The sequence below is a fragment of the Brevibacillus sp. FSL K6-6036 genome (assembly GCF_037964015.1).
GTDB classification, from domain to species: domain Bacteria; phylum Bacillota; class Bacilli; order Brevibacillales; family Brevibacillaceae; genus Brevibacillus; species Brevibacillus borstelensis.
Genome location: NZ_CP150173.1, coordinates 315,001 through 372,671, shown reverse-complemented (window position 1 = coordinate 372,671; position 57,671 = coordinate 315,001). Strand labels below are relative to the sequence as shown.

Genomic DNA, 57,671 nt, shown 5'->3' with positions numbered 1-57,671 from the left:
CGATATAGGCGCGCTGCTTCTGTCCCCCGCTGAGCTGGTCCAAATATTTGTCCTGCATGTCATGAAGCTCCATATAGCGGATCGCTTCGTCGACATGCTTCCAATCCTCCTCTGTCAGCCGTCCCTGCGAATAGGGGAAGCGTCCAAAGGAAACCAGCTCGCGGACCGTCAGCCGCAGATTGATGTGATTGGACTGCTTCAGAATGGAAATCTTTTTGGCCAGGTCGTTGCTTTTGCACTTGCCGACTTCCTGACCGTCAATGTAGATATCCCCTTCGTCCATGGCGATCAAGCGGCTGATCATCGACAGCAATGTGCTTTTGCCTGCCCCGTTTGGACCGATAAAGGAGGTGATTTTCCCTTTGGGGATTTTTACAGAGACGTTTTCCACTACTTTTTTCTGTCCGTATTTTTTGGACACGCTTCTTACCTCTACCATGATTTATTCTCCTTCAATAGTAGATAGATAAAATACACGCCGCCGACAAAGTTGATGATGACGCTAAGGGTTGTCGAGAAGGTAAACACCCTCTCTACGATGAGCTGCCCTCCGACGAGTGCAATCACGCTGATGAAGATGGAACCGAGAATCAAATACTTGTGGTTGTAGGTTCTCATGAATTCGTACGTGACGTTGACCACAAGCAGTCCCAGGAAGGTGATCGGCCCGACCAAAGCAGTCGAGATCGAGATCAGAATCGCTACGGCGACCAGCAGCCTTTTGACTACATAGTCGTAATCAACCCCCAGGTTTATGGCTTGATCTCTCCCCAATGACAGGACATTGAGGTATTTATTGAACCGCCAAAAATAAGCGAATACAAGCACCATCAGGATACCGGCGATGCCGATCAGATTGTTGTTGATGTTGTTGAAGCTGGCGAAACTCTTGTCCTGGATGACCTGAAACTCGTTCGGATCGACCAGCACCTGCATGAACGTCGCCATGCTCTGGAACAATGTCCCGAAGATGATGCCGATCAGCAGCAGATAGTAAATATTTTGCTGATCCCGTTTAAACAGGATCTTGTACAAAACAGCCGAGAACAGAACCATCAGGCCCACGCACAACAGAAAGTTCAAATTGTTGTCTACCATGGTGAGCGACTTGGAGCCGAATACGTAAATGACGAAGGTTTGGATCAGCATATAAAGCGAATCCAGGCCCATGATGCTCGGTGTCAGGATTCGGTTGTTCGTAATCGTCTGAAACACCAGTGTCGAGTAGGCGATGGCTGTTCCCGTCAGAATAATCGCCAGTACCTTCAAGCTCCGCCGGGGAAGGATGTAATCCCAGTTGCCCCCTGCTTTGATTGTCATAAAAATGGCGATCAAAACGAGGGCCGCCGCTGCCAACCAGACCATTTTCTTTTTATATGCCATATGCCTTTCTCCTCATCAGTAAATAAGCAAAGATACCACTTCCGAGCACCCCGACGGTCAGGCTGATGGAAATTTCGTATGGGTAGATGATGACCCGGCCAAGGATGTCGCAGAAGAGTACGAATACGGCTCCCAATAAAGCGGTATGAGAAAGGCTGTTTTTCAGGTTGTCGCCACGATAGATCGAAACGATGTTCGGGATGATCAGGCCCAGAAACGGAATCATCCCCACAGTCAACACGACGGACGCGGTGACCAGGGCAACAATCACCAATCCGATGTTGACCACCCGCCTGTAATTCAGGCCCAAATTCTTGGAAAAGTCCTCGCCCATCCCGGCTATCGTAAATTTGTTGGCGTACAGGTATGCGATAACAAGCAGCGGAATGCTGATGTACATCAGCTCGTAGCGCCCTTTCATGATCATGGAAAAATCGCCCTGCAGCCATGCCGACATGTTCTGGATCAGGTCGTACTTATACGCGATAAAGGTAGCGAAGGAGCTGATGATGTTCCCGAACATCAGTCCGACGAGCGGGATGAAGATCGTATCCTTGTACTTGATCTTCTCCAGGATTCTCATGAACACAAAAGTGCCCAGCAAGGCAAAGACGAAAGAAATCAGCATCTTGACCAACGGACTTGCCGTGGTAAACAGCATCAGCGATACGAGAATCCCCAATCTGGCGGAATCTAGCGTCCCTGCTGTCGTGGGAGAAACAAATTTATTCCGGCTCAGCTGCTGCATGATCAGACCGCAAATACTCATGCTGACGCCTGCAATAATAATGCTGATCAGACGGGGAAGCCTGCTCACGAGCAGTATTTCGACCTGGTCGTCTGTCAGCTGGAATACATCCAGCGGGGAAATGTCCTTTACACCGATAAAGACAGACCCGAATGAGAATAGAAGCAGTGCAAGAAACAAATATCCGATTTTCATTGGCTCTTTCCTTTGTGGTCAGGTAAGATTCTCAGTCAAAATGCCTATGAAGCACAAGAATATGTACTTCCGGCATCCAATAATGATATTCATTATCATCTGATTACATTGAGTATTATACCCATTCATTTACATACAGTCAATGAGAATGATTAGAATTCTCAGTGGCGGATGTGCTCTTGATGCGTCCATTATAAAAAACCCGGAGCGGCGCCCCGGGCTTTATCCTTTTACATCTTCCTATCTCAGCTTTTCGGTGTACGCAACCAACTGGGCAGCAAATGCGTCCAGCCTTTGCTTCAAATCCTCGGCTGTAACGGCGTACCGTCCATTCTCAAGTATAAAATCGCTTTTGCAAGACGCCACCTGCATGGGGATCGCTACGCCCAACAGTCCCCTCACGACAATGCGCAGATGATCGATCGGCTGCGTACTGCGGATGCCGCCCCCATTGCCTACGAGCCCCACCGGTTTGTCCCGGAACATATCCATATTGAGAATATCCAACGCATTTTTCAGGACACCCGAATACGAATTGTGGTAATTGGGCGACCCGAGTACAAATGCATCTGCTTGCCCGGCCAGCCGGATCAGCTCGCGAGCGGTTTCATCGGGGTGCTTTTCCGGTTCATAGTGATATTTCGGATCGGCGATAGGCAGCGGACGTACCCGCAAATCCCAGACATTCGCTTCACAGCCTTTTTCCCGCAGCCGTGCGGCGATCTCCTCAATCAAAGCCGTTGTATGCGCAGGCTCTGCTACACTTCCCGATATGAGCAAAATTCGCATCAGATCATTCTCCTCTCTTATTGATGCTCAGATACCGCAAGTCAGCTCCCGCCTTACTTTCCAACAGATTGTCCCGTTGTCTCCATTCGGGTTTGCTGCCTTGCATGCCGCAACCGCAGGCCGTAAAACATTGCCGTTGTCCCAAACACATACACGGTCACTGCCGTAAAAGCGAGAGGCAGTGAGAATGCGGACAAAAGACCGCCAATCAACAGGCAGGCAAAGGCATCAGACACATTGCCGACGCTGGAGCGGAGGGCCATCACCTTTCCCAACATTTCGTTGGGGGTCCTCAGCTGCAGAACAGTCGTCAATGTCGTGCCGGATATCGTATTTCCAAAGCCTTGGATCAACGCCGATAGAAATGTTTAAATCTTTTTTGTCAACAGCCAGCAACGGGATGCTCGCTTGAATAGCCGGAAAGAAAAAGGCCCGCAGGCAGGTCATGACAAAGCTGACGATCATGATGTGCTCCAATGTCAACACATCGGCAGCATGAGCAATGGGAATGGACAAGGTAAGCAATCCCCGTGTCCAACCGCAAAACAGCATGATCGCTTTGCGGTCTACTCGATCGACAATGACACCGCCTATGATTCCGAGAAAAAATAAGGAATCTACGGAGACAAACAGCACCGCTCCCGCTCCCAGTGCACTGTCGCTGTATTGCAGGGACCAGTGTCAGTGCAAGCGTATAGACCGATGTGCCGAAAATAGACGAAGCATCTGGAAACCAAAGCAGTTTAAGATTGCGGTTCACGATTTTTCCTCACTTTTACTTATGTAGTAACTCCTTTACTGTCATTACATTGCTCCAGATGTCTACTCCAGCTAAACTGCCTTGCCTTTTGCAGCTTCTGATACCTTTCCTCGTTTTCAGCACTTAAAATGTCCGATATTTCTAACAATTATATCCGTACTGCTATTTAAAGTGAAGGCGCTTTTATGCGCCTTCACTAAACTCTCCCCGTCAAATCCCGTCAAATCTTCCAGCGTATCCGATCATCGACGAAACAAAAAATTCCACTCATCGCTTTTAAACAAAAAAGCCAATAGCGAATCAAGCGTACAAGTATACAATCTCATCCCGGTCCTTCCGGTAATCCACCAGCATGTCCTTGCCGTCCAGATACCAGATTTCATCCTCTACGATGTAAAAGGTAATGCCGTTCACTTCAGTGGAGAGACCGATATTGTCCGGCTCTTCTTTGGTGAATCCCATGGAAAACGAGTCCTGAATCGTGCTGCTGCCGCCATAGCGGGCAAAAAAACGAACGTAGTCCCCCGATTGAAAGCCGCACTCCTCCTCGAACCAGGCAAGTGCCGACTGTGTAACTGTTAGTTTCATGCGCTAGCGCCCCTTTCGGCAAAAGGCTGCCGATGGAATAGGTGATGCAGAAAAAGAAGACGGCTGTTTTCCCCATGAAAAGGCCCTTCTGGGAGACAAGTGGACGTACCAGAGAGGAATGCGCCTTCTATGCAAACAGAAAACAGCCTGGATCAAACTTTGCTATACATACAGTATAGGCAACTTACTATACTATTTCAATCATTTAGTTTATAAATCAACCAAAAAATGATGAGCTCCTTCACAAGGGTCGGATGGTATGAACCTAAACCATTCATTGGTCCAAAGCTTTATCACCTGAAAGCGTACTCTTTCTGCCGGACGAGAACACATTCGCCCCGACAACCCCGATGAGGATCAAAGCGCCGCCAACGACATGGAAAATCTCCACTCTCTCGTTTAACCAGATCACGCCCGCAATTATGGTCACCAGCGTCGATATTTGATTGCATACACTCATTTTGGAGGCTTCGATATGCGACAAGGCATAATTGGACAAAAAGGAGGTAACGAGCGACGACAGCACGCCCAGGTACAGGACGCTGACCAGAAAGGACGGATTCGCCAAAGGCTGAAAGAAAGCGGCGAGCGTCCCCGCCGAGATATGGCTGACAACGGACATGCCGTTGAAAAACAGGAAGCCGAACACGGTCATTGCATACGTGACATCCATGTAGTGGTGTTTCTTCACAACCTTGCGGGCCATCACGCCATAAGCTGACAAGGAAAGAGCGGACAAAAACACCAAAACGGTTCCCGTCAGATTGGCGGATTGCAGGTCGACCCCTTTGGAGGCGAAGATGTAAACCACTCCCGCTACGGACAACAACGTAAACACCTTTTGCATCCCATTCGTATACTCCTTTAGGAAATAAGCGGCCAGGATCATGGTGAAGATCGGTACGGTAGCCTGAATAATCCCTGCCTCCGATGACGACGTATAGACCAGGCCAAACGCCTGCAGAGCAAAGAAGATGACGGGATAGAACAGTGCCACAGGCAAAAATGAAACGATGTCCCGCAGCGTGGTCCGCAGCCTGACCCAGCCCAGCAGAACGGGAATCGAAGCCGCCAAAAACGACAGGGTAAACCGGTGAGCCAACGTATCCAGCGGATCGCTGATCGCAAGCGCCACCTTCACGAACAAAAACGACAATCCGACGATAAGAGCGTTCAACATCGCCGCCAGATACGCTTTTTGAATTGTCTTTTGTGTCATATGTTTGCCTCCTCATGCATGGCGTAACTGTGATTTCATGACCGGTCATGGCTCTATCGTAAATGGCAGGCACGTGTGCTACAATTCAAAAAAAACAAATCTGTATCGGTACAGATTTGTTCTGGAGTGAGATGATGCACAAATATTTGCAGCTGCTAAGCGAGCTGGAATCAAAAATCGAAAGCCGCCAATGGACAGATGGAAATAAGCTTCCCTCCATCAGGGTCCTTGCAGACAGGTATGGATGCAGCCACAGTACAGTTATCCGCGCTCTGAATGAACTGGAGAGGCGCCACGTCATCTATTCGGTCCCGAAAAGCGGCTACTATGTAGTGAAGGGGGCGCTTGCCTCACCCAAGGAAGGTACTGGCGTCATCGACTTCGCTACTTCCGCTCCGGATCGCAGCGTCTTTCCCTATCTCGATTTTCAGCACTGCATCAACAAGGCCATCGACACTTACAGCAGCGACTTGTTCGTGTACGGGACACCGCAAGGGCTGGAGACCCTGATCCAGGTTGTCCAAAAGCAATTTGCCGATTATCAGGTTTTTGCCAGCCCGAAACAGATCTTTATTACCTCGGGCGTTCAACAAGCCTTGGCCGTTCTCGCTGGGATGCCTTTTCCTAACCGAAAGTCAAAGGTCGTCCTCGAGCAGCCCGGCTATCACTTGTTAATTGAATACCTTGAGACGCACAACATCCCGGTCGTAGGTGTAGGGCGAACCGCAAAAGGACTGGACCTGGAGGAGCTGGAGAGAATTTTTCGCGGAGGGGACGTCAAATTTTTCTATGCGATGCCGAGATTCCACTCTCCCTTGGGTACGTCTTATACAAAACGGGAAAAGCTCGCCATCATCGAATTGGCCGAGAAATACGACGTGTTTGTCGTAGAAGACGACCACATGGCCGATTTTGAACAAGACAGCAAGGCGGACCCTTTGTTTGCCTACGACAGGTCCGCCCGCGTCATTTATTTGAAAAGCTATTCGAAAATCCTTCTGCCCGGCCTGCGGGTGGGAGTCGCCGTTGTCCCGGACCAGTTGGTCGATGTCTTTCAGCGGTACAAGCGATTACTGGACATCGATACCTCGATGCTGTCCCAAGCAGCGCTTGAGATCTACATCAAAAGCGGGATGTTTGAGCGGCACCGGCACAAAATTCGCGCGTCCTACGCCAGGAGGTCGAACGTATTGGCAGCGTCGATCAAACATCATTTCGGGCCATTGAGCGACATTTCCGCTATCTGCGATGCCAGCCAGCCGATGATTCATACCCATGTTGCGTTGGATCGGAGCATTTCCGTCCCGAGAGTCATTTCCCTTCTGAAAAAGGACGGCGTCGTAATCGAGCCGATCGACAAGCATTATTTGACTGCCTATCCAAAAGAAAATCTCCTGAAGATCAATGTGTCGAACACAAAGGACGAGGATATTGACCAAGGAATTTGCCGCCTGGCGGAAACGGTCAAAAAGCTGGCGAATACAAAGCGCAGATCAGCTGCCCGCGATCAGTGACAGCCGGCTTACTTGACAGGCGTTTCTTTTTTCACCGGAAACCAGCCTTCGACGGTCATGATGCGCTCCCACAACGGATCGGGAATTTCCAGTTTCTCCTGGTCGTTTGGACCCACCGTGGTGGCGATTTCGTCCTCTTTGCCGTCCATCACTTTTTCCACCCATTCCGGTTCGATAATGATTCCGCGTCCCAGCGCGATCAGCGGCACTCCCGTCTGTCTGGCGGCCAGCACATCGTCTGCCGTATACAAGGAACCGACGCCGATTACCGCCGTGCGATCACCGATCCGCTCTCGTATCTGCTCGATTCGCGTGCGGGTCGAATCGCCGCCCCGTCTCGGCTTGGACCAAAAATCCTGCAGCGACACATGTAGATAGTCGAGTTCCTTATCTGCGAGAGCGTCCACCAAAACGAACGTGTCGTCCATCGTAATTCCCTTTTCATATGGCTCTTCCGGTGAAAAGCGATATCCTACGAGGAACGGGCGGTCTGCGTGTTTGGCCACCACTCGCTTTACCTCGTCTACGACGGCGAGCGGAAAGGCAAGGCGTTTTTCCAGGCTGCCTCCCCAGCGGTCCGTACGGCGGTTCGTATGGCCGGAGAAGAATTGCTGGACCAGGTAGAAGTTGGCGCCGTGAATTTCTACACCGTCAAAGCCGGCTTCGATGGCGCGGCGGGTCGTTTCTCCGTATGCGCGAATGATCTCCTGAACCTCTTCATCCGTCAGCGCACGGGGAATGGGCGCATTGTCATCAGCGACTTCACTTGCGCTGACGATCTCTCCTCCGGGAACAAGCTCCGGCGGAGCCATTCGTCCGGCATGAAATATTTGCAGGACTGCCTGCGCTCCCTTTTCCTTAATGGTCGAAGCCAATCGGCGCATGCTCGGGATCATTTCGTCACTGGTTCCAGAAAATTCGCCGGGGAAGCCTTTGCCGTTCTCTGTCACATAGATGCAGGCGGTAATCACCATGCCTACGCCGGTAGCGCGACGGGAATAGTAGCGAAGTTCCGCATCGGAAACGGTCCCGTCGTCATTCGAAGAATAATTGGTCAGCGGAGCCATGACGATCCGGTTTTTCAATGTAATTCCGCTGCGAAAAGAAAAGGGCTCAAACAAAGGCATATATTTTTCTTTCATGTACGGTACACTCCCATCATATTCCAGCTCCTGCTGTCCAATTTGGCTTTTGCTCTCCAATCACTGCTCGCGTATCTCGTCCCTTCAGGTATGCCCGAGTCTCCCCATCATATTCTTGCCTGGGATCCAGCCTTTACTCCGCTGCAACCTGTTTTACGATCTCAAAGGAGCGCAGGCGAGCCTGATGATCGTAAATCGCGCCGTTGATGATGATCTCGTCGGCTTGCGTGGCATCCAGCAGCTCCTGCAGCTTTTCTTTGACGACCGCGGGACTGCCGATAATCGACGCCCGCAGTTGGGCATCTATGCTCGCTTTCTCATAATCGGCCCAAATTCCCTCCATGCTCTCGACCGGCGGCTGAAATTTTTGCGGACGGCCTCTTACCAGGCTGAGGAAATTGAGTTGCTGCGAGGTTGCCAGACGTTTCGCCGTTTCATCGTCATCCGCTGCGATCACGTTTACCCCGACCATCGCATACGGCTCCTCCAGCACTTCGGATGGGCGGAAGGCACTCCTGTACAGCCGGAGCGCCGGCAAGATATTGTCCGGCGAAAACTGGCCCGCGAAAGCGAAGGGCAAGCCCAAAAGACCAGCCAGCTGGGCATTATACAGACTGGAGCCCAAGAGCCAGATCGGGATGTTCATGCCTTCGCCGGGAACAGCCCGAACGCGCGGCCCATCCGAACCCTCTGTGGAAGTCGGGTTCAAATATTCCCGCAGCTCCGCTAGCTGTTCCGGGAAGTCTTCACCGCCGCTCTTGCTGTCTCGGCGAAGCGCGCGGGCCGTGAGGTGATCCGTACCCGGCGCTCGCCCCAGTCCAAGATCGATGCGGCCCGGAAACATGGACTCCAGTGTGCCGAACTGCTCGGCGACGACGAGCGGGGCATGGTTGGGCAGCATGATGCCGCCGGAACCGACCCGGATCGTCGAGGTGCCTGCCGCCACATATCCAATCACCACGGAGGTCGCAGAGCTGGCGATTCCCGGCATATTGTGGTGCTCAGCCAGCCAGTAGCGGTTGTACCCCCACTTTTCCGCATGCCGGGCCAGATCCAGCGTGTTTCGGAAGGAATCGGCCGGTGTCCCTCCCTCCAGGACAGGCACGAGATCCAGTACGGAGAGCGGAATGTCGCGAAGCTGTTTGTTTCTTTCAGTCTGCTTGGCCATTGTTTTCATCCTTTGCTATGAGAAGATCGTTCCCCTGATCATTCTTACAAAATTACATATCTGAATATCTAGATTTATAGATGATAGAACATCCGCATACATGGCTGGGTCTCGCAGCAACGCGGAAACACATCCATGTACATTTCGGCTGTCTGGACAGGCAGCTACAAGTCGTGTTGGATAAACGCAGCCAGCTCTTTCAACTTCTGCTCATTTCGCTTGTAGTAGGTCCACTGGCCGTATCGGTATACTTCCAATAGGCCTGCCCGCTGAAGTGTCAAAAGGTACTGGGAAACGGTCGATTGCGATAAGCCAGCCTTTTCCTGAATGTGGCTTACACATACCCCGATTTTTCGGCAATCTCCTCCTTCTTGCGGGGGGAAGTGTTTCTCCGGTTCCTTCAGCCAGTCCAGAATTTGCAAACGCGTTTCATTAGATAAAGCCTTGAAAATGAGAAGGGGATCCATGCCCTTTATTATATCCTTATATCCCGATAGATCAATGCAGCAAGTGTAGGCAAAAAAAAAGAGAGGGCTCCCCCCTCTCAGCGTACATCCAGCAACACTTTTCCCGTACTCTGCCTGCTTTCTACCCACTCGTGGGCCTTGGCCGCCTCGGCGAGAGCAAAGCGTCTCCCGACTTTGATCTTGAGGCGCCCATCCGCCAAATACGGCAGCACCCGCTCCGCTGTCTCGCGCAAAAGCTGCGGCCGTTTGCTGCGGGTCGTTCCCAGGCTGAAGCCCAGCACGGAGCGGCAACTGGCATGCAAATCAATTGTTCTGATTTGTCCGACTTCCCCGCTCGCATTTCCAAAGTGAACCAGCCGTCCGTACGGAGCCAGACACTCCATGCTCTTTTCCGTGACCCGGCCAGCGATCGAGTCCAGAATAACATTGGCCCCTTCGCCGTCCGTCCATTCGTTTACCTTTTCGGCAAAGTCTTCTCTATCCGTACAAATCACATGATCGGCACCGGCTTCCAGCGCGATCGCCGCCTTGCTCTCGCTGCCCACTGTCCCGATGACCTTCCCTGCCCCCAGCAGCTTCGCTAGCTGGATTGCGGTCGTACCAATGCCTCCCGCCGCGGCGTGGATCAGGACGGTTTCTCCCTTTTCCAGCCGCGCTACATCAGCGAGGAGCTTGTAGGATGTAAACGAAACGATCGGGCAAGCCGCTGCGGTGTCAAAGTCGAGCTGATCCGGAATAGCAAACGCGAGATTCTCGTCGGCAACGATATACTCCGCATATGAGCCGTTATGAGGGAATGCGATGACCCGCTGGCCCACATGCAGCGACTGCACCTCGGAACCGACTCTCTCAATCACGCCGGCTGCGTCGAGACCGGGAATAAACGGCAGATTTCCTCCGCCCTTTTTTCCGTAGCGCGATTTGATATCCGCAAAATTGACGCTCGTTTTTTCTACCCGGATCAATACCTGCTTTGGGTGTATGGACGGCATCTCGACTTCCGTATACACCATGCCCTCGGTTCCGCCAAAAGCTGTGACAAGAACTGCTTTCATGTACCTCTCCCCCTTTTGCCGCATTGGATCAAATGGAATTTCGTTACATTCCGATGAGGCTCTTTTATTATAGTACTAGACACCTTGTTTCAGGAGTGATCGCATGCTTGCCGAAAAGCTGTTTAGCAAAATATCCAGCTTGTTATTTTTGTCTACGCTTGCGATAGCACTGGCTGGATTTCCCCAATCCACACTCTCCGTCTATTACGCGATCCTGGTGCCGCCGTTAGGTTTGGGACTGTCGTTGGTTGGAGTCTACCTCGGTGAAAAAGGAGTGCTTCGATTCATCGGTATCTGGGGAAATGCTGTTCTTCTCGTTTTTTCTGCCTTTACTTTGTTTACCTATACTTTATTTGTTTCTCTTTGGGGGAGTCTGTAGACAACGCTCTTTCTGTTGCACCTACAGACTCCCTCGGACTTGCGGAGCCAACCCAAACCTTTTTGCCGTTTTCTTACTGGTATACCGCGCCAAACTGAGCCTGGTGCAGCCGGTGGTAAATGCCGCCCGCAGCGATCAGCTCCTGGTGCCGTCCCTGCTCAGCAACACCGTCTTCATTGACCACGACGATTCGGTCCGCATTTTTGATCGTCGTCAGACGGTGCGCCACGACGAGGGTCGTACGCCCCTGGGACAGCTCGGAAAGCGACTGCTGGATCGCCAGCTCCGTCTCTGTATCCAGCGCCGAGGTGGCTTCATCCAAAATAAGGATCGGCGGATTTTTCAAAAACATGCGGGCGATGGCCAAACGCTGTTTTTGTCCGCCGGAAAGCTTCACGCCCCGCTCTCCGATCACAGTATCCATCCCTTCCGGCAGGTTCCGGATCACGTCATCCAGACGGGCTCGTCTCGCTGCTTCCCAAATCTCGTCCATACTGGCATCGAGCTTGCCGTACGCGATATTTTCCCGAATCGTCCCCGAGAACAGGAATACATCCTGCTGAACAATCCCGATCTGCTTTCTGAGCGAAGCTAAAGTCATCTTGCGGATATCGATTCCGTCGATGGTAATGCTGCCTTCATTCACCTCGTAGAACCGCGGCAAAAGACTGCAGATCGTCGTCTTACCCGCACCCGATGGCCCGACGAAAGCAACGGTTTCTCCGGCGCGAATGGACAGGTCGATGTTTCGCAGAATGCTCCTGCCCTCTTCGTACCCGAATGTCACCCCGTTGTAGCGAATATCCCCCTTCAGGTTTGCCACTTCAATCGCATCGGGCGCATCTGCCACATCCGGTTCTGTGTCGAGAATCTCTACATAGCGTTTAAACCCGGCGATTCCCTTCGGATAGCTCTCAATCACCGCGTTGATTTTCTCGATCGGGCGGAAAAAGACATTGGTCAACAGCAGGAACCCGACAAACTCTCCATACGACAGCTCGCCTCTGATCACAAACCACGTACCGCAGATCATGACAAACAGGGAGATGAGACGCATCATCATGTAGCTGATCGACAAGCTTTTGGCCATGATTTTGTATGCGAGCAGCTTTGTCTGGCGGAACTGCTGATTATTGACGGCAAACAGCTCTTTTTCGTAGGCTTCATTGGCAAATGCCTGAACCACGCGAATGCCGCTGACATTGTCCTCCACCCTCGCGTTGAACTCACCCACATCGCCAAACAAACGGCGGTATGTCTTGGTCATTTTTTTGCTGTAAACAGTCGCAACGACAGCCATCAGTGGAACGACCAGGAACGTTAAAATCGCCAGCTCCAGATGAATGTATGCCATCAGTCCGAATGAGCCGATCAGTGTCATGACCGCGATGAAAATATCTTCGGGTCCGTGGTGGGCAATTTCCCCGATCTCGTTCAAATCATTTGTAATCCGGCCGATCAAATGCCCTTTTTTGTTGTTGTCGAAAAAACGAAACGACAGCTTCTGGAGATGCTCAAACAGCTTTCTTCGCATATCTGTCTCGATGTTGACCCCGAGCATATGTCCCCAATAGGTGACGATATACTGGAGGACCGTGTTCAGCGCATAGATGGCAAGCAGGCCCAAACATGCCAAAAGAATCAGCGACCAGTCTTTGCCGGGCAAGAGCTTGTCGACGAACTGATTGACAGCCAGCGGAAAGCCAAGCTCAAGCAAGCCGGCGATCACCGCACACGAGAAGTCCAACAAAAAAAGTCCTTTATAGGGACGGTAATAAGAGAAAAAGCGCTTGATCAATTCGGGATCACTTCCTTCCTGCTTCGTTACCTTTGCGATACATGCTATCATACCAATCTTCCTAAAATTTGAAAATGGAGTTCTCGGCTGGCAGTTTTGAAAAGGGGAGCGATTGGCTTCTGGTCAGTGTCACGGCAAAAAGGCTGCCGAATCATCGGCAACCCGCTTTCCTCTGTTTTATCTCTCTATACGTTTTATTCGCGTATTCAGTTATGTTCAGTCCCGTATTTATTGCTTCAAATCCAATACTTCATCCGGATCGGCCACGTCTCGCCCGTAATATCGCTTGGCACGGAAGTTGTGGATTTCCTGGCAAGCCTTCGCCATTTTTTCCAAAATGACCTCTTGCGGCTCGTCCTGATCCGGACTCCAGTAGTAAATCTTCATCTCGTACGTCTCGCCGCTGTCATCCTCCCGGCGGTACTGGATCCGGTCCGCCTTTACAAACCCGTTTTTCCGATAAAAGTTGACCCGTTTCCACGTGTCCTCGTCTTCCCGGTCGATCGGCTCCACTTCGAGGATGATCGTCTTTCCTTTTTCTTTCAGCCGGTTGAGCAGCTTGGTTCCGATCCCTTTCCCTCTCGTCTCCGGGTTGATCAGCAGGTAATCGATGAAGAGAAAGGTCGGAAATTCCGCATACAACAGCAGATAGTCCTCTGTCTCTTCCTTGTGGTAAACATCCTTGTCCTCGATCAGAGCCTGCAGCTGGCGCGGGTCCTTCATCTCCTGCTCAGGAAAATATTCGCTTAAACGCTCGTACCATTCCATGACGACTCCCCCACATTCGATCACTCTAACTATCTGTCATAGCATTTCCATGAAGAAACGATTCCACTCGCTTTGGAGAGAACCTTCTGCAATATAAAAGCCGTTTGCTGCGAGGTAGACAATCCAAAAAAGAGGACGCTCCATAGCGGATTCGCCCCCCTTCATGGCACGCAGCGCTGGATGGCTCTAGCGTATCCGGGCAACTGCTACGACGAGATCTCTTTGTCTATTGGATCTGTCGGTTGCTGAAAGGCTGTCGGATTGGCCTTCTTCCAAATAAAGTAACAAATCGTGATCAGGATCAGCCACGGAAAACCGAGCCTCAGCGTGTCCTTAAACTCCGGCTGAAACCAGGTCGACAAGACGACAGACGCAAGCAAAACGGCTCCCAGGACACTCAAATACGGATAGCCGATCATCCTCACGGGCAGCTTTCGCCCCCCCATTTGCTCCCATTTCCGGCGGAAGAACAGGTGCGTCACGAATACCATGAACCAGGCGAACATCGCACCGAAGCTGGAAAGCGAGATCATGACGGCAAAGGAGCTGTCCGGCACCACCATGCCTACGATCGTCGCAATTGCAATCCCGATCGTAGACAAAGCAAGCGCCTTTACCGGAACGCCTTTTTTGCTCAGTTCGCCCAATTTTTTCGGGGCAAAGCCTCCACGGGACAGCGAGAATACCATCCGGGTCGAGATATACAGCTGGCTGTTCATTGCCGAGAGAGCTGCCGTCAGGACGACGAAGTTCATAATTCCTGCTGCGCCCGGAATGTGGATGAGCTCGAACACCTTTACAAATGGGCTCCGATCGCTTCCCGTCTCGTTCCAGGGCACGATCATCAGCATCAGGGCAAGCGTCAGGATGTAGAAGAGCACCAGCCGGACAACAGCTGATTTTAATGCGATGGGTACGGCCTTCTCCGGTTCCTTTGCTTCCCCGGCGCTGACCGCGATCATTTCGATGCTGAGGTAGCTGAACAGCGAGATGAAAATGGCAATCCACATGCCCCAGAATCCATTGGGGAAAAACCCGCCGTTGGCCGTGAGATTCTGGATGCCCATTTCCGGATGGCTGCTGCTCCCGAATACGACAAAGGCTCCCAATACGATAAACAGGATAATAGCCGTTACTTTAATCATAGAGAACCAGTATTCAACAGTACCGAACAAATTGACACTGGTTGCGTTTACATAAATGAGGACGGCGGAGAAAATCAAAATCCAGACAACTCCCGGCACAGCGGGAAACCAGTATTTCATGTAGACGGACATCGCTGATACCTCGGTTCCGACCGCACACACCAGGCTGAACCAGTACGAATACCGGACTGTAAAGCCAGCCCACGAGTTGATATACCGCTCGGCGTGTGCTCCGAATGAGCCTGTGGTGGGATGAGCGACCGTCATTTCAGCCAGGCAGCCCATCAATAGCAGAGCAATGACTGCGCCGATCAGATAGCTGACGATGACACCGGGACCGGCGAAGCCGATTGCCATCCCGCTTCCGAGAAAGAGCCCGGTTCCGATCGCTCCGCCGATGGCAATCATCGTGAGCTGGCGGGTCGTCAACCCGCGCTGCAGCCCTTTCTCCCGCTCCATAATATCTTGAAAATGAACGTTCTTCTCCGACATCGCAGCTCCCCCTTTTTCCAAACGCTAGGCAACCACACTGCACGTATTTCCGAACTTTTCGCGAAATTCAATGCGCATGATCTTCCGGGCGTAGAGCTCTTCGGCAAAGCATTTGGTCACGGGTAACGTTGAATTCGCGATAAGGCCCTCCTTTCATCTTTTCATGCTTCGTTTGCAGCATCTAATGTGAACTCAAGATTGCTTCTCTTTGGTGACGCCGCCTACACCCCAGTGCGTGGGCGGAACCTCCGACACTAATACGCGCACCTGTTCAGGCTTGACCTCCAGGCTTGCGACGACAGCTTCGGTGACACTCGCGATCAATCGGGCGATTTGCTGTTTGTCTCTTCCTTCCAATACCTGAATCTGTACTATTGGCATGAATCCACCTCCTATTCGGCAGTTGTCAGGAAGCAAGGCACAGTCTCTCAACGAGCCGGGCAAATATGCCGACCCCTACGGCCAAGGCATCCTCATCAATCGTAAAGCGCGGATGATGATGGGGAAAAGTGATGCCCTTCTCTTTGTTGCCTGCCCCGATCAAGAGAAAGCAGCCGGGGGTTTTCTGCTGGAATGAAGAAAAGTCTTCCGCTGCCATAACCGGCGCCATCCGTTCGATCGCATTTTCTCCGCAATACTCTCGTACAGCAGCTTCTACCTGCCTGGTCACCTCCTCATCGTTTATGACTGCCCGGTATCCAAAATCGTAGCGGAATTCATAAGAAGCGCCGTGGGCTTCCGCGATCCCTTTTACGATACGCTCCATCTGCGGAGGGACTTGTTCGCGAAACTCAGGCTGAAAATACCGCACCGTCCCCAAAATTTCGACCGTGCCGGGGATGACATGAAAAGCCGTTCCAGCCTGAAACTTCGTAATCGACAGAACCAGCGTTTCCAACGGATCGGTATTGCGGGAAACGATCTGCTGGAGGTTGCTGACGACTTGGGCGGCAACCGCGATACTGTCAACGGACAGATGGGGCATTGCAGCGTGGCCGCCTTTTCCATGAATCCTGATCGTAAAAGAATCGCCAGCGGCCATAGCCGGACCGTAGAGAATACCAATTTTGCCGTATTCCAAAGGGGACCATAGATGGGCGCCGACGATCATGTCTACTCCGTCCAGCACTCCTGCACGAACCATCTCTTCTGCCCCGCCCGGCGGCGACTCTTCCGCGTGCTGAAAGAGAAAACGGACCTCACCGTTCAGCCTGCTTTTGCTTCCGGACAGTATTTTGGCCGTGCCCAGCAGCATTGCCGTATGGCCGTCATGACCGCAGGCATGCATGACGCCAGGATTTTGCGAGACAAAATCAAACGTGTTTTCCTCCGCAATCGGCAGGGCATCCATATCGGCCCGAATGGCGATGACCGGTCCCGGCCGTGCTCCGCGCAAACGGGCCATTACGCTTGTTTGGGTCGGCCTGGACAGTTCCAATCCTCCAAATGAGGTGAGTGTGTCGCAGACGAACTGGGCTGTTTTTTCCTCCTGGTAGGACAGCTCTGGATACCGGTGCAAATACCTGCGCCATTCGATGACCTCCATCTGAATCTCGTCGACCAGCCTGCGTAGCTGCTCTGCTGCCATTCAGGCACCTCCCCTCTCCGCGAGTTTTTTGTCAGTTGGAAAAGAAGAATATCAATCGATAGCGACGTTTTTTGTACGACAGTATCGAGCAGCATTTGTTCTTGTTCCGTTGGCTAGGATTTTATTATAAGCTTCCTCAAAAGCACGTACAACACACTATTCAGAATATTCTAACCGAAAATTTGTATGCTCATTTCCAGAAAAGCAAACGGTCAACCGGTACAATCCGGTCGACCTTCAAAGGAATTGCATTACATTTTTCTGTTGGCCGCTTCCTCCCCAAATGCCGGAAGTGGCAAACACGCCGGAGCTTGTCATATGCACCAGTCAAACGCAGCCGTCCAAACCGAGCCGTCTAAACGCTGCCGCCAAACTCGATCAACCTATTCGTCCTGCTTCGCGTACCAAAAAAGCGCAAATTCTGTCATGACCGAGGCGTGGCCGATTTGCCGCAGCATGGCGGAAATATTGCCGCGATGATACGTGCCATGGTTTACGACCTGCAAAACAATTTCGGCATAGCTCGTTTTCCGGAACCCTGCATATGGATTGTCAAGCTCGATCGTCTGGTCCATGTTGTCCTGCCTGCTGAAAACTGCTTTGTACCGCTCCGACAAGTCTGAAAACAACGCGTCCAGCTCCTCGATGCTTTTGGCTTCCGCCTGTTCTATCAGCTGATTGGCAGATGCCAGCGCTTCATTCATGCTTTTGCCGGAAAGAATGTCATACCAACAGTGATCGACCATATAAATATGGGACATTACTTTTGAAACGGAAGGAAAGACGCTTTGCATCTCCATCGTGTATACGTCTTGGGGCAGTTGTTTTAAGTGATTGAAAATGGTTTGATTTGCCCATACATGGTAGTCGTACATATTGAATACAAGCTTTTCCATAATAGTTCCTCCCTTTTTCGGAAACCCATCGTCTGCATCAGTATGTAGCCATCATAAAACAGCTTCCCTGACATCGGCGGTCAGGGAAGTTTTGATCATCTATATTTTTAATTTTGAGCCGGCTTTGCATCATTTCTCCCGCTCAGTGAAACACAAGCGAGGGCGGCAACCAATCCGAGCCCTACAATCAAGCTCGCCAGCCACGGATTGTAAAGGACGGTTGAAGCCGCATTGACCATGACTCCCCCTGCTCCCGCTCCAGCCGCCAATCCCAAATGAATAATCGATGTTTGCAAGGAAAGTACGAGATTCGCTGACTGAGGGGCCTGCTGAATAAAGAACGTTTGAATCGCAGGAGCGGTCGTAAACATGGCAAGCACGATGACGGCTATCAGGAGGCAACCGATTGCCGGCAATGAGGAAAACAGAGGCAAGAGCGCCAATGATACCACATGAACAGCCAATCCGATCAAAATCATCCGAACAACTCCCCACTTGTCGACGACAAATCCGCCCAATCGCGACCCGATCACGCCAAATATGCCAAACACGAGCATCAGCATACCGACCGTAGAGAGCTTCATCTGCAAAATGGACTGCAAAAACGGCGTCAAATACGTAAACATGACGGAATTTCCCGATTCCCTGAAAAAAGTCAGGAACAAACCGCTTACGATGACGAGATTCCCCAGTACCTTAAACTGGTCTTTGAACGAAACGGGAGCGTCTCCCTCAATCTTGGGGAACCTGCGGAAAATGACAACCATGACAAGCAGACTGAAGAGGCCCAATATGAGAAAAATGGCTTGCCAGCCAAGCCAGCCGGCAATGGCTATCCCGATCGGCACTCCCAATACCATCGCACTGCTGAACCCAAGGATGACCGTTCCAATCGCGCCGCCCATTTTATCGGCAGGCACCAGTTTTGCGACAGAGCCGAGTGCGACGACAAGATATACGCCCGAGCTTGCACCCAGGATCATTCGAGATACCATCAGGGTCGCATACTGGGCGCTAGCAAACGAGACGAGACACCCGAGGATAAACACAGCAAGTGAACCAACCAGAACCTGTTTGCGCTCCATACGGGACGTAAACGACACAATGATCGGGGTTCCAATCGCAAACGCGAGCGAATAAGCGGTGATCAGCTGCCCCGCCAGAGCGGTGGATATATGCAATTCTTCGGCGATGACATTCAGGATTCCGGATACCACCAGTTCAGAAGTCGCTGTGAAAAAAACGCCGAATGCAAGAAGGTAAACATACAGTTTCTTCATCATTGTTATTCCTTTCTGACCTATTCACGGGCTTTTGGTCGATGATCCTGTTTCGGGCGCTGGCAGGGATTTCTGCCGCTTTCGTCACCCCGCAGGTCTGGGCGGCTATCCCCGCGCTTGTTCCCCTCAAAACATCATGAAGGCGATGGGAATTGCCACAGCAGGTTTACAGCGATATGCTTCGCCCTTTCGCTGCTCTTGTGGGCAAGCAGCGGTGTACTGAGGTCCGTTGCAGCAAAAGAAAACGCGGCCTGAAAATAGAACAGACACATAGGCTAGGTATCATGCCGCTCACAAAAAGCGGCTGATAACAAGCAATGCACCGGGGCTTGCGCGATTTGGTCTTCGTTTTGCCAGGGTTTTGCCCGAGTTTTGCCCGGTTTCTGTTTGAACCAATCGCACAAGCCCCGCTCCCTCTGCCGACTATTTCATCGATTTGGAATGTGATGTGGCCTGAACCTTTCTCACGGGCGCATTCTTCCCTACCATTACGGAAAGCACGACAATGACAGAGGTTGCTATCGTGAAAAGCGTGATCGATTCGTTCAACAAAAGAGCGGAGAACAGAATCATCAAAAAGGGCTGCAAATACTGCATCTGGCTCACCCGCGAAATTCCCCCCATGGCAAGGCCGCTATACCACGCTACGTATGCCAAAAACTGACTGACGACGGCAAGGTAGATAAAACTGATCCAGGCTTTCAGGGGGGCATGCAGTATTTCCCCTGTGACGTTCATCAGGACAGGGACGACGATAAACGGAACCGCAATGACTAGTGCCCAGGCTATTACCTGCCAAGCGCCCAAGTCCCGTGCCAGCAGCCCTCCCTCGGCATAGCTGAAGGCGAGGAGGATGACTGCCGCAAGCAGCGCGAAATCCGCATACTGCAATTGGCCGAATCCGAGGTGGAAGGCGTACGCGATAACCGCCAGAAAGCCTACCACACTGGCCACCCAATACTTGAAGGAAGGAAGCTCTCTTGCGCGAAGCATGGCGCAGCCTGCAGTAGCCAATGGCAACAAGGCGACGACTACGGCTCCGTGAGAAGCAGGCAATCTCTCCATCGCCCAGGATGTGAGTAAAGGAAAGCCCAGGACAGCACCGAGAGCGACGACAATCAGTCCTTTAAACTGTTTGGCAGACGGAAGCTTCTCCCTCCGAATCAATAAGACAATCGCAACCAGGACCGAAGCGATCACCGTTCTTCCCAGCCCGACAACAGTGGGGCCGAAATATTCGACCGCTATTCGCGTGGTCGGAAGCGTTAAACTAAAGCAAAACACCCCGATTACACCGAGCAACAACCCTAGCCGTTCTTTCTTTTCCTGTTTTTCTCCCAGCATGACAATCCCCCACTTTTTGCTCGCAGCCGGGGGTCAGGCATCTGTCCCCCGTTTGCCCAAGCTGCAAGCGAAATAAATGAACTGTACCACTCCAAATTTTTATACATTGCTTCCAAAGACATGTCAGAATAATTACACTATAGGGGAGACAGACAGCGATTGAAATCGCGCTTTTCCTCATCTGTCCTGGTACAGAATCGGGAGGTTTACCTTGTGGCCGCAAAATACGAGATGATTATGAGCGTAATCAAGCAGCAGGTGGCAAACGGAACAATCGGTCCCGGAAGCAAGCTTCCCTCGGTCCGCATGCTGGCCGACCGATTTTCCTGCAGCAAAAATACCGTCATTCAGGCTTACAGCGAGTTGGAAAAAGAGCATCTGGTGTATTCCGTTCCGAAAAGCGGGTACTATGTGGTGAACGAATACCGCTCGCCGCATGATGAGCTTGCAAACAAAAAGGTTGATTTTTATTCCGCCGGTCCGGACAGGGAAGCGATGCCTTACATTGAGTTTCAGCATTGCATCAACCAGGCCATCGACATTTACAAAGAAGAGCTGTTCAGTTATTCCGATCGCCAAGGCTTTTATTCCCTGCGCCTCCAGCTCATCAAATACTTGCAAAATCTGCAGGTGTTTACAGACCCGGAGAGGCTTTTCATCACGTCGGGAGCGCAGCAGGCTCTCCATCTGCTGGTGTCTATGCCATTTCCCAACGGCAAAAGGAATATCCTTATGGAACAGCCAACCTACTTCGGGTTTATCGAGGCAGTGGAGCTTCAGAGCGCCACGGCATTGGGCATCGAACGGACAATGAAAGGACTTGATCTCGACCGTTTGGAATATATGTTCCGAAACAATGACATCAAATTTTTTTATACCGTCCCGCGGTTTCACAATCCGCTTGGTCACAGCTATACAAATGAAGAGAAAAAACAGATTGTGAAGCTGGCGCAAAAATACGATGTGTACATCGTTGAGGATGATTTTCTGGGCGATCTTGATCCGAACCCCAGGCATGACCCCATGTTCTCCTACGATCCTTCCGGGCGAGTGATCTATCTCAAAAGCTTTTCGAAAATCATGCTGCCCGGACTAAGACTTGCCGCCGTCGTCCTGCCCAAGCTCATGATCCACACATTTTCGCGCCATAAATTCAGTGCAGATTTCAACAGCTCCGCACTTTCTCAAGGAGCCTTGGAAATTTATTTGAAGAGCGGCATGTTCCAGGGACACATCAAAAGAATAAAAAAGCTTTATCAACGAAAGATGAAGCTGCTTCAAGAAGCCTGCGACATCCACTTGCCCCCCGGCGCTTCCATCTCCAGGCCGACTTCCGGTTTTTATCTGGCCGTCTCTCTCCCTGAACATGTGAAGGCCGGGCGGATGGCCGATTTGCTGCTCCGGGCAAATGTCTACGTCGATGACGCGGTGCGCATGTTTTTGCCTGAATATCGCCAGGAAAATATGCTGCGCCTCTGCATCTCCCAGGTGAGCGAGGAGCAGATTGGCCGCGGGGTCGAACAAATCGCCCGGTGCATTGTCTTTCTTCAAGGGAAAAAGGATCATTTTCATTCCAGACCATCTTTGCTGCTGTAAGCCTGAAGCTGTACCCTTTTTTGGAAAATACAGGTTGTATCTGCAATCCATTTGCGTTATTCTAATGGCATCTCGCTTTTGAAGGGAATGATTGGCATGAAACGCCGGGCTTATTTTCCTTATGGAATGATGATGAACTAAATAGTGCAGATGGTGCTTCCTCTGCAGTTTTATAAGGATATCGCTGCTCATGGCTCCTATAAAAAGGGGGTTTATTTGCTTTGCAGATAAACCCGGCAACAATAGGCCGATAGAGACCGCAGGCGTTGTCTGCGGTCTTTTTGCGCCCAAAAACAGGCGTACGCAGAGATTACGGAACGAAAAGGCCGCGATTTTATCAAAATCCGGGCGATGCGCAAGCAAGGCAGTTGCCGTCATGGAACAGCGTTTTAGCCGTTATGCGATTTTATGCTTTTCCCAAACAAAAGGAGGTTTTGCTTCATGGAGCTGCAAAGCAAAAACTATACAAAGGCCCTGGACATTTTTCAGGATTGCAAGAACCACTTGTGTATTCACGGAGTGATCCGTGGCCTCATACCCGGCCGAATTTTTATGGCGGATGATTCTGCTACGGCCATGGTGGCAAGCACAGAAGGAATATATCTGGGCGGCAATCCCGATAATGATCTGTTTTTACGGGAGATGAACAGCCTGTTACGCCATGAGATTTTTCCCAAGCTTGACACCGACGATGTGCTGGACTATGTCGTCTATTACCCGCAAAGCCCGCTGTGGGAAGCGAAAATGGATATCGTGATGAAAGATCTGTACGCGATGAAAAGCGGCAGAATGACCTTTTCTCACGATCTGGGCAACACGGATGCACCGCTTGCCGACGGTGTCATCCCTGTGGATCAAAAGCTGCTGGCACGCGAGGATTGCATCGGTGTGGACGACGTTTTGGAGGAAATCTCGAACCAATGGCCTTCGCTGGAGGCATTTCTAGACAAAGGTTTCGGATGCGTCGGCATTGAGGAAACAGAGCGAGGACCGGTCATTGTCAGCTGGTGCCTGACAGATTGGGTGGTCGGCAGCGAGTGCGAGCTGGGCGTTGAAACCGCAGAAGGCTACCGGGAAAAAGGCTGGGCCAAAAAGACAGCCGCAGGCGCTCTCGCACTGGCCCGGAAACGGGGCCTCACACGAGCAGGCTGGCAGTGCTGGTCCAGCAATGCAGCCTCTCGACGAACGGCCCTTTCTGTCGGATTCAAGCCGCTTGCCGAATACCCGGTCCTGTTCGGGTGGACGAATCCGCTGAACAATTTTCTCGTAAACGGCAATTATTACATGCAAGGAGACGGGACTGTGGGCACTCAAAAGGATTATGCCCGCGCCGCATGGAGCTACGCCCAGGCCCTTGACAAAGGCTGGGACTGGGACGGCATGGCCTCGCTGTATTGGAATGCGGCCTGCCTGTTCTACCGGATCGGCGAGAAGGAGCGCGCCAAGCATTATTACCGGATCGCTGTGGAGAAAGGCTGGGACGGTACCGAGTGCCAGACCGCCGCAGACTATGTGTACTCCGAAGCGGATTCCGCGGCCATAGCTCTGGAATTGGCGAAATAAAAACGCAGGCGACCGACGCATTGGCGCCGGAGAGCAAATCCCGGACTGTCCCTCCGTATGAATTTTGCAGTAAACAAGTTTAGCTGAAACAAACAAAAAATGGATAGAGTTTCAGGCATCAACTGAAGCTCTATCCATTTCTATTACCTTTATTGCGAAGGCTTGATCAATCCCCCCCGCCCGGCGTAAAAACGGGCGAAGACCTCGAAGCTTAACCGGACATTTTCCTGACTGGCGGGCGTGTCCCCGGATGGATTGTGAAAAACGACCTCCCGGGTTTGAGCATTGCCGCCAAATACATACACCAGATGCCCGCCTTGCCGGGGCGGCGTCACCTCAGGCGTGCGGATACTCGGGTGGACAGAAGCAAAGAAGACTTGGCCTTGATCGAGCAATTCGCCGATCTCTTCAATCGGTGTATGCTCCTTGACCTCGGCTGCAAGCCCGAATTTGTCCGCGACAAAGGAAACAAAGGGACGGTAGAACAAGCCTTTGATCGTCCCGTCCCCGTTCTCGACATACCCTCCGTATTCCCGGCATTGTTTCATTAACTCGATGGTTGGAATGATTTGCTTTTGCCGATGGGCGAGCAGCATTTTCAGGCAGGCCATGCCGCAGATGTGAGCGCTCCAGGTCGCATATTCCTCCCGGTTGGAGGCGCCGGACAGATGCCACAGGGGGTCATCGGCAGGAAGCATGCGCCCGGACAAAAAATCCGGCACCAGCTCCCGAGATTCCCATTGCGAAAAATAAGGCACTACAGCCATATTCTCATTCCTTTCCATGGCGATTTGTTCGCTCCCGATCAAAATGAAGGTACCAGTACAGCGCAGTCTCGCCGCTGCTTTCGGGAATGCCTTTATACACAAAAAAATCAAAGCCGCCTATGACAAAGCCGCAGCTCTCGTAAAATTTGCATGCGTTTACATTGTTGCTTTGCGTCTCCAGCATGATGCCGGCCATTCCGCCCGCCTTCGCCCAAAGCACGGCCTGCTCGATTAATTTGCGGCCGATACCAAACCTTCTGCAGCTTTTGTCTACTTTGATGTCTTCTATATAAGCGAAATGGTTCCAATTCCGCTTCAACACAATCAGGCCCGCGACTTTATCGTCTGCCAGTGCGACATAGATGATTTGATCGGGATTGCCGATGTATTCGGAATAGTCCACGTCTTCCTCTTCCAAATAGCTTTTCTGATAAGCAGGCACTTCTCTGACTGTATACCCGATTCGCCCATCGGTTACGGATAGGACAAGCTCGGAATCAACGAGGAAGCTGCCATCGATGCTATCCACGCGGTAATCTCCGTGAGCGTCCTTCAGTTCCGCTATTTTTATATTCATTGTCTTCCTCCCGTACTTAACTGGCCCCCACAAGAAGACCGACAATCCAGCTACTCTCCCTTTGTTCTAAATGGACAGCCTTGCTTTGGATATACTAAGTCCAAATTCATTGTCCATACATGAAAGGAGGATTGTTCCCCATCGACACACACCGCGAGGACCATTTGCCCGATTTTAAACAGTTGACCGACCGCGTGATCGCCCCGCCTCCCCAAGGTCCAATCATTGGCATTCGGACCAATCTGGACAAAGAATCCGAGGATGCGGGAAAAGAAGCGCCGAAATAGGCGATCCAGCCTCTTGTCCGAAAGGCTACAGGCACAAGCCGCCCAGCTTTGGTACGACGGCTTGTGCCGAACCATCAAGGGCGCGGATTTGGCCTGGGGGAATCAGCCACTCTTTTGCATCCCCTCTGGCATGTTGCTCGCGCAGCCGCTGCCTTCCATAGTTGCAGTCCGCCAGGGAATACTTACTATTTGTCCATTCTGCTGCCTAAGTCCTTCTCTTTATATCGGGCAGCTCAATTTTTATCCGGGAATAGAAAAAGACAGCCCCTTTTCAGAGCCTGCCTTTGCCATTGCGAATACCCGCCAACATATGAATTTGTCGGACTGGTATGCTTACAATTCCAGAAAGACGCCCACCAGCGAATAAAGAATCACGGTAGAAAACAAGACGGTCATGTGCAGCAGTGAAAACAGGAACAGCGATTTTGCCCACTTCTCCGGGTCCATTTTTTTATAGCCATACACACTTAAAATCAGCCATGCGACACTCAACAAAAGAGCCACCAGCATCAGTCCGAGGCTAAGCGAGCCAAGCAGAAAGCTGGTCGCGATCAATACGACCAAATACACATTCGTTTGGATATAGGTTCTGCGGACGCCCTTGACTACAGGCAGCATGGGAACCTTCGCTGCCTTGTACTCATCGTGCTTGCGGATCGCGATTGCATAGAAATGGGGCATTTGCCAAATTACCATGATCACAAAGAGGCCCAGGATCGCCGGATGCGTGATATCCGGATGAATCGCTGCCCACCCGATGAGCGGAGGAGCTGCTCCAGAGATGCTTCCCACCTCTGTATTGTAGATCGTCCTTCGTTTCGTCCACATCGTATAAGGGACGACATAAAAAAACAGTCCCAAAAACCCCAGCAATGCCGCAAGCGGAGTAGTCCATGCGAGAGCCGCCAGTCCCAGGATCGTCATGACAATCCCCAGCCACAATACCGTCTTCGGCTCTATTTCCCCTGTTACAGTAGGTCTGTTTTTGGTCCTCTCCATCACAGAGTCAATGTCGCGGTCATACAGGTTATTAAAAGCCCCCGCCGCCCCCATTACCAGACTCGAACCGACGAAAGCCAAGATGATTTCCGGAAGCTTTTCAAACGGGCTGATCTTGTACGTATATAAGGCCAATGTCAATCCCGCAAACATCGGAATCAAATTCGACTTGATAATCCCCGTCTTCACGGTTTGCGCCAAAATCTTTGACAATGTCTGTTTCGGAGCCGTTGAGAGGGCTTGTTGTATGTTCGTATCGATTTTTTCGTCCTTTTGCATTTTCCCTATCTTCCTTTTCTAATCTACCCGAAATGTGACCAGCTCTTTTTACTCCTACCTAGTATATCAATTTATCATTCATTATGTTGCGAGTTCAAACAATTGGCACACACCAGTACCTGCCAAATGGGAAATGACTATCCCGAAAGACGCTGCAAATAACGATTTAAAGTAGAAAAATACAGATGTTTCCTTATATACTCATTGGAATTTACATACTAATCGGTATATTAATAGTATATGGGACGGCAGTCAAGAAAGGAAGGACGAGCGGTGACGAGACGACGATTGACCCAAGAGGAGCGCAAGCAGGAAACACGGCAATTGCTCTGGAATCGGCAGCGAAGACTTTTGCCCAGCTCGGTTTTCACGGGGCCTCTGTCGATAAAATCGCGGAGTTTGCCGGGTTTAGCAAAGGAGCCGTTTACGCCCATTTTCAGTCCAAGGAAGAGCTGTTTCTTGCTATATTGGAACAGCAAATGAAATTGCATGTGCACACTATCCATAAAATTATTAGCCAACAGCCTTCACTTGAGCATTTTCATGAGACGATGAACCGCTATTTCCATTCAGCCAGACAGCAAACCCGGACCTGGAGCATGCTGAACATGGAATTTCTTTTATATGCGATGCGAGAGGAATCGGTTCGCCAGAAGTGGTCGAGCATGATCTTGGAATCGGCAGAACAACTCTCAAAGACAATCGAGGAAATGATGGCAAAGGAGCATTGCGAGGCGTCTTTATCTGCGGAAGAAATGGCGTGGACTCTATTGTCGCTGGAAAATGGCATGGCTATCTTTTCTTCTATTGTGGAAAACGCCGCTCCTCCCGATTTATTTGGAAAAGCGCTGCAAAGCATGCTCCAGCCCCCTCGTCAGGAAGAATAGGTTTCCCCTGATGGGAGGGGGCAGCATGTCAAATGCAGGGTTGGGCGTTTGTGATCATCTATACGGAAATAAGGGATGAACATGATCGTGCCATACAATATGGATTAGCTCCCCCAAATCGTCAATGACAGCATCCGCCTCTGCTACAGTTTCAAACTGTTCATTTCTCTTCCAAACCGCCTTCATTCCGACAGCCCGGCTGGCTCTGACATCGTTCTCCGGATGATCCCCTACAAATAGAGCATCTTCTGCCGGAACGCCAAGCTTTGCAAGCGCCCGAAGAAAAATCGCCGGGTCTGGCTTTCGCAGCCCTTCCCATTCCGATATCAATGCCTTATCGAAAAAATGCTCAATGTGCAGCGCCGGACACACCCCTTTGCGCTTTCATGCCTCGCTAAAAAAGCGGCTATCCAGACATACGCTCAAACACTTCCATTGCTTGAGCAGCCGTGGGAACCTGGACGACATTCTCCTCTGCGAACTCATGGGCTTGTGGATCGTCACTTCTTCTAATTTCGCTTGCGGCAGCTTCTACGTCGTAAGCCGTCCGCCGAAACTCGCATCCGTTCGGGCCAAGCAGCAGCCAATAGGCACCGGGCTGGTCGGCATAGGGCATACCCACGCTTCCTGCATTGATGACGCGAGTTTTTCCGGCAAGCAGTTCAAACTGAATATGCGTGTGCCCGCAAACAACCGTTCCTTGCTCAACTCCCTGAAAGATAGCGTCCAGCCTTTCCTGCTGCGTGAGCGGTGTAAAAATCACCTCGTCGCTATGCGGGGTCGCATGACAGAACAATACCTCCCCAATCCCTTCGATATATTGGACAAACAGTTGCGGCATCTGCGACAAAAAATCGCGCTGAGCGCGTGTCAACTGTTTGGCGACCCATTCCGTCTTTTCACGCCCCTTCGCTGACATTCCGGGACGAAGCGGCTCACCGTCAAAAGCCATGACGACTTCGCGATCACAGTTGCCACGTATGAAGCGGACCTTCGTTTCCAGCCGGAAAAGACGCTCGATCGTCTGTGCAGGCATTGGCCCAGAGACGATATCTCCCCCAATGACAAGCAAGTCCGGTTTCACGTCTTCAAGCTCATCCAACACAGCGTGTAGGGCTGGCAAATTGCCATGGATGTCATAAAGTGCTGCCACTTTCATCGTACATCTCTCCTTTCGACCATCAAACCGTACTTTTAAAAAAACCACCACGGAAACGAAATGCTTGCGTGGTGGTTTTGCTTTGTGCCAGGTTAAACCGCTGTTTTCTTTGGCGCTCTTCCGTACGGGACGGCCATCATTCGCTCCCACATCGGGATAAACTGCTTGATCAACGGCCCGATCGCTACTGCCGTCACCAGTGTACCGATCGAAACCGGCCCTCCCAAGAGAAAGCCCACGAGCGCAACTGTACATTCGATCCCGACCCTGACTTTGCCGATCCCCCAGCCCATTCGTTCATGCAGCGCCAGCATAAAGCTGTCGCGGGGTCCGGCCCCGATTCGCGGCGAAATGTACATCCCTGTTCCGAACGTATAGATCAGAAGCCCGCCCGCGAACAAGACGACGCGCTCCGTCAAGGTTTCGCCGGTAGGAATCCATTCCAGCCACAAGAATAAGTCAATGAACAGCCCGAAGAAAAACATGTTTAAAAACATGCCCACGTTTGGCCTGATCTTTCCGATTACGTAAGACGCGAGTATGATGAGCGCTCCAACGATTTGCGACCAACTGCCGATGGTCAGTCCAAATGTCTTTTGCAATCCAATGTGCAATGTATCCCACGGAGCCACACCGAGATTCGCTTCGATCATCATCCCGATTCCAAAGCCCATCACAGCCAGGCCCAGCATGAAAACGGCATACTGAACCGTTACCGGGCTTGAAAAAAACTTCTTTATCATGATTGGTTCCCCCTGTTGTGTTGGGGTGGTCAGCCCCTATTTTCGGTTGTCCTCTTCAGGACGCATAAGGGGGAGATTGTGCGAATGCTATCCATTGTCCGAAGACGGGCATCACGTGTGTATCCATAAGCTTCACCTTCTTTCTGCAAAATTGAATATTTGGACTACTTGACCGAGTAAATGACCCTACAGGAGGAACCGGCTTCAAGCTCACGCCATCTTGCATCTTATGATAATTTTTCAGGATTTATTTCTCTTTCCCTCTCCCGTTGAACGAAAGGACTTGCTTATTCTCTCTTTTCTACCATTCTCGTTTCCACTTGTCTATAGGAAAAAGGCAGTCCCATACCAAATCATGGTGATGTAAGGAACCCCTCTTGGCTATTTGGGAACAGGAAGAGTGCAGATAAGCAAGAGACTCTTTCAACTTTCATTCACGCTGGAAAGTTGAAAGAGCCTTCTTCAGGCAGCCAGAACGGCAGAATTTGACTAGTCGTTTAGACTGGAAAGATACTTTCTCTTTAACCCGAAGTAAAAAAGAACCTGCAAGAAAAGGTACACGGCCACCACATACAACGCCTGCAGCATCGTATAATGGATTTTTGAGTAGTTGGTATTCACCAATGCGATATAGTACAAAGCCATAGCAACACCAAAGATGGCTGGTACCGAAAAGATCAATTTTAACTGTTTCGTCAGATTTTGCGTCATCTCGCGGTTGGTGATCCCGATTTTTCTCAGTATCGTGATTCTCTGCGTTTCTTCCGCAATATCTGTAACAATTTTATAGAACAGCACAATACTTGAGGAGATCAGGAGCAACGCTCCCAAAAACGCCATGGAGAAGTAAAAGACACCATTTATTTGTACATCTATTTCTACTTTCTCGGCCTTGGAGAAAGGGCGATATGCTTCCAGCAAGGTCCTTTCGTTTTTCGGTCCACCCAAAAAGGTTTTGTCCTTCCAGATGGACTCATCAGCGTGATTCGCTTCCCGCAAAGTGCGGAGCATCTCAGCAAATATCTTGTTTTTATCACCGCTGGCGAGGTTGATCAAATGATACTTGGAAGTATCGGGATAGCCGCTCTTTCTGCGGATCATTTCATAGTCTGCATCATCGACTACATAGATGTGATACGTTGAATACGCATTGGTATACTCTAAATTTGCAAACTGAGCCATATCACTTTGAATCCGATCTTTCGAGACGGTAAATACATCGGCAGGGTCGACCTGACGAAAGAAGTCTGAAGAGCTCATTGTTATATTCGCCTCATCGAATGATGTGCCTGGGCTTTGCACGCTTTTTTTATTCATCAAAAACATGACATCTTCAGCAGGTTTCGTTTGAATCTCTCCGCCATCAAGAAATACATCCAGCATGTAGCCTTGTTTTACGTCCTTGTTTGCAGCCATATGCTTGTTGTAATTCCTTTCGCTAACAAGGACACCGTTGAAATACGTACGCTCACCCGTTTTCACTTTGCCATCCTTCATTTTGTAAATCGGTAAGGAAAGATACTCCAAGACCGCATATTTCTCGAGCTTTCCGCCGCTATCTTCAATGACTTCCCGCATCTCATCTGGCGAAACATGATTGTATATACCATCTTCAACGAACATGAAGTCATACGGCCTCTCCAAATCATTGAATGTAACGGTATTTTTATGGATCGTGTAACCGACTCCGATCAGAAAAACACCCAGTGACACCATGAGGGAAACCACGTAAAGAATCGTCCGGTAGGATAAAAAACGGTGTGCAAGATTAGACAGAACCAGCAAGTTGTTATTGTACACCCTCGGAAATTTACGAATGAACAATTGGCATGTGCTGATCAATGTACCGAAAATGAAGAATGGACTAGCTAATACCACCATCGCACAAAGCGCAAGCATCGCCTTGCTACCATCAAAGATTTCATCCGTGTAAATTTTCGGCAATAGGTACAAGGCTAGTCCAAATAACAGGATAGATACCAAGCCGACGAAGGGATTGGCAGTGGCTACTTCTTTTTTCGAGCTGGATTGAATGACTTCAATGATGGACAGTTTGGTCAAATATCTCTCTGTAAAAAATGTGCTGATGATATAAATCGGCAAAAAGACACCGATCGTCAGCAAAAAAGAATCAAAGCCGATGCTGTATTCGATAGTTTTCAGCAATTTGCCCAGAATCAGGTAAAACATCCTCGAAAAAAGCAATCCTGCCGTAATTCCGGTTAGCAATGAGATGGAGATAATGATGATATTTTCTCGTCGCGTCATCTTTTTGAGGTCTCTGGCAGTCATCCCCAATGTCAAATAGACGCCAAATTCTTTTCCTCGGAATTTTACAAAATACGTTTGCGTGTAGGAGATAAAAACGATACAGAACAGCACGATCGCCACAAACGAAAAATTGAACACACTTTTCGTGTTGTCCGGGATGCTGTCGTTAAAAAACAAGGTTCCATACATAAATAGAACAGCGACAATAAAACTGTTTACGAGATAAAAGGAGATATAACGGGCGAGGTTGTACTTCAAATTTTTATATACTATCGCGGAAAACGTCATTGGAGCTCTCCCCCAATCATGCTTTCAGCTTCCAGGATGCGGTCAAAAAATTCCTTTCTGTCGCCATTCGATGCGATTTCCATCTTGATCGCTCCATCTTTGATAAAAATGATTCTTTTGCAAAAAGACGCAGCAAAGGGGTCATGACTGACCATGAAAACCGTGCTGTTTCTTTCTTCATTGATCTTTTTCAGCGTATTCATAATATTTTTGGAGGATTTTGAATCGAGATTGCCCGTCGGTTCATCGGCGAATACGATGGCGGGGTCATTGATCAACGCTCTGGCCACAGCTGCTCTTTGCTTTTGTCCACCCGATATATGATAAGGATATTTATTTTGGATATGCTCGATTTCGAAAAATGCTGCAAGCTCCTGAACTTTTCCGTTAATTGTTGCCGGGTCGATCTTGTCCAGTATCAAGGGAAGGGAGATGTTTTCCGAGATCGTCAGGCTGTCCAGCAAGTTAAAGTCCTGAAATACGTAGCCTACACTGTGCCTCCGAAAAAGCGCCATTTCCTCCTTCGACAGGTTTGTGATGTTTTTGTCCTCGATAAAGATTTCTCCCGACGTGCATTGATCGATACCAGACAGCAAATTCAGCAAAGTGGTTTTGCCGCTACCGCTCGGCCCCATAATGCCAACAAAATCGCCTCTCCTCACACTGAGGTTTATTCCATGCAAAGCCGTAACTTCTTTGGCTCCTTTAAACGAGTTGTACACTTTTGACAGGTCATTTACTTTTAATACTTCCATCAGAAAGAAAACCTCCAATACGCAACGTTTGTTCTGTTCTAAGCAGAAGTTTATAGGAGGAATGGATAACAAAATATCGATTTTGCTCTCAAAGTCTTACAGTTTTGAAAGAAAACCGATGTCGACCGTCGTTCCTTTATTCTTTTGTGATTGAATGTGAATGTGATGTCCCAATCGATCCGAAATAAGCTTGACCATATAAAGCCCGATTCCTGTGGCATTTCTGTCCCGTCTCCCGCCATCTCCCGTAAAAAATGGATCAAATACGCGATGGAGATCCTTTTCGTCAATCCCAATCCCCTCATCAATAATCGATAGAATCACCTTGTCCCGTTCTTTTCTTGCGCGAATCATGATTGATTCGCTCCGCTCTGCTATGGAATACTTGATGGCGTTTGACAGGACTTGCTCAAGCATATACTGTGCCCATTTTTTATCGGTCAAGATTTCAAATTCTTCCGGTATATCCACAATCGGTTCGATTCCTTTATACCTGATTTCTCTTCTTCTTTCGTTCAAGGCTTGATAGACGAGTTGCTTCAACGGCATGCGCTGAGCGATAAAATCCCTGGAAAACTCTTCGATTCTAAGCAAGTTCAGAGCTTCCTCCAGGTTCTTTTTCAATCCTTCATTCTCTTCCTTGATGTCTTCCAAATACTCATCATTTTCTCTTTCCGCAAGTCCGATTTCACAAGCCAGGTGGATGACGGAAACCGATGTTTTCATGTTGTGGATCCATTGTGAAAACAAGGCATTTTTATTGTTCTGTTTGACTTTGTTATCATAAAGCCTTGCGTTATAGTGACGATGGAGTTTGGAGAGCGTCTGAAAAACAAGCTTGTCTTTGTGATTCGAGACATGCTTGGCGTAGTCCGGACTCTTCCCTCCGTCCTCGATCTCGCTTACAAATTGATGATATTTGTATACTTCGTAGCCTACATAAAGAATGAGCAGAGTACTGCTCAACAGGATCGGATATACATACTCCGCGCTATCCAGCAAAAGCATATAAAATAAAATGATCAAGAACGTATTCATCGTGTACACGAAGATCGTCACTTTCTTGTCCTGGATCACTTCAATCAGTAACGGAATGAAAGACATATCCCAACCCCCTTTTCGTCGTGATGACATCCTCAAGCCCCAATTCCCTCAGCTTTCCCTTTATTCTGGACATATTGACATTGAGCGTATTTTCCGCCACGAAGGTGTTATAATCGGTCAGCACATCAAACAGATCATCTCTGCTCACCAGTTTCCCTCTGTTTTGCATCAATAATTTGATGATTTTATACTCATTCTTCGAAAGCTCTACGGTTTGATTTTCATACTGCAGCTTTAAACTGTCCTCCAGCAGCACCAGCTTCCCCTCTTCGATCCTGACCCCATCCGAGTATTGCATGGACCTCCGCAAGGCCACGTTAATTTTGGCCATAAGAATCCCGACACCAAACGGTTTGGTGATATAGTCATCCGCCCCTAGCTCCATTCCTCTGATTTGTTCTCCTTCTTCATTCCTGGCGGATAATATGATGATCGGTACGGCGTGGGTTTTCCTGATTTGTTTCAAGTAATAAAAACCATCAAACGTCGGCAAATTGATATCCAGAATGATCAGATGAGGTTCTACCCGGTCAACTGTTTCCACGACCCGCTCAAAATCCCCGACAATGAAAACTTCATAATCGTATGCGGTCAAATACTGCTTGATATATTTGATCAGCTTCACATCGTCTTCTATTAAAAGTATTTTCATCGCTTGCCTCCCGAATCAGGATTGTTGGATGCATCGCTTTTTGCTTTGCATGCCGTGGCCTGCATACATTATATCCCTTCCTTTTTTCAGGGCGAAACCGGGAGAGTCTCTTCAGCTAAGACCAGGGGCATTTGTGTGCGGATATCACCGAGAGGTATCCGACTACAGCAAAACCTGGAAAACTCCAATACCATGTAATATTTACAGCTTTGCTTGGTAAAGGAGAGTGAGGACTTCTTGGCAAAACGAAAGAAGATCATCGTCCGGATTGCCTTTAACTCCAAAAAGCTAAAGTACAACCGCAAGAAGAGATTTACGACGAAATGGATTAAAAGCCGGATGAAAATATTTATGCGGTATACGCGGAGAAGTTTGCAAAGACAGACCAATCAAGGCTTTGTCGCTCTCGTGGAGTATGAGGACCGCTCCCGAAGGAAAATAAAAAAAGAGCTGCGCAAGTACAGCAAGCTCCCTAAAAATATCAAATTCATCCCCAAAAGCAAGTACCAGAAAAGTATCAGGAAGCGCCTCAAGGGCTATCATTATTTGTATTTGGTGCGGTTGGATTCAGACGATTTGTACCGCCGAAGCTATATCCAGCAGCTCAAGAATCACCGCAGAAGAAAGGGAACGTCCGCGGTGATCAACCAATTTGGCTACATGTATGACTCGAAAAAGAAGCGAATTGCGCCGATGTATGCAAAGTCGCCGGCATTCTATACGTTAATCTATAAAGTAAAAGATTATTTGAAAGGAAAACGGTATCGGCTTGCCGGGGGACATCCCGCCGTCATCCGCCTGCGCCATGACAAATTGCGTTTGCGCAACTATGTGCACGTCATCCACTCGGGCAATACGACAAGCAAATTTCGCTCAAAGCGGAACAAGGTCATCAACAAAAGACGTATTGTAAAAAATCGGCGCCAGGTAAAAAGGATCCTCTCGTCTTTTATGTAAAAAGGACCTTCTCATCGTGTTATCTTACAAGAAAAAAAGGTGCCGATTTGGCATCCTTTTTTATTCTTGAATCGAAAGCGATATGCCAAGAGGCTTAGTCTGGTTGGTGTTGAAACACAGGCCCTCCATCTTTTTCGTCGGCTTCACCATCTCGTTATTCATGGATTAACTCAAATAATTCGACAATCAAAACCGTATCATCTGTTAACGTAATCCCGATATCTTTCCAAGCAAGCCGATGGTCCTCCTGGAATTGAGCGACATCGTCTCCGTTTCCTTCTCCTTGGACAAGCCGCATATCTGGGTTTCCAAACGTCGTTTCAAAAACCTCCTTCAGTCTCACATTGCATCTGGGATTGCCATGCTTGTCATAGACGGTGACAATTTTTCCGACCGGCTCGTATGTTTGCTGCAATTCTTCTGCGGAATATTCTTCTTTGGGTGCACAAGTAGCCGTTTTCTCCCCCCTGAGGATTTGCTGAATCAATCTCTCGCCCAAGCCATTATCCTCTTCCCAGCCAAATATCATTTTGTGATTATGTACTGTAATTTCTGACATAGACTCTCCTCCAAAAGCTCACTTATCCATTCATCATAACATTTTGGCGAGTTGGCTTCATAGCTTGCCTGCCCTGTTATTCCCGTCAGCCTTTCCTTTGCCTGCCCATTTGGCATTGCCGCAAGTACTCGTTTTACCAGTTTTCGAATCGCTTATGGCCGCGGCGCAGGCATCAAAAAAGACGCTTCCGTGAGGAGCGTCTTTTAGCATTCCGAACATGTGTTCTTTTTTTGAAACATCCAAACTAACCAGACGTATATTCGACCTTCATATTAGTAGTATAAACCATTCTGAATTATAAGTCTATATTTACTTGAAAAAATGCTTTAAAGTTTGTATACCCGGCCGGAAAACTTGTGGTGTGTATCTGTTTGTAAACAGGAACATGCCTGCTTTGACAATAATGAGGAGGATATGGATGAAAATACGTTCATGGAATAACAATTTGAAAACCCGGTTAATCGGGGAAGCACTGTTTAACATGCTGTTTTGGATGTACTTTCCGTTTATCACTGTATATTTTGGTGCGGCATTGGGCAATCACATCGCTGGCATTTTGATGACGGTCCCTCCGATCTTCAGCCTGATCGGGAGTCTGCTCGGAGGAGCTTTGGCCGACCGGTGGGGAAGGCGTCCTGTCATGCTGCTGGGCGCTTTTCTTCAGACGGTGATGTTTGCCTTGTTTGCCGTGTCTTGGTCCCATTGGATCGATTATATCGCATTCATCGGTCTTGGTCTGGGAGGAGCCATTTACAGGCCGGCAAGCTCCGCTATGGTTGCCGATCTGGTTCCCGCACAATCCCGCCGCCAAGTATTCGCAACGTTTGCGACGGCCAACAACATAGGAGCGGTTCTCGGACCTGCACTTGGAGCCGTTTTCTTCTTTCATTACCGGCAAGAGCTGCTGTGGACCTGCGCACTGGTCTTGCTGCTGTATTTCATTGCCATGTATGCAATCGTCCATGAAACATTGCCGCGGTCGGCGAAAAACCCGGAAGCGCCGGCTTCGATTTCCCGCGCTTTCAAGGAACAATGGAAAGGCTACGGCGTTATTCTTCGCGACAAAGTGTTTCTGGTGTATACGTTGGCAGGCATCTTTGCGCTGATCCCGATCATGCAGCTGGATCTGTATTTGTCAGTATACGTGATCAATGAAGTCCCTGCCCAGCCACTGTTCCCGTGGAATGGCGATACCCTTTTGCTTTCCGGTACGGAGATATATGGATGGCTGCTGGGATTTAACGGTCTTTTGTTTGTCCTCTTCATCCTGCCTGTCACGAAGTGGTTCAACCATTGGCAGGAGCGCAATGTCTTTATTCTGTCGACGCTGTTGGCCGGCGGGGGCACATTCCTCGTCGGGATCAGCACGAATATATGGTTCCTGTTTTTCGTTACGGTTATCTTCACCTTTGGCGAGATCGTGCGCTCACCCGTGACACAGAGCTTTATCAGCCGCTATGCCCCGGAGCACGCCAGGGGGCAATACATGGGTGCTGACAGCTTGCAGGCCACGATCGGGAAATTTTTGGCCCCGGTCACCGTCTTCCTGTCCGGGTGGATGCCGCCTATGGGAATATTCAGCCTCATTTTGGCGCTCGCCTTGATCAGCACCGCGCTATACATTCAGTTATTCAGAATGTATGTGGAGAAGCCTGAAGCGGCGGGCTGATGGAAGCTTCAGCCCAATGCCGTACTAAGATCGATACCGTACCGTCAAATCGATTCCATCCTGCCAAAATAGTTGATCACAAACTGCTTGAATCGCAAGGCGGCAGGCGACAAGTACCGATCCTCAACATACGCGATCCCGATCACGCGTCTGCACTTTGGCTGCCGGATCGGGATATACACGATTTTGCTCTTGTCCAACCCTACGTCGGGGAGAAGCGAGAGGCCCAGACCAGCGGCGACCAGCCCTGCAACGGTAGACACTTCTTCTCCTTCGAACGTAACTTTCGGATTCATTCCCAATTGCCGGAACAAACCATCGGTAGTTTCACGCAGCGCGTACCCCTTTTTCAAAAAGATAAAGGGTTCGTCCGCTATTTCTTCCATCGAAATGCTCTGGGCATGAGCCAACCGATGATTCGTGGGCAGGATCACAAAAATCTCCTCGCTCCAGAGAGGCTTCCATTGGATCGGCACTTTTGTTTCGGTTGGCTCTGCTACAAGACAAAGGTCGAGCTTGGCGGCGTTCATCTGCTCTAACAGCGAGTAGCTGTGATTTTGGGTCAGCTGAAAACGGATCGCCGGGGAATGGACACGGAAGGCGCCAAGCAAGTCAGGGATCAGGCTGGTGCCGAGCGTATGCAAGAACCCTAACGCGACTTCTCCATGCTCCGGATTCACCATATCGTGCAGCTCCCGCTTCCCAACGTCAAATTCCATCAAAATGCGATTCACCCGCTTCAAAAAGAGCTGGCCATATCGATTCAGCACAATGGTACGCCCTTGTCGGTTGAATAACGGTACCCCAAGCTCCTCCTCCAGTCGGGCAATGGAACGGCTGAGGGCTGGCTGGGAAATGGACAGGTACTCGGCCGCACGCGTCACATGCTGCAAGTGAGCCAAGGTTTGAAAGTATTCGAGCTGTTGCCACTCCATGTTTGAATCCTCCTTTCTGTAAACATCGTGTGCTGATTTATCTATTACCCGTGTGCATGAAAAACATAATTACAATGAATTATACATCATGAGTTGCCGGTGATAGTATAAAAATGCGTACGGAAGAAGGTAAGGAGGTTCTTGTCATGGGTTACATTCAACAAGGCACCGCTGCTTTTCGCAAATCGAACCTGGCCTTTTTTGCAGCCGGATTCAACACGTTTGCGATTCTTTACAGCACGCAGCCATTAATGCCGGAATTCACCAAGGAATTTCACATCTCCCCTGCAATGGCCAGCCTGTCCCTTTCTTTGACCACCATATCTCTGGCGGTTAGTATGCTGTTGTTTGGCTCGATATCGGAAGTATGGGGACGCAAGCGAATCATGATGATCTCCATGCTATCCGCCTCCGTCTTGTCCATTTTGACTGCCTTCAGTACAACGTATGAAAGCCTGCTGGTCTTCCGGGTGATTCAGGGATTCGCTTTAGGCGGACTCCCCTCCATCGCAATGGCCTATTTGGGAGAGGAGATGGAACCAGCCAGTCTCGGTGTGGCGATGGGCCTGTACATCAGTGGAAACTCGCTGGGAGCCGTAGCAGGCAGAATCATTGCCGGAATGATGACAGACATGTTCAACTGGCACGCAGCGCTGGGAACCATTAGCGTCATCAGCATTGTGGCCAGCCTGATATTTTTTGCGAGTTTGCCCAAGTCCCAAAACTTTCACCCGCGTTCTCCTGAAATTGGCAAGCTGCTTGCGTCTCTGGTTGATCACTTGAAAAATCCGGCATTGCTTTCGCTCTATGTCATCGGGTTTCTCATCCTTGGCAGCAACATTGCCTTGTTTAACTACATCGGGTATGTCCTGACCGCGCCACCCTACTCATTGAGCCAGACGGTGATCGGCTGGATTTTTATCGTCTATCTCGTAGGCATGTTCAGTTCCGTCTGGATGGCAAAAATGGCAAGCAAATACGGTAGACAGAAGGCGCTTTTGCTCTCTTTGCTGATTACCTTGGCCGGAGTCATTCTGACATTGGATTCCCATGTGTGGCTCAAAATATTGGGCTTGCCGATCGTGTCTTTCGGATTTTTCGGCAGCCACTCCATCGCCAGCAGTTGGGTGGGATACCGCGCTCATCACGATAAGGCGCAAGCTTCTTCGCTCTACCTTTTCTTTTACTATATAGGCTCCAGTATCGGAGGGACGACAGCCGGCGTGTTTTGGTCTTCCCAAGGATGGGGCGGAGTCGTCGGTATGATCGCGGGATTTTTGCTGATCGCACTTGTACTTACGTTGCTTCAAGCAAAATGGGTTACGGCCGTGCAACATAAGAAAACCATTTCCTTTAAATGAAGCCATGCGTTGAAAAAATCCTCATCTGGCGAATGAGGATTTTTTTGTGTTTGAAAGAGTTAGCTGCCTCTCTAGGTTGTCTCATGCCGATACGCCTGCCGAATAGGAGAGCAACATTTGCGGATGTCGCAGCTTTCCTGGCCTCTCCGGAAAGCCGGTGGATTACTGGACAGTGCATCGATGCTAGCAGGGGATCGCATTTGTGATTGATCTCTTTCTTGCCAAGCGGGCTGCCGATCGTTTTCTCGGCAGCCCCCAAACGGTAACGTCCCGTTTTCACTTTGTGATTTTCTTTCGCCAAGATATTTGTAGGGCAGTTGAGATTCAACCGTCTGTCTTGGCTCCATTTTTCGTCACAAGCTTGTTGTTCAACGGCTATGCAATCAAGTAGCTCTTGAGTAGCCTTTCCGTATACTTCATATTGCGTTCGATCGGGGCATTGCTGCCCGTCAAACGGCTCGCCATGATGGCCCCTTCCATGGAATCGATCAAAAAAGCGGCCATTTCGGCAGCATCCATATCCGGACGGAACTCCTTGTTGCGTATGCCTTGCTCAATGATCGATTGAACGAACTTGACCATGCCCGCGTAAGCTCCTGCGGCCTTCTGACGGAGTTCGGGGAACGTTCCGTCGCTTTCTACCGCCGTATTCAGCAGCGGACATCCGCCGGGTATGGGGGGGTTGTGGACGGCATCCTGGTAAACCGCCGAGATTTTCAGCAATTTATCGAGCGTACTCGTCCCCTCTCCCACAGCTTGTGTAAAAAACTGCTGCATGATTTGCCCCGCTCTCTCAAAGGCAGCCAGCACAATCAGTTCCTTGGTTTCAAACCGCCGGTAAATGGCTCCCTTCGGCAAACCGGTTGCTTGCATGATTTCTTGTATCGACGTTTGAGCAATGCCTTTCGTATTAAACAAAAGCATGGCGGCATTAACGATCTTTTCCTTTATCTCATCTGATTTCTTCATATGATTCATCCCCCTGGCAGGCAGTCCTATTCATTAGAACCTTCCGCGACTTCTTCATATTGTCACGAATTACGAGAAGCTGTCTATTTTAAATTAGCAGAAGACACCGTATAATGAAACCGTTCAGACCGGACGGTCCGGTCTGATCTATTATACATAAAAACAGCAAAGGATGGTTTGCCAGTGTGAAAAATCGAACGAAAGAAAAGAATGGCGTTGTTATTCTGCTGTCAGTCGTCGCGTTGATGTGGATCATGCATACGGTAACCAAAAATTTCGTGTCTGATCCCGAATTCATCAAGCTTCTTGCAACCAGGGATTCCTTTACCGCCGACCGGGCATTGTGGTTGTTCCTGCTGAGGGCGCATATTGTGCTTGCGATTGTCTCTTTGATTACGGGGCCTGTCGGCATGCTGCGAAACATACGTACCCGGTCAATCGCCTGGCATCGATGGAATGGGCGAATCTACGTCGTTTCTATCTTGCTGAACTTCATTCCCGGGCTTTACGTTTCGTGGTTTGCGGCGGGAGGCTTGACAGTTGCCGGTTTCCTCCTCTTGAATTTGCTCTGGCTCGGGACCACTTGGCTCGGATATCTCCATATTCGCCGCAAGCAAATTGCCGAGCATTCCAAGTGGATCACACGCAGCTTTTTTCTTACTTACGCGAATCTGGCCATTCATCTCCTGCTCCCGCTCGGCCAGCACGCAATCGGGCTTACGTACGCCTCTGCGTATGCGTTCGCCGTATGGGGGAGCATGCTGCTCAATCTGGGATTGGCAGAGATTTTCATCCGCAAAAAATGGATAACCTAGGAGGCGTCATAAAGGAGAAGTCAAACGTCCAGCGGTATCTACGTTTCATTCCCTTCTCATTTTCGAAAGCCCGCTGAGCTAATGTATAATAGTGTAAGCAAAGGGGGCGGAGAGCGGTGGAGTGGTTAATAGGTCTGGCCTGCAGCGCCGGGATTGCTGGAGCGGCTTATGCAAAACGGTCGCTGTCCGGTTCCGGCTTTTTCGCGGCGGTGATGCTGGGCACGGTGATGTACGCGCTCGGCAGCGCGGTCTGGTTCGGCTCCCTTATCGCTTTTTTTGTTTCGTCGACGTTATGGTCCAAGTGGAAAAAGCATGCAAAGGCAGAGGCAGAGAGCGGTTACGAGAAAACCGGGAGGCGCGATGCGGGCCAGGTGCTGGCGAATGGAGGAGTGGGGCTGCTGTTATGCGCGGCAAACTGGGCGTATCCGCATCCGCTTTGGTGGTACGCCTTCCTCGGCGTAATGGCGGCGGTCACAGCCGATACGTGGGCGACAGAAATCGGCGGCTTGAGCAGGACGCCTCCAATATCGATCAAGACGGGTCGGCGCGTTCCGCCCGGCACGTCCGGAGGCGTCTCAGGCCTCGGTATGGTCGCTTCGCTGGCTGGCGGCCTATTTATTGGCGTTGCAGCGTGGATGCTGCTTGTGGTGGTGCCCGGCCAATCCGCACCGGATACGACCTCGGCGGCTCTTAGACCGGCGGCCTGGATCGGAATAGCCGGTCTGGCGGGCATCATTGGATCGCTGGCCGATTCGTGGATCGGTGCGACATGGCAGCAAATGTACCGTTGCCCCGCTTGCGGCCGGGAGATCGAGCAGGTCCGCCACTGCGGCAGGCCAGCCGAGCGGATCCGCGGCCGCTCCGGCTGGAGCAACGATACCGTCAATGTCGCCGGATCGCTTGCTGGCGGCGTAGCAGCCGCCTCGCTGGCTCTGGCACTCGGCTTGGCCTGATGGGAAAAGCCGGAAGGGCTTTGTATCGTTGAACGATGCCTGGTCCTTCCGGTGATGCCACATGCCTTGTACTATAGACGTACGGAACGTTAATAGAATTCCTATTAAAAAATGGTAGGCACCATGCCCCCATCCATACGGATTGGAGAACCTTTACATGCGGATGCATCAGGGCTGCATACGAATGCGGCCAGCCTGCCTATTCAGCTTGATAAACTTTCTCCACGATGCATAGCTTATTGTTTCACATGCGGAAATATTAGTGATATGGTCAGACCTGAACCAAGCGCTGATTTTGCATCCAACTGAATGGCTAAATCATAGGCCATCTTGCTTACCAAAAAGAGTCCCATCCCCGTAGCTTGCCTTGTACAAGTACCTCGCCTTCCGGTAAAGCCCTTATCAAATATAAATGGCAAATCTTCTTGAGGTACACCAGGCCCATTATCACTAATATGTAAAATAGTCTGATCACTCCCTTTGTCGTAAACCGTTTCAAACTTCAAAATGGGACTATCCTGATTCTGTGCAACATGTTTTGTACTATTAGCGATTATTTGTTCCAATATAAAAGCTAGCCCTTTGCGGTCGGAAAGAATTTCCCGCTCCTCACCTATGAATTGTATTTGAAAACCGGATTCATCCAGTAGCGTTTGATGATCTTCAATTGTCTGTTTACAAAAAGCCAGTAAGTCGATAGGTTCAAAAAAATAATCTTTATGAGTAGCCCCTAGTCTTGCAAAATACAAAATTCGCCCTACGTCTCCAAGCATTTGATCTCTAATATGAATCATACGCTGTCTAACAAGGGGAGACATTTCATCACTCCGGTTATCTAATACCAATGTCATTAGTGACAGAGGCTTTTTAATTTCATGAACCCATCCTTCTATATAGTTTTCATAATCGGTCAACTCAATAACTTGCTCATTAAGCTGCGCCTGATAAGACCTTATGACGCTCCCCATTCTACGGATAAACGGCCAATATGTCTTCGGAGATAGCCTGCATAATATTTCTTCGTTCGTCTCATTCGCCTCTACCAAAAAATCTTCAAAGGCCGCTTCGATTATTTTTTGCTTTCTGATGATAATGAATACTGACAACGATATCATTGCTAGAGTAAAAACAATCATGAGTCCTACTAACACCTTAAAGGTTTCCGGGTAGGCCAGCCAAGCGAAAAAGATAAACAGAAGATCTGTAGTAATGAAAATAAGAAACCATTGTTTATAAGCATGAAAACAATCAAAGATTTGCTTTATCCATTTCATGCCTTCACCTACCCCTAAGTCGATAACCTTGACCTCTTATAGTCTCAATTTGATCTTCCAAGTTTAACTGTCGTAGCGTTTTGCGCAAGCGAGTCAGATTTACTTGAAGTGCATTTTCGTCGATATATTGGTCTGTTCCCCATAAAAGTTCACGTAATGTAGACTTGGATACAATCTCAGGTCTATGCTGCACTAAAGTCAATAAAATTTTTCCTTCATTTGCTGATAATACTATCGATTGAGATCCCTTATACAAGGTAAAGGTATTGGGGTCTAGGAAAAAACTGCCGCCATTTATCAAGCCTGGTCGTCCTTCAAATCTTCTTAGCAGGTTTTGAATGCGAGCCAACAATCTATCTCGATTGCACGGTTTTGTGAGATAATCATCTGCACCTAAATCAAGACCATGCAATTCATCCTGCAACTTATCTCTAGATGTAAGAATCAATATGGGACCAGTTCCTTGTGATTTTAGACTTTTGCAAATTTCAAATCCCGATTGTCCCGGTAAATTGATGTCCAACAAGACTAAGTCTGGTGCCAAAGTGGCTATTTGAGCCACTATATCTTGGAAGTCCGCAATGGCAGCCACTTCATAACCAGCTTTTTGCAGTATATCGATTAATTCTTCCCTCATCAGCGGATCATCTTCAACAATGGTAATCCTCGCCACTTCAGCACCACCCTTCGATGTAAATTGCAACTGTTTTTTACTCTATATTTGGTTTCCAACGCAATTTATCTAGTTCATGATCTGCTGAACGGGCAACTGCTACTCCATAAATCCCCAAAATTACGATTACAATACAGGCAGAGGCAAGGGCAATCGGATAAAGGGACGCTTTGTCATCGATGTGAATCATAACAAATGCAATCATAGCCCTTATGCCAACAGCTCCACTCACGCATGCAAGAGATACAGGTAACAGAAAAGTCAGCAACACCTGTCTGTGGATGGATTTCTTCATTTGATTACGTTTTGCCCCCAACATGGAAAGCGTTACATAGCGTTGTCCAGTCTGTTTCACCTGTGTCAAAAATTGTAAAGCCAATACCGTACAAGCAATAATCAAAAACAAGAATCCCATATATAGTGTTGCATAACTCCCAGCAACAACATAGAAGAGTTTGCGTCCAAAGTTTTGCAAATAACTTTCAAACGTGAAGCCTGAAGCTTTTAATAAATCTCTGGCCTCCATCATTGGTTTCAGTAAACCTTCCTGGTCTTGCAGCTTTTGCGGGATTCGAAAATTCCAATACGCCACATAGGTTTCCGTATTCATTAATTGTTCAAACATATGATCAGGGACGATAAATGCTGAAAAAATTTGTACGGAGCGGTCTGCTACTAAACCTCTCATTGGAATTGAGGGGTGTATATATACCGCCTGACCATGAATGCTCATCAAGCTTTTGCCCTCTTTGGCAGCCTTTTCAAGAATATGATCTAGTACAGGCATGCTTTCCAGATTATCCATCGGCATAAAATCCGGATTAAAGTATAAAGCAATTTCATCTGAATGCAGGTTCAACGGTTTTTTTCCTACGGCTTTTAAAAGACCATTATAAGATGATTCTGGAATGAGGTAAGGTGCTGTTGTATCCGTCTCCAGAACCCCAAAAAGATTAAGTGCTTCAGGGTTTTCCGAACTGAAACTGTAATTCTGTATTTCTCCCGATAAAACTTGCTCTTTATAGTTGTCTGGCAGAGCCATAATCATTTGTTCTCTCAATGCAGACCAGTCTACCAAAGACAAAGGGATGCCGTCTTCGCCGCGTTCATCCTTATATTTCATTCTCCCAATTTTCAGCAGGTTTAAGTCCTCTACATATGGTTCCATTTTTTCCGAAGCAAGAAATTGCTCAATTTTTTGACTATCTCCATTAACAGTAAAATCATAGACAGAGGAACTCCTAGCAAAAACATTTTCTAACCCTATAAAAGTTGAAGCACCATCTGCTATCAAAATGATAGACAACGTGATTAGAATAGATGTTACTGCAACAGAAGTAGATCTATTGGCTACGTTTTCTTGAAACTGCCTTACTGTAAATGTGTGCAGACCTTTTGTAGATTTATTTTTAGACAAGCTTGCCAATAAGCCTAGCAATTTCCCAAAACCCCTCATAAAAAGGACCGTACCTAAACTTCCGAGAGCCACTGCCACAAACAGAAGCAGTCCGGCAATATCCGTGAAACGATATAAAGCAACCCAATATGCGACACCCAGGAAAACAGCGCCTGCCAATAAAGTGAGTACATTGCCCGTAAAATGCCCCATATCTTGTTTCTTATCCATTTGCTCATAAAGTAATTGATGCACCTCTTGTTTAAACAACCTTCCGCCAAGAATGGCCAGTGCTATAAACTGAATGGATAAAAAACCGATGATGGTAAAGAAAATCGCACCTGCCGACAAGCTTATTTGATGACCGATAATTCCCTGTCCGACTAGTTTAGAAACCGTCAAGCTGATGATTTCTGCTAAGAATCCACCAATCAAGAGCCCTGCAATGAGTGCCAAAATAGAAGTAATGAACCCCTCTGCCAATAGTTGAAGAACAAGGCGTTTCTTACGCATTCCCAACAAGAGATAGAGGCCAAACTCTTTACTCCTTCGATTTAATTGGTACCGATTCGCAAATAAAATCAAGAAAAACAATAAAAATAACGCAAATAGATACACAATGGGCATTTGAGCTAAAAGCTTGTCGATCGAATCACTTTCAAACTCCTTTAAGAACAAAATAACATCTTGTCTGCCCAGTGAAAGAATGATATAAAACGACGCTATTGCGATTACAAGTGTTGCAAAGTAAATGAGATTCTCCTTGCGACTTCGTTTCGCATTGCGATAAATCAGCTTAGAGAACATTTGCGCTTCCTCCCCCAAGCTGAGCTAGTACCTGCAAGATTCTTTCATAAAATTTCTCGCGAGTCTCATCATGTTTGCGACGCAGTTCATGAAATATCACACCATCTTGAATAAAAAGGATTCTTGAGCAAAAACTTGCTGCATTAGGATCGTGGCTGACCATTAAAATAGTTCTTCCGCTCGTTCTATTCATACCTTCCAGCTTATTCATTAAAGTTCTTGCAGAGCGCGTGTCCAATGCCCCTGTCGGTTCATCCGCAAGAACGATATCTGGATCAGTAATGAAACAACGTGCGGCAGCTACCCTTTGCTTCTGTCCCCCAGACATCTGAGACGGGAATTTATGAAGGATATCCGTAATTTCTAAAAAACCGGCTAGCTCATCTAATTTAACTCGTGCTTTTGTAAAATCCACCCCATGAATCGATAAAGGCAATAGTATATTTTCTTGTCCCGTTAGATTATCCAGCAATTCAAAGTCTTGAAACAAATATCCAATCCGACTGCCGCGATACTCAGCTAAATCCTTACTGTCGAAAGCACTGATATTTTTTCCATGTAAAAGTACACGCCCAGATGTTGGTTTTATTATGGTTGCAATGCAGTTTAATAACGTAGTTTTGCCAGAACCGCTTGGTCCCATTATTCCTAAGAATTCTCCGGGGAGAACATCAAAACTGACACTGTTTAAAGCTTTTGTTATATTGTTCTTCTTCCCGTAGTTTTTTTGCAAGTCTTGAACCTCTAGTAATTTTCCTTGTCTGACCACTGTATAAGGCTCCTTTCTTCAACAACTAGAATCGAATTGAGCTATACACATTATAGTCAGTACGAAAGACGAGAAACACTTACAAATGGCGTAAGGAAAAATGCAGGACATGAAAAAAGCCGAGCAAATGTCAGAAAATAATCCTGATCTGCCCGGCTTAATGCGACTTTTAATTGCTTCAGCACAAGTTTAAACTGCTGGTATAGGACTTTATTTGCTTTTTGCACTTATGCTACTTCAAAAACCCCTTACTCCACCGTAACACTCTTCGCCAGATTCCGCGGCTTATCAACATCAAGCCCGCGCGCAGCAGAAGTGTAGTACGCCAGCAATTGCAATGGAATGACGGTCAAAATTGGCGTTAACATCGGCGTGGTGGCTGGGACGTGGATAACGCCGTCCACCGATTTGGCCAGGTCGCGGTCTCCTTCGAGAGCAAAGCCGAGCACATGGGCGCCGCGGGCTTTGACTTCCACGATATTGCTGACCATTTTTTCGTAAATGTCCGGTTGGGTAGCCAGCGCCACCACCGGGACGTTTTCTTCAATCAGCGCAAGCGTACCGTGCTTCAGTTCTCCCGCCGCGTACGCTTCGGAGTGAATATAGGAGATCTCCTTGAGCTTGAGCGAGCCCTCCAGGGAGACCGCATAGTCCAGTCCCCGTCCGATAAAGAACAGGCTGGTCGCGTCCTGGATGCTTTGGGCAAACTGGCGGATCGGCTCGACGTTGGCCAGGATGGCGCCGATCTTCGCCGGCAGCTCCTGCAGATGCTCGACTACCTCTGCGATCTCTGCAGCCGCCAGTGTCCCTTTTACCTGCGCGAAGTACAGCGCAAACAGGTACAGGGCAATCACCTGGGACGTATAGGCTTTCGTCGAGGCCACCGCCACTTCCGGGCCGGCCCAGGTAAAGATTACTTCGTCCGCCTCGCGGGCTACGGAGCTGCCGACGACGTTGGTGATCGCCAGAACTTTGACCCCGCTCTTCTTCGCCTCGCGGAGCGCGGCCAGCGTGTCTGCCGTCTCACCGGACTGGCTGATGACGATCATCAGCGTCTTGTCGGTGTAGATCGGATCGCGGTAGCGGAATTCCGACGCGACGGCCACCTCTACCGGTACGCGGGTCCACTTTTCCAGGACGTCCTTCCCGACCAGTCCAGCGTGCATGGACGTTCCGCACGCCACGATATAGAGGCGGTCGTAGGAGGCCAGCTCCGCATCGCTCATATTCAGCTCAGGCAGGATGACCTGCTTTTTCTCCTGGTCGATCCGTGCGCCCATCGTGTCGCGTACGGCTTGCGGCTGCTCATAGATTTCCTTGAGCATGAACGAATCGTACCCGCCTTTTTCTGCTTGGACCAGATCCCAGTCTACGTGGAACACATCGCGCTCGATCTTCTCGCCGCTTTGGGCATCCATCAGCTGAACGCCTTCCCGGGTCAATACCGCCATTTCGCCTTCATTGAGGATATAGACATCGCGCGTGTGCTCCAGGAGAGCCGGGATGTCCGAGCCGATGAAGCTCTCTCCCTCTCCGATTCCGACGATGAGCGGACTTGCGAGACGCACTGCTACCAGCTTATCCGGCTCGTGCTCCGTCATGATTCCCAATGCGTAGGCACCGCGCATGCGCTGTACGGCCTTGCGGGCGGTAGACACGATGTCCCCGTCGTAGAGATCCGCGAGCAGGTGCGCGATTACTTCGGTGTCCGTCTCCGAGGTAAAGGCGTATCCTTTTGCGATCAGCTCTTCCTTGATCGGCAGAAAGTTTTCGATGATGCCGTTATGGACGACAGCAAACTTGTGGCTCGAATCCGTATGCGGGTGGGAGTTTTCGTCAGACGGTTTTCCGTGCGTCGCCCAACGCGTGTGTCCGATCCCTGCATTTCCGGCCAGCGGCTGTGCTGCCAGCTTTCCTTCCAAAACAGCGAGGCGTCCTTTTGCCTTGTCTACGAGCAGCCCCTGCTCGGTCAATACCGCGATTCCGGCCGAGTCATACCCGCGGTACTCCAGCTTGCGAAGACCTCCGATAATTACCTCTTGCGCTTGTTTATCGCCAATGTATCCTACAATTCCGCACATGTGTGTTTGTCCCCTTCCCTATGACGGGGGACACAACCCAGTTGTCAATGGTACGGGGGTTGCTCCCCCGCCATTCCAATTGTATATGTGGTCAGCTTGATTTTTTCGATAAAACCATTCCATAAAACAATCATCTGTATCATGCGCGGGTCTTGTGCAACAAGTCGCCCTGTTGTTTTGCCCCCGCGCTCCGCGGCCGCGATACTCGGCCGGGAGGCATCCGCCGAATGCTTCGATAAACCTCCACCTCGTCCACTGCACTCCACGTCGGGCAGCTGCAGTGCTGGCGCTTTCCCATCAAGATCGATGCTATGTCATTGTCTCTTTTCGCTGCACTCCCCCTTTTTCATTGTGAGCCCAGGCACAAACCAAACTTTATCATAGATCCCTGTCCTTCACAATCATTCTTTTGTCTTATACTTGTATGCAAAAGGGAGTGGCGCTGTACCACTCCCCTGACTTTTTACACGAGTTCCTTTTTCACGACCTCAACGATGCGGTTCACCAGCTCATCCAGTTGTGCTTCGTCTGGGCCTTCTGCCATGACACGGACGATTGGCTCCGTGCCGGACGGACGCACGAGCACGCGGCCGTTGCCAGCCAGCTCGGCCTCCACTTCACGGATCGCCTGTTCGATCGCTTCGTTTCCGTTCAGCTTGGTCTTGTCTTCTACGCGGACATTGACCAAAAGCTGCGGGTATTTGGTCATAACCTGCTTCAATTCAGACAAGGGCTTGCCCGATTCCTTGATGATGTTCAGGAGCTGAAGGCCGGTCAACAGGCCGTCTCCCGTCGTGTTGTAATCGAGAAACACGATGTGTCCGGACTGCTCGCCGCCGAGATTGTAGCCGCCACGCAGCATCTCTTCCACGACATAGCGGTCTCCCACCGCAGTTTTGGTCGTGTTGATCGCGCATTCTTCCATGCCTTTGAAAAAGCCCATGTTCGCCATGACCGTCGTCACGACCGTGTTGTTGTTCAGCTTGCCTTTTGCCTTGAGAGCCCGGGCGCAGATCGCCATGATGTAGTCGCCGTCTACAATTTCACCGTTCTCATCTACCGCAATACAGCGGTCGGCATCGCCGTCAAAGGAAAGTCCCAGATGAGCCTTGTGCTTGACGACTTCCTCCTGCAGGCGTTCGGGATGCGTGGACCCGCACTGCTCATTGATGTTGACCCCGTTCGGATTCGCTCCGATGGTGATCACCTCTGCTTCCACGTCCGCAAACAGCCTTGCAGCCAGCGAGGAAACGGCACCATTGGCACAATCCAGCACGACCTTCAGCCCGTCAAAACGTTCCGTTACTGAGCTTTTCAAATGGGAGAGATACTTCTGTCCACCCTCCAGGAAGTCCAGCACCGCTCCGATGTGCTCCCCAGTCGGCCGCGGCAGCGTGTCTTCAGCCGCATCCAGGTATTGTTCGATCTCTGCTTCCACCTCGTCGGAAAGCTTGAACCCGTTGCTCCCGAAAAATTTGATTCCATTGTCCGGGTAAGGGTTGTGTGAGGCGGAAATCATGACACCGGCATCAGCTCCAAGCGCTCGTGTCAAGTACGCAACGCCGGAAGTAGAGATTACTCCCAGACGAACTACTTCTGCTCCAACAGAGAGGAGACCGGCCAACAGCGCGCTTTCCAGCATTTGACCGGAAATGCGCGTGTCGCGTCCAATGACTACCTTGGGCTTGCCTTCCTGTTTATGTCTGGTGAGAACGTAACCGCCTACGCGCCCGATTCGAAACGCCAGCTCCGGCGTCAACTGCGCATTGGCTACACCGCGCACACCATCAGTTCCGAAATACTTCCCCATGTTTGTCCCTCATTTCTTTCCTTGTACAAAACAGCTTATGCCCAGCGCTATTTTTTGGTGATTTCCACAGTAACCTTCGTGATCGCATTCTTGGCCGTCTTGACGTAATCCGGCTGGTTAAAGATGTAGGTGATCGGCACCTCATACACTCCCGCCGGCATGTTGCTGACATCTGCCACGACCTGCACATCCTCCGGTCTTAGTTTCTCCAGTATGGTCGGCGCTCCAACCGTGTCGACGTCCATCGTGGACATCTCTTGCCCCGTTCCGGACAGTACGCGCGCCTCCATGTCTTCGGCCAGACCGCTGATGCGGATTGGAATCTTCTCCAAGCGTTTGGTTTCGGACGGCACGACCTTCAGGGCTACCTTCAGGTAATCCGGCTCCACCTTTACGATGTTCTCCAATACCGGCATCTTTCGTTCGATGACGCGATCCGAGGTCACATCGCTCAGATCGATTTCCGGCCCCGGATACGTCTCCGATTTCATCGCATCGATGACTTCCTTCGGACCGTATACGGTGACCTCATCCACATTCGTATCCACACTAGCCAAACTATATCCATCGGGCAATTCATTCGTCAAGTTTAATTTGATCGGCACCTGTACATACGGGCTTGTCACCGGCACGCTGATCTCCGCCGTGAGCGGGATAACCTCCGCGCCCTGCAGCGTATTCCCCGACTTGTCCATCACCTTTAACGGCACTGTCGTCTTGATCGGAGACGTAGCCCCTTCCAGATCGACGGGAGCCTTTACTGCGGCTACCTTGTCGGCCTGACTCTCCGGTACCCGGACAAGTACGCGGAACGGCTTGACCAGCGGCTCTCCGGCTTTGTAGCCGGGGGCGACCTGGCCGAGCAGCTCGACCGTCACTTCCCGCTCTACGGTTTTCTTTTCCTCGAGCGTAATTTCGACAATACTGGGAATAATTCCGACTTTCACATCGTCGGGAAATCCTTTGTACTGGACCGGAACACGGTGTGTCCCCTTCCCCTTGTCCATGAGGTCGACATACACCTCTCTGGAGTCCTGGGGCACGAGATTATGCTTGTAAAACGGATTGTTTGTCTCCAGAGCAAGCTGCACGGTACGCGGCATTTTGGCGACGTAATAACGATCCGTGTCATACTTTACGTGCAGGTTGACGCTGTCGATCAAGAGCGGCGGCGCTGAATCCGTGGTCGGCGTTGTGTCGCTTTCCACATTGACCACCGTCCACATCATCACGGCCAACAACAGAGCAACAATGCGCGCAAACCAGTGACTGTTCAACCATTTATCCATGTTGTTTTCGCCTCCATTGCCAACGACTTCCCATGGATTTGCTCTTCAGGGCCGGATGCAGTTGCTCGGTGAGCAATTCAGCCAACTGCTCCTCAGTCAAATTCCGGTTCATTTGCCCGTTCGCGGTAAAGGAAACTTGTCCAGTCTCTTCGGAAACGACAATCGCCATACCGTCGGAAACCTCGCTTACTCCGATCGCAGCTCTGTGCCGGGTTCCCAGCTCTTTTGAGATCGAATTGTTTTCGGAGAGGGGCAAATAGCTCGCTGCTGCCAAGATAATATCTTTTCTCATGATGACCGCCCCGTCATGCAAAGGTGTATTTGGGATAAAAATATTGATCAACAGTTCTGAACTGACTCGTCCATTGATGGCAATTCCCGTCTCCACAAAATCATTCAGGCCCGTTTCCCGTTCAATGACGATCAAGGCCCCGATCCGACGCTTGGCCATGTACGTAACGGACTTGCACACTTCCTGTACGACCCGCTTGACCATTTCCTCATCCTGAATCGTATTGGTGCGAGAAAACAGCTTCCCGCGTCCCAACTGCTCCAGCGCTCGCCGCAGCTCCGGCTGAAAGATGATCACGATAGCCAGTACCCCGAAGGTAAACGCCTGGGACATCAGCCAGTGCAGGGTCTTCAGCTCGAAGTACTTGCTCAGCAGCCAAGTGACGATAATCACCATGATCCCTTTCAGCAGCTGGACCGCCCGCGTCCCCCGGATCAGCATAATTAATTTATAGATCACGTATGTGACGAGCGAAATATCGATCACATACCGCAATATATCCCCATATTCCAGTGATATCATAACGAAGCCCCCATATCTCGCTCCATCTCAATGCGGTCGCTCTTATTCCTGCGGAAAAAGCACGGCTTCTGGCGCCGTGCTCATTATTGTTGTACCCTTTATTTTCTCCTATGGGAAGACGGGAAGCAAGTCATTTCCAATATTTTTCACTTCGTACCAAATCCATTCGAAAATGGCTTCGATCGATTCAGCGCTTCCTGCCACGTGTGCAGTCGATGCCAGAACGACCTTCCCCTCAATTGCCACAACGTTCCCTCGCACTTCGCCCTGTACCTCGACATTGCCGTTGCGTACGACCAGATCTCCATCAATGGTGGTGCCGGCCGGAACCACGACGACATTGCGCGTACGGTCAATCTTCAGTTTATCCATGTTGGACGAGGCAATTTGCAGTGTATTGTCCCGTTCATACCAGTTGGCCATCGTGCTCCCCGTCATCAGGAAGAGAAAGACAGCTGCAGCTGTAAGAAACGGATGATTGCGCAGCCAAGAAGAAAAACGTTTTTTCCTCGTCGGCGTTGGCAGTTGCGCAAATACCCGGGCTGTAAAATCCGGAGATACTTGTATATGTGACGCGCTTTGTACAAAAGCGATCGCTCTTTGCAGCTCTTGAAGATGTTGACGACAGGAGGCACATGTTCTCATGTGGGTCTGTAATTTCTGATTGGACAATTCGTCAATTTCCCCGTCCAGAAACTCATGAATGAGAACAGACATTTCTCGGCATTCCATCGTGACTTTCTCCTTTCCTACATGAATCGCAGCTTGCTGCGCAATGCTTCCCGACCGCGATGGATACGGGTTTTGATGGTTGTGACTGGCAATTTGACGATATCGCTAATCTCCTGAAGCGACAGGTCTTCAATATAGCGCAAAATCATGATCGACCTATACTTTGGTGCCAGATGCGACAAGGCATCCTGTACGGTCTCCTGCAGCTCTTGCGTGACAAGCGAGTCTGCCGGGTTCTTTTCGTTTGAGGATAGGCGGGAATACCAGTCCATTCCCTGTCCGGGTTCTACTTCTTCATCCAGGGAAAAGTCAGGCCTTTTCTTTCTGCCCCGGTCAATACACAGATTGGTTGCAATCCTGTAAATCCACGTGGAGAACTTGTAGCTCTCGTCGTAGGTGTGCAGATTGGCATAGACCCGCAAAAAGGTTTCCTGCGCGATATCCTCCGCATCCTGACGGTTACCTACCATCCGGTATGCGAGTTGAAATATCTTGTCTTTATATATTTCGATCAACTCAGCAAAAGCCTCGCGATCTCCGCGTTTGGCGCGCTGAGTCAACCGTTTTTCTACAAAATCCATGCGATCCTCCCCGCAATACCGTAATCCTTATATACGGATAATACCTCAAATGGTTTCAGTTTTGATTATGTTTATCCCGCCAATTTTCTGGGAATGAGTGGAATAAAGATCAAGGTTCACTCTATATAGTAGTGATGGTACCTCTTTTATCCTGATGGTGTAAAGGGAGCGTGGTTTAAATGAGTCAGGATGATGTTCTGTTCCAAATCGAACAGCTTCGTCAAGAGTTAAACGACAGGTATAAAGAACTGGCAGCCATAACTCCGGAAATGGTCGAGCTGAGCGTACGCCTCGACAATCTCCTTAACCAACTGCATTTCCATCCTTAGTCACTGTAACGCTTTCCCTGGCGCATGTAAAGATGTGGAAACAAAAAAGGAGAGGCCTGTTTCCCTCTCCTTTTGCCCTTATAACAATTTGTCGCCAAAAGCGGAACTCATGAGTGCTACTGCTACACGTGCCGTCACATTTTCCCGGTCGAGGATTGGGTTTACCTCTACAAATTCGGCCGAACAGAGTATGTCCGCATCTGCCAGCATCTCCAGGGCCAGGTGTCCTTCCCGGTAGGATATCCCGCCTATGACCGGGGTACCTACGCCCGGAGCGTCATGAGGATCCAGACCATCCAGATCCAGACTGAGGTGCACCCCATCCGTGTTTTTGGACACGTGAGCCATGGCTTCCTCCATTACGCGAGCCATTCCCAGCTTGTCGATCTCATGCATGGTAAACACCTTGAGCCCGATCCTCTTGATCAATTCTCTTTCCCCTCTGTCCAAATCCCGCGCACCAATGATCACCACATTCTCTGGCTTCAGCTTCGGTGCAAAGCCTCCGATATTGACCAGACGTTCATGGCCAAAGCCTAGACTCGCAGCCAGAGGCATGCCATGGATATTCCCCGATGGAGAAGTCTCTCCCGTATTCAGGTCACCGTGAGCGTCAAACCAAATGACCCCCAGATTTTTCACGTTCTTGGCCACGCCTGCTACTGTCCCGAGAGCAATACTGTGGTCCCCTCCCAGCACCAAAGGGAAACGTCCTTCCTGCATGATACCGCTTACAACCTCAGCGAGCTTTTGATTCGCTTCAACTACCTCGTCCAAATACTTATGGTTCTCTGTCTCTGTAAAATTGCGAGGACGTGTAACGGGAATATCTCCTTTATCCTGGATGTTCAAACCCATTTGCTCCAGACGGGCAATCACTCCAGCGTAACGAATCGCACTCGGCCCCATATCGACACCGCGGCGGTCTGCTCCCAGATCAAGCGGTACACCAACGATACTGATGTTTTTGTTCATACTCGTTACCCCTTCCTCTCGGTTACCTTGATGTTTGTTACTTATTGTAGCCTTGAAAGAAGAAATGACTCAACTCGACACAAATCTGCATAAATAAACCGATAGGAAATGGGTCCTAGGAAAAAGAAAGAACGAGCTGCCGCTAAAAATAAAAAAGGACTGCCAACGGCATGTCCTTTACACTTATGGAGCGGGTGATGGGAATCGAACCCACGCGACCAGCTTGGAAGGCTGGAGTTCTACCATTGAACTACACCCGCATAAGAAATATTCGCCTGAAAATGCATATAATCCCAATGGAATACACGGGATCATAAGAAGAAATGGTCGGGAAGACAGGATTCGAACCTGCGACCCCTTGGTCCCAAGCCAAGTACTCTACCAAGCTGAGCTACTTCCCGACACAAAATCAATTGTCTAATCCCCGATGTCAACACTATGCGATGAACAAAGCTTCGCATTATTTTTAGGGGAAAAATGGCGTGCCCTGAGAGATTCGAACTCCCGACCTTTTGATTCGTAGTCAAACGCTCTATCCAGCTGAGCTAAGGGCACATCTCGTTCACTTTAAAAATAAAAAAACTGGTGAGCCATGAAGGACTCGAACCTTCGACCCTCTGATTAAAAGTCAGATGCTCTACCAACTGAGCTAATGGCTCAAACAAGTGGCTGGGGTACTAGGATTCGAACCTAGGAATGACGGAGTCAAAGTCCGTTGCCTTACCGCTTGGCTATACCCCAATATATATGAAGTGGTGGGGAGAGACGGATTCGAACCGCCGAACCCATAGGGAGCAGATTTACAGTCTGCCGCGTTTAGCCTCTTCGCTATCTCCCCATCGCATTTGCTCTTCGAGAGTAATTACGGAACGGTGACAACCCGTAACCGATACCTGTGAACAAAATAATAAATGGTGGAGGCTGACGGGATCGAACCGCCGACCCTCTGCTTGTAAGGCAGATGCTCTCCCAGCTGAGCTAAGCCTCCATCATCCCCACAAAGTGACGGTATGCTTGGCAGCATATTCCGAGTACTTTGCGGGGGTCCCAACAACTCGTTGGGTTTTAAGTGACCCGTAGGGGATTCGAACCCCTGTATGACAGCGTGAAAGGCTGCTGTGTTAAACCGCTTCACCAACGGGCCATATATTCAATGGTATGGTGCTCCCGACAGGAATCGAACCTGCGACCTCTTCCTTACCATGGAAACGCTCTACCGACTGAGCTACAGGAGCAAGTATATGGCTCCTCGGGAGGGACTCGAACCCCCGACCGATC

Annotated in this window: 54 protein-coding genes, 10 tRNA genes and 3 pseudogenes (2 of these 67 only partly in view); 13 read left to right on the top strand and 54 right to left on the bottom strand. The window is 49.7% G+C overall.

Annotated elements, in window-relative coordinates:
- The 7 genes from NST37_RS02130 to NST37_RS02100 all read right to left on the bottom strand — a co-directional run.
- Window positions 1–439 carry the 5' portion of an ABC transporter ATP-binding protein gene (locus NST37_RS02130; protein WP_003392803.1) on the bottom strand. Its footprint begins 320 nt before the window's first position, so the window shows 439 of its 759 coding nt (coding positions 1–439); it begins with the start codon at window positions 437–439; the stop codon falls past the left edge of the window.
- Window positions 433–1,383, bottom strand: coding sequence for an iron chelate uptake ABC transporter family permease subunit (locus tag NST37_RS02125; protein WP_003392805.1), 951 nt, complete (start codon window positions 1,381–1,383; stop codon window positions 433–435). The genes NST37_RS02130 and NST37_RS02125 overlap by 7 nt, the downstream gene beginning before the upstream one ends.
- Window positions 1,373–2,326, bottom strand: coding sequence for an ABC transporter permease (locus tag NST37_RS02120; protein ID WP_003392809.1), 954 nt, complete (start codon window positions 2,324–2,326; stop codon window positions 1,373–1,375). Before NST37_RS02120 ends, NST37_RS02125 begins: the two co-directional genes overlap by 11 nt.
- Window positions 2,327–2,566: 240 nt before the next feature.
- Window positions 2,567–3,115 (bottom strand): NADPH-dependent FMN reductase, encoded by a 549-nt coding sequence (locus NST37_RS02115; RefSeq protein WP_003392811.1) that lies wholly within the window; start codon window positions 3,113–3,115, stop codon window positions 2,567–2,569.
- 228 nt (window positions 3,116–3,343) lie between these two features.
- Window positions 3,344–3,751, bottom strand: coding sequence for an MFS transporter (locus NST37_RS02110; RefSeq protein ID WP_339186161.1), 408 nt, complete (start codon window positions 3,749–3,751; stop codon window positions 3,344–3,346).
- A gap of 424 nt (window positions 3,752–4,175) precedes the next feature.
- On the bottom strand, window positions 4,176–4,463 hold the full coding sequence (locus NST37_RS02105; RefSeq protein ID WP_003392817.1) for a HesB/YadR/YfhF family protein: 288 nt from the start codon (window positions 4,461–4,463) through the stop codon (window positions 4,176–4,178).
- Between the two features lie 274 nt (window positions 4,464–4,737).
- Window positions 4,738–5,682: a DMT family transporter gene (locus NST37_RS02100; protein ID WP_227278000.1), complete on the bottom strand. Its 945-nt coding sequence runs from the start codon at window positions 5,680–5,682 to the stop codon at window positions 4,738–4,740.
- Between the two features lie 134 nt (window positions 5,683–5,816).
- Here NST37_RS02100 and NST37_RS02095 point away from each other — a divergent pair, with 134 nt between their 5' ends.
- Window positions 5,817–7,196 (top strand): PLP-dependent aminotransferase family protein, encoded by a 1,380-nt coding sequence (locus tag NST37_RS02095; RefSeq protein ID WP_339186159.1) that lies wholly within the window; start codon window positions 5,817–5,819, stop codon window positions 7,194–7,196.
- Between the two features lie 8 nt (window positions 7,197–7,204).
- On the opposite strand, the gene NST37_RS02090 is transcribed toward NST37_RS02095, so the two are convergent.
- The 4 genes from NST37_RS02090 to NST37_RS02075 form a co-directional block, all read right to left on the bottom strand.
- Window positions 7,205–8,338: an NADH-dependent flavin oxidoreductase gene (locus NST37_RS02090; protein WP_031933377.1), complete on the bottom strand. Its 1,134-nt coding sequence runs from the start codon at window positions 8,336–8,338 to the stop codon at window positions 7,205–7,207.
- Window positions 8,339–8,471: 133 nt separating this feature from the next.
- A complete protein-coding gene (locus tag NST37_RS02085; protein ID WP_003392825.1) occupies window positions 8,472–9,506 on the bottom strand; it encodes an LLM class flavin-dependent oxidoreductase in 1,035 nt (344 codons plus the stop codon).
- 164 nt (window positions 9,507–9,670) lie between these two features.
- Entirely contained in the window at window positions 9,671–9,973 is a 303-nt protein-coding gene (locus tag NST37_RS02080) for a metalloregulator ArsR/SmtB family transcription factor (RefSeq protein ID WP_003392827.1), read from the bottom strand.
- Between the two features lie 77 nt (window positions 9,974–10,050).
- Complete coding sequence (locus tag NST37_RS02075; protein ID WP_031933379.1) at window positions 10,051–11,028, bottom strand: NADPH:quinone oxidoreductase family protein; 978 nt, start codon at window positions 11,026–11,028, stop codon at window positions 10,051–10,053.
- Window positions 11,029–11,131: 103 nt separating this feature from the next.
- Between NST37_RS02075 and NST37_RS02070 the strand changes: the two genes are divergently transcribed.
- A complete protein-coding gene (locus NST37_RS02070) occupies window positions 11,132–11,407 on the top strand; it encodes a hypothetical protein (protein ID WP_338462777.1) in 276 nt (91 codons plus the stop codon).
- Window positions 11,408–11,480: 73 nt separating this feature from the next.
- Here NST37_RS02070 and NST37_RS02065 read toward each other — a convergent pair whose 3' ends face one another.
- The 8 genes from NST37_RS02065 to NST37_RS02030 all read right to left on the bottom strand — a co-directional run bounded on the left by NST37_RS02065 (window position 11,481) and on the right by NST37_RS02030 (window position 20,718).
- The gene (locus NST37_RS02065; protein ID WP_232425961.1) at window positions 11,481–13,256 is read right to left on the bottom strand and encodes an ABC transporter ATP-binding protein; all 1,776 of its coding nucleotides are present in this window, start codon (window positions 13,254–13,256) and stop codon (window positions 11,481–11,483) included.
- A 177-nt stretch (window positions 13,257–13,433) separates the two neighbouring features.
- A complete protein-coding gene (locus NST37_RS02060) occupies window positions 13,434–13,973 on the bottom strand; it encodes a GNAT family N-acetyltransferase (protein WP_003392834.1) in 540 nt (179 codons plus the stop codon).
- 206 nt (window positions 13,974–14,179) lie between these two features.
- On the bottom strand, window positions 14,180–15,610 hold the full coding sequence (locus NST37_RS02055; protein ID WP_172920441.1) for an amino acid permease: 1,431 nt from the start codon (window positions 15,608–15,610) through the stop codon (window positions 14,180–14,182).
- Between the two features lie 192 nt (window positions 15,611–15,802).
- On the bottom strand, window positions 15,803–15,991 hold the full coding sequence (locus NST37_RS02050; protein ID WP_172920440.1) for a 4-oxalocrotonate tautomerase: 189 nt from the start codon (window positions 15,989–15,991) through the stop codon (window positions 15,803–15,805).
- 25 nt (window positions 15,992–16,016) lie between these two features.
- The gene (locus NST37_RS02045; protein ID WP_339186155.1) at window positions 16,017–17,198 is read right to left on the bottom strand and encodes a M20 family metallopeptidase; all 1,182 of its coding nucleotides are present in this window, start codon (window positions 17,196–17,198) and stop codon (window positions 16,017–16,019) included.
- Between the two features lie 383 nt (window positions 17,199–17,581).
- Complete coding sequence (locus tag NST37_RS02040; RefSeq protein WP_327970492.1) at window positions 17,582–18,094, bottom strand: DinB family protein; 513 nt, start codon at window positions 18,092–18,094, stop codon at window positions 17,582–17,584.
- Between the two features lie 107 nt (window positions 18,095–18,201).
- The gene (locus NST37_RS02035) at window positions 18,202–19,374 is read right to left on the bottom strand and encodes an MFS transporter (RefSeq protein WP_339186753.1); all 1,173 of its coding nucleotides are present in this window, start codon (window positions 19,372–19,374) and stop codon (window positions 18,202–18,204) included.
- 423 nt (window positions 19,375–19,797) lie between these two features.
- A complete protein-coding gene (locus NST37_RS02030; RefSeq protein WP_024984223.1) occupies window positions 19,798–20,718 on the bottom strand; it encodes a DMT family transporter in 921 nt (306 codons plus the stop codon).
- Between the two features lie 213 nt (window positions 20,719–20,931).
- Here NST37_RS02030 and NST37_RS02025 point away from each other — a divergent pair, with 213 nt between their 5' ends.
- Both NST37_RS02025 and NST37_RS02020 read left to right on the top strand, forming a co-directional pair.
- Entirely contained in the window at window positions 20,932–22,314 is a 1,383-nt protein-coding gene (locus tag NST37_RS02025; protein WP_122958024.1) for a PLP-dependent aminotransferase family protein, read from the top strand.
- A gap of 441 nt (window positions 22,315–22,755) precedes the next feature.
- Entirely contained in the window at window positions 22,756–23,877 is a 1,122-nt protein-coding gene (locus NST37_RS02020; protein ID WP_122958023.1) for a GNAT family N-acetyltransferase, read from the top strand.
- Between the two features lie 149 nt (window positions 23,878–24,026).
- On the opposite strand, the gene NST37_RS02015 is transcribed toward NST37_RS02020, so the two are convergent.
- A complete protein-coding gene (locus NST37_RS02015; protein WP_339186152.1) occupies window positions 24,027–24,662 on the bottom strand; it encodes a C39 family peptidase in 636 nt (211 codons plus the stop codon).
- Window positions 24,649–25,221: a GNAT family N-acetyltransferase gene (locus NST37_RS02010; protein WP_003392852.1), complete on the bottom strand. Its 573-nt coding sequence runs from the start codon at window positions 25,219–25,221 to the stop codon at window positions 24,649–24,651. Before NST37_RS02010 ends, NST37_RS02015 begins: the two co-directional genes overlap by 14 nt.
- A 131-nt stretch (window positions 25,222–25,352) precedes the next feature.
- Between NST37_RS02010 and NST37_RS02005 the strand changes: the two genes are divergently transcribed.
- Entirely contained in the window at window positions 25,353–25,508 is a 156-nt protein-coding gene (locus NST37_RS02005; RefSeq protein WP_003392854.1) for a hypothetical protein, read from the top strand.
- Window positions 25,509–25,841: 333 nt separating this feature from the next.
- Here the strand turns inward: NST37_RS02005 and cyoE are convergent, their stop codons facing one another.
- Window positions 25,842–26,786 (bottom strand): heme o synthase, encoded by a 945-nt coding sequence (gene cyoE, locus NST37_RS02000; protein ID WP_003392856.1) that lies wholly within the window; start codon window positions 26,784–26,786, stop codon window positions 25,842–25,844.
- Between the two features lie 273 nt (window positions 26,787–27,059).
- Between cyoE and NST37_RS01995 the strand changes: the two are divergent.
- Window positions 27,060–27,673, top strand: a pseudogene (locus tag NST37_RS01995) (helix-turn-helix domain-containing protein).
- Window positions 27,674–27,727: 54 nt separating this feature from the next.
- Here NST37_RS01995 and NST37_RS01990 read toward each other — a convergent pair.
- The 7 genes from NST37_RS01990 to NST37_RS01960 form a co-directional block, all read right to left on the bottom strand.
- Complete coding sequence (locus NST37_RS01990; protein ID WP_339186150.1) at window positions 27,728–28,045, bottom strand: HAD family hydrolase; 318 nt, start codon at window positions 28,043–28,045, stop codon at window positions 27,728–27,730.
- A 34-nt stretch (window positions 28,046–28,079) separates the two neighbouring features.
- Window positions 28,080–28,832 (bottom strand): metallophosphoesterase family protein, encoded by a 753-nt coding sequence (locus NST37_RS01985; protein ID WP_172920436.1) that lies wholly within the window; start codon window positions 28,830–28,832, stop codon window positions 28,080–28,082.
- Between the two features lie 92 nt (window positions 28,833–28,924).
- The gene (locus tag NST37_RS01980; protein WP_003393069.1) at window positions 28,925–29,575 is read right to left on the bottom strand and encodes a DUF6198 family protein; all 651 of its coding nucleotides are present in this window, start codon (window positions 29,573–29,575) and stop codon (window positions 28,925–28,927) included.
- Between the two features lie 489 nt (window positions 29,576–30,064).
- Window positions 30,065–32,035: an FtsX-like permease family protein gene (locus NST37_RS01975; protein ID WP_327955957.1), complete on the bottom strand. Its 1,971-nt coding sequence runs from the start codon at window positions 32,033–32,035 to the stop codon at window positions 30,065–30,067.
- A 95-nt stretch (window positions 32,036–32,130) separates the two neighbouring features.
- The gene (locus NST37_RS01970) at window positions 32,131–32,889 is read right to left on the bottom strand and encodes an ABC transporter ATP-binding protein (protein WP_003393064.1); all 759 of its coding nucleotides are present in this window, start codon (window positions 32,887–32,889) and stop codon (window positions 32,131–32,133) included.
- A gap of 96 nt (window positions 32,890–32,985) precedes the next feature.
- Window positions 32,986–33,993, bottom strand: coding sequence for an ATP-binding protein (locus tag NST37_RS01965; RefSeq protein ID WP_003393062.1), 1,008 nt, complete (start codon window positions 33,991–33,993; stop codon window positions 32,986–32,988).
- Complete coding sequence (locus NST37_RS01960; protein WP_339186148.1) at window positions 33,968–34,645, bottom strand: response regulator transcription factor; 678 nt, start codon at window positions 34,643–34,645, stop codon at window positions 33,968–33,970. The genes NST37_RS01965 and NST37_RS01960 overlap by 26 nt, the downstream gene beginning before the upstream one ends.
- A 237-nt stretch (window positions 34,646–34,882) precedes the next feature.
- On the opposite strand from NST37_RS01960, the gene NST37_RS01955 reads away from it, so the two are divergent.
- The gene (locus NST37_RS01955) at window positions 34,883–35,602 is read left to right on the top strand and encodes a glycosyltransferase family A protein (RefSeq protein WP_003393058.1); all 720 of its coding nucleotides are present in this window, start codon (window positions 34,883–34,885) and stop codon (window positions 35,600–35,602) included.
- A 154-nt stretch (window positions 35,603–35,756) separates the two neighbouring features.
- Here the strand turns inward: NST37_RS01955 and NST37_RS01950 are convergent, their stop codons facing one another.
- Window positions 35,757–36,161: an ASCH domain-containing protein gene (locus NST37_RS01950; RefSeq protein WP_152562264.1), complete on the bottom strand. Its 405-nt coding sequence runs from the start codon at window positions 36,159–36,161 to the stop codon at window positions 35,757–35,759.
- A 418-nt stretch (window positions 36,162–36,579) separates the two neighbouring features.
- Between NST37_RS01950 and NST37_RS01945 the strand changes: the two genes are divergently transcribed.
- Window positions 36,580–37,830: an MFS transporter gene (locus NST37_RS01945; RefSeq protein ID WP_003393054.1), complete on the top strand. Its 1,251-nt coding sequence runs from the start codon at window positions 36,580–36,582 to the stop codon at window positions 37,828–37,830.
- 44 nt (window positions 37,831–37,874) lie between these two features.
- Here NST37_RS01945 and NST37_RS01940 read toward each other — a convergent pair whose 3' ends face one another.
- Window positions 37,875–38,765, bottom strand: a complete 891-nt coding sequence (locus tag NST37_RS01940; protein ID WP_122958184.1) for a LysR family transcriptional regulator — start codon at window positions 38,763–38,765, stop codon at window positions 37,875–37,877.
- Between the two features lie 146 nt (window positions 38,766–38,911).
- Between NST37_RS01940 and NST37_RS01935 the strand changes: the two genes are divergently transcribed.
- Both NST37_RS01935 and NST37_RS01930 read left to right on the top strand, forming a co-directional pair.
- Complete coding sequence (locus NST37_RS01935) at window positions 38,912–40,126, top strand: MFS transporter (RefSeq protein WP_003393051.1); 1,215 nt, start codon at window positions 38,912–38,914, stop codon at window positions 40,124–40,126.
- Between the two features lie 119 nt (window positions 40,127–40,245).
- A pseudogene (locus NST37_RS01930) lies at window positions 40,246–40,332 on the top strand (short-chain dehydrogenase); the annotation flags it as partial.
- Window positions 40,333–40,501: 169 nt separating this feature from the next.
- Here the strand turns inward: NST37_RS01930 and NST37_RS01925 are convergent.
- Window positions 40,502–41,095 carry a TetR/AcrR family transcriptional regulator gene (locus NST37_RS01925; RefSeq protein WP_039071582.1) on the bottom strand — a complete coding sequence of 198 codons (594 nt, stop codon included), beginning with the start codon at window positions 41,093–41,095 and terminating at the stop codon, window positions 40,502–40,504.
- Window positions 41,096–41,280: 185 nt separating this feature from the next.
- Between NST37_RS01925 and NST37_RS01920 the strand changes: the two genes are divergently transcribed.
- The gene (locus NST37_RS01920; RefSeq protein WP_339186146.1) at window positions 41,281–41,910 is read left to right on the top strand and encodes a DUF2306 domain-containing protein; all 630 of its coding nucleotides are present in this window, start codon (window positions 41,281–41,283) and stop codon (window positions 41,908–41,910) included.
- Between the two features lie 116 nt (window positions 41,911–42,026).
- Window positions 42,027–42,863 carry a DUF92 domain-containing protein gene (locus NST37_RS01915; protein ID WP_339186144.1) on the top strand — a complete coding sequence of 279 codons (837 nt, stop codon included), beginning with the start codon at window positions 42,027–42,029 and terminating at the stop codon, window positions 42,861–42,863.
- Between the two features lie 104 nt (window positions 42,864–42,967).
- On the opposite strand, the pseudogene NST37_RS01910 reads toward NST37_RS01915, so the two are convergent.
- The 11 genes and pseudogenes from NST37_RS01910 to sigW form a co-directional block, all read right to left on the bottom strand.
- Window positions 42,968–43,066, bottom strand: a pseudogene (locus NST37_RS01910) (oxidoreductase); the annotation flags it as partial.
- A gap of 33 nt (window positions 43,067–43,099) precedes the next feature.
- Window positions 43,100–44,137, bottom strand: coding sequence for a sensor histidine kinase (locus NST37_RS01905; RefSeq protein ID WP_122958181.1), 1,038 nt, complete (start codon window positions 44,135–44,137; stop codon window positions 43,100–43,102).
- A gap of 4 nt (window positions 44,138–44,141) precedes the next feature.
- Window positions 44,142–44,810 (bottom strand): response regulator transcription factor, encoded by a 669-nt coding sequence (locus NST37_RS01900; RefSeq protein WP_031933400.1) that lies wholly within the window; start codon window positions 44,808–44,810, stop codon window positions 44,142–44,144.
- Window positions 44,811–44,847: 37 nt separating this feature from the next.
- A complete protein-coding gene (locus NST37_RS01895) occupies window positions 44,848–47,013 on the bottom strand; it encodes an ABC transporter permease (protein WP_003393038.1) in 2,166 nt (721 codons plus the stop codon).
- Complete coding sequence (locus NST37_RS01890) at window positions 47,003–47,782, bottom strand: ABC transporter ATP-binding protein (RefSeq protein ID WP_339186142.1); 780 nt, start codon at window positions 47,780–47,782, stop codon at window positions 47,003–47,005. Before NST37_RS01890 ends, NST37_RS01895 begins: the two co-directional genes overlap by 11 nt.
- Window positions 47,783–48,030: 248 nt before the next feature.
- Complete coding sequence (glmS, locus tag NST37_RS01885; RefSeq protein WP_031933402.1) at window positions 48,031–49,863, bottom strand: glutamine--fructose-6-phosphate transaminase (isomerizing); 1,833 nt, start codon at window positions 49,861–49,863, stop codon at window positions 48,031–48,033.
- A 463-nt stretch (window positions 49,864–50,326) separates the two neighbouring features.
- A complete protein-coding gene (gene glmM / locus NST37_RS01880) occupies window positions 50,327–51,673 on the bottom strand; it encodes a phosphoglucosamine mutase (protein WP_003393033.1) in 1,347 nt (448 codons plus the stop codon).
- Window positions 51,674–51,720: 47 nt separating this feature from the next.
- Entirely contained in the window at window positions 51,721–52,962 is a 1,242-nt protein-coding gene (locus NST37_RS01875) for a CdaR family protein (RefSeq protein WP_024984026.1), read from the bottom strand.
- Window positions 52,955–53,776: a diadenylate cyclase CdaA gene (gene cdaA, locus NST37_RS01870; RefSeq protein ID WP_003393030.1), complete on the bottom strand. Its 822-nt coding sequence runs from the start codon at window positions 53,774–53,776 to the stop codon at window positions 52,955–52,957. The genes NST37_RS01875 and cdaA overlap by 8 nt, the downstream gene beginning before the upstream one ends.
- A 108-nt stretch (window positions 53,777–53,884) precedes the next feature.
- Complete coding sequence (locus NST37_RS01865; RefSeq protein ID WP_003393028.1) at window positions 53,885–54,508, bottom strand: zf-HC2 domain-containing protein; 624 nt, start codon at window positions 54,506–54,508, stop codon at window positions 53,885–53,887.
- 17 nt (window positions 54,509–54,525) lie between these two features.
- Window positions 54,526–55,089 carry an RNA polymerase sigma factor SigW gene (gene sigW / locus NST37_RS01860; RefSeq protein WP_003393025.1) on the bottom strand — a complete coding sequence of 188 codons (564 nt, stop codon included), beginning with the start codon at window positions 55,087–55,089 and terminating at the stop codon, window positions 54,526–54,528.
- A gap of 179 nt (window positions 55,090–55,268) precedes the next feature.
- Between sigW and NST37_RS01855 the strand changes: the two genes are divergently transcribed.
- A complete protein-coding gene (locus tag NST37_RS01855) occupies window positions 55,269–55,418 on the top strand; it encodes an aspartyl-phosphate phosphatase Spo0E family protein (RefSeq protein WP_003393023.1) in 150 nt (49 codons plus the stop codon).
- 78 nt (window positions 55,419–55,496) lie between these two features.
- On the opposite strand, the gene rocF is transcribed toward NST37_RS01855, so the two are convergent.
- The 11 genes from rocF to NST37_RS01800 form a co-directional block, all read right to left on the bottom strand.
- Entirely contained in the window at window positions 55,497–56,393 is an 897-nt protein-coding gene (gene rocF, locus NST37_RS01850) for an arginase (protein WP_003393022.1), read from the bottom strand.
- A gap of 186 nt (window positions 56,394–56,579) precedes the next feature.
- Window positions 56,580–56,653, bottom strand: a tRNA-Gly gene (locus NST37_RS01845).
- A 64-nt stretch (window positions 56,654–56,717) separates the two neighbouring features.
- Window positions 56,718–56,794, bottom strand: a tRNA-Pro gene (locus NST37_RS01840).
- Between the two features lie 77 nt (window positions 56,795–56,871).
- Window positions 56,872–56,948: transfer RNA gene (locus NST37_RS01835), tRNA-Arg, on the bottom strand.
- A 28-nt stretch (window positions 56,949–56,976) separates the two neighbouring features.
- Window positions 56,977–57,052 (bottom strand) — tRNA-Lys (locus tag NST37_RS01830).
- Window positions 57,053–57,059: 7 nt separating this feature from the next.
- Window positions 57,060–57,134: transfer RNA gene (locus tag NST37_RS01825), tRNA-Gln, on the bottom strand.
- 12 nt (window positions 57,135–57,146) lie between these two features.
- Window positions 57,147–57,231 (bottom strand) — tRNA-Tyr (locus tag NST37_RS01820).
- A gap of 74 nt (window positions 57,232–57,305) precedes the next feature.
- A tRNA-Val gene (locus NST37_RS01815) sits at window positions 57,306–57,381 on the bottom strand.
- Window positions 57,382–57,463: 82 nt separating this feature from the next.
- Window positions 57,464–57,537 (bottom strand) — tRNA-Glu (locus NST37_RS01810).
- Window positions 57,538–57,552: 15 nt separating this feature from the next.
- Window positions 57,553–57,628: transfer RNA gene (locus NST37_RS01805), tRNA-Thr, on the bottom strand.
- Window positions 57,629–57,635: 7 nt separating this feature from the next.
- Window positions 57,636–57,671: transfer RNA gene (locus NST37_RS01800), tRNA-Asn, on the bottom strand; it runs 40 nt beyond the window's last position.

Bases quoted from the DNA above. Each gene is read 5' to 3' on its own strand.
- NST37_RS02125 (WP_003392805.1), bottom strand. From the start codon at position 1,383: ATGGCATATAAAAAGAAAATGGTCTGGTTGGCAGCGGCGGCCCTCGTT.
- NST37_RS02120 (WP_003392809.1), bottom strand. From the start codon at position 2,326: ATGAAAATCGGATATTTGTTTCTTGCACTGCTTCTATTCTCATTCGGG.
- NST37_RS02115 (WP_003392811.1), bottom strand. From the start codon at position 3,115: ATGCGAATTTTGCTCATATCGGGAAGTGTAGCAGAGCCTGCGCATACA.
- NST37_RS02105 (WP_003392817.1), bottom strand. From the start codon at position 4,463: ATGAAACTAACAGTTACACAGTCGGCACTTGCCTGGTTCGAGGAGGAG.
- NST37_RS02100 (WP_227278000.1), bottom strand. From the start codon at position 5,682: ATGACACAAAAGACAATTCAAAAAGCGTATCTGGCGGCGATGTTGAAC.
- NST37_RS02095 (WP_339186159.1), top strand. From the start codon at position 5,817: ATGCACAAATATTTGCAGCTGCTAAGCGAGCTGGAATCAAAAATCGAA.
- NST37_RS02090 (WP_031933377.1), bottom strand. From the start codon at position 8,338: ATGAAAGAAAAATATATGCCTTTGTTTGAGCCCTTTTCTTTTCGCAGC.
- NST37_RS02085 (WP_003392825.1), bottom strand. From the start codon at position 9,506: ATGGCCAAGCAGACTGAAAGAAACAAACAGCTTCGCGACATTCCGCTC.
- NST37_RS02080 (WP_003392827.1), bottom strand. From the start codon at position 9,973: ATGGATCCCCTTCTCATTTTCAAGGCTTTATCTAATGAAACGCGTTTG.
- NST37_RS02075 (WP_031933379.1), bottom strand. From the start codon at position 11,028: ATGAAAGCAGTTCTTGTCACAGCTTTTGGCGGAACCGAGGGCATGGTG.
- NST37_RS02070 (WP_338462777.1), top strand. From the start codon at position 11,132: ATGCTTGCCGAAAAGCTGTTTAGCAAAATATCCAGCTTGTTATTTTTG.
- NST37_RS02065 (WP_232425961.1), bottom strand. From the start codon at position 13,256: ATGATAGCATGTATCGCAAAGGTAACGAAGCAGGAAGGAAGTGATCCC.
- NST37_RS02060 (WP_003392834.1), bottom strand. From the start codon at position 13,973: ATGGAATGGTACGAGCGTTTAAGCGAATATTTTCCTGAGCAGGAGATG.
- NST37_RS02055 (WP_172920441.1), bottom strand. From the start codon at position 15,610: ATGTCGGAGAAGAACGTTCATTTTCAAGATATTATGGAGCGGGAGAAA.
- NST37_RS02050 (WP_172920440.1), bottom strand. From the start codon at position 15,991: ATGCCAATAGTACAGATTCAGGTATTGGAAGGAAGAGACAAACAGCAA.
- NST37_RS02045 (WP_339186155.1), bottom strand. From the start codon at position 17,198: ATGGCAGCAGAGCAGCTACGCAGGCTGGTCGACGAGATTCAGATGGAG.
- NST37_RS02040 (WP_327970492.1), bottom strand. From the start codon at position 18,094: ATGGAAAAGCTTGTATTCAATATGTACGACTACCATGTATGGGCAAAT.
- NST37_RS02035 (WP_339186753.1), bottom strand. From the start codon at position 19,374: ATGAAGAAACTGTATGTTTACCTTCTTGCATTCGGCGTTTTTTTCACA.
- NST37_RS02030 (WP_024984223.1), bottom strand. From the start codon at position 20,718: ATGCTGGGAGAAAAACAGGAAAAGAAAGAACGGCTAGGGTTGTTGCTC.
- NST37_RS02020 (WP_122958023.1), top strand. From the start codon at position 22,756: ATGGAGCTGCAAAGCAAAAACTATACAAAGGCCCTGGACATTTTTCAG.
- NST37_RS02015 (WP_339186152.1), bottom strand. From the start codon at position 24,662: ATGGAAAGGAATGAGAATATGGCTGTAGTGCCTTATTTTTCGCAATGG.
- NST37_RS02010 (WP_003392852.1), bottom strand. From the start codon at position 25,221: ATGAATATAAAAATAGCGGAACTGAAGGACGCTCACGGAGATTACCGC.
- cyoE (WP_003392856.1), bottom strand. From the start codon at position 26,786: ATGCAAAAGGACGAAAAAATCGATACGAACATACAACAAGCCCTCTCA.
- NST37_RS01985 (WP_172920436.1), bottom strand. From the start codon at position 28,832: ATGAAAGTGGCAGCACTTTATGACATCCATGGCAATTTGCCAGCCCTA.
- NST37_RS01980 (WP_003393069.1), bottom strand. From the start codon at position 29,575: ATGATAAAGAAGTTTTTTTCAAGCCCGGTAACGGTTCAGTATGCCGTT.
- NST37_RS01975 (WP_327955957.1), bottom strand. From the start codon at position 32,035: ATGTATGGAACCTTGTTTTTTAACGACAGCATCCCGGACAACACGAAA.
- NST37_RS01970 (WP_003393064.1), bottom strand. From the start codon at position 32,889: ATGGAAGTATTAAAAGTAAATGACCTGTCAAAAGTGTACAACTCGTTT.
- NST37_RS01965 (WP_003393062.1), bottom strand. From the start codon at position 33,993: ATGTCTTTCATTCCGTTACTGATTGAAGTGATCCAGGACAAGAAAGTG.
- NST37_RS01960 (WP_339186148.1), bottom strand. From the start codon at position 34,645: ATGAAAATACTTTTAATAGAAGACGATGTGAAGCTGATCAAATATATC.
- NST37_RS01950 (WP_152562264.1), bottom strand. From the start codon at position 36,161: ATGTCAGAAATTACAGTACATAATCACAAAATGATATTTGGCTGGGAA.
- NST37_RS01945 (WP_003393054.1), top strand. From the start codon at position 36,580: ATGAAAATACGTTCATGGAATAACAATTTGAAAACCCGGTTAATCGGG.
- NST37_RS01940 (WP_122958184.1), bottom strand. From the start codon at position 38,765: ATGGAGTGGCAACAGCTCGAATACTTTCAAACCTTGGCTCACTTGCAG.
- NST37_RS01935 (WP_003393051.1), top strand. From the start codon at position 38,912: ATGGGTTACATTCAACAAGGCACCGCTGCTTTTCGCAAATCGAACCTG.
- NST37_RS01925 (WP_039071582.1), bottom strand. From the start codon at position 41,095: ATGAAGAAATCAGATGAGATAAAGGAAAAGATCGTTAATGCCGCCATG.
- NST37_RS01905 (WP_122958181.1), bottom strand. From the start codon at position 44,137: ATGAAATGGATAAAGCAAATCTTTGATTGTTTTCATGCTTATAAACAA.
- NST37_RS01895 (WP_003393038.1), bottom strand. From the start codon at position 47,013: ATGTTCTCTAAGCTGATTTATCGCAATGCGAAACGAAGTCGCAAGGAG.
- glmS (WP_031933402.1), bottom strand. From the start codon at position 49,863: ATGTGCGGAATTGTAGGATACATTGGCGATAAACAAGCGCAAGAGGTA.
- glmM (WP_003393033.1), bottom strand. From the start codon at position 51,673: ATGGGGAAGTATTTCGGAACTGATGGTGTGCGCGGTGTAGCCAATGCG.
- NST37_RS01875 (WP_024984026.1), bottom strand. From the start codon at position 52,962: ATGGATAAATGGTTGAACAGTCACTGGTTTGCGCGCATTGTTGCTCTG.
- cdaA (WP_003393030.1), bottom strand. From the start codon at position 53,776: ATGATATCACTGGAATATGGGGATATATTGCGGTATGTGATCGATATT.
- NST37_RS01865 (WP_003393028.1), bottom strand. From the start codon at position 54,508: ATGGAATGCCGAGAAATGTCTGTTCTCATTCATGAGTTTCTGGACGGG.
- sigW (WP_003393025.1), bottom strand. From the start codon at position 55,089: ATGGATTTTGTAGAAAAACGGTTGACTCAGCGCGCCAAACGCGGAGAT.
- NST37_RS01855 (WP_003393023.1), top strand. From the start codon at position 55,269: ATGAGTCAGGATGATGTTCTGTTCCAAATCGAACAGCTTCGTCAAGAG.
- rocF (WP_003393022.1), bottom strand. From the start codon at position 56,393: ATGAACAAAAACATCAGTATCGTTGGTGTACCGCTTGATCTGGGAGCA.